This is a genomic window from Enterobacter sp. CPE_E1241 (assembly GCF_045618265.1).
In the GTDB taxonomy this organism is placed as follows: Bacteria; Pseudomonadota; Gammaproteobacteria; order Enterobacterales; family Enterobacteriaceae; genus Enterobacter; species Enterobacter adelaidei.
Window position 1 is genome coordinate 570,720 of record NZ_JBIWYV010000001.1, and the last position, 56,458, is coordinate 627,177.

52 protein-coding genes and 1 pseudogene (2 of these 53 only partly in view) are annotated in these 56,458 nt (G+C 55.6%); 29 read left to right on the forward strand and 24 right to left on the reverse strand.

The genetic code is table 11. From position 1 onward, the window contains the following. From ACJ9Y9_RS02735 to ACJ9Y9_RS02745, 3 genes are all read right to left on the reverse strand, one after another. On the reverse strand, positions 1-478 hold the 5' end (the start) of the coding sequence (locus ACJ9Y9_RS02735) for a DMT family transporter (protein ID WP_028016464.1). It extends 488 nt beyond the left edge of the window; only the first 478 of its 966 coding nucleotides appear in the window; the start codon lies at positions 476-478; its stop codon lies beyond the left edge, outside the window. A 75-nt stretch (positions 479-553) separates the two neighbouring features. Beyond that, on the reverse strand, positions 554-1,378 hold the full coding sequence (locus ACJ9Y9_RS02740; protein WP_028016465.1) for an AraC family transcriptional regulator: 825 nt from the start codon (positions 1,376-1,378) through the stop codon (positions 554-556). A gap of 81 nt (positions 1,379-1,459) precedes the next feature. Further along, complete coding sequence (locus ACJ9Y9_RS02745) at positions 1,460-2,308, reverse strand: SDR family oxidoreductase (protein WP_028016466.1); 849 nt, start codon at positions 2,306-2,308, stop codon at positions 1,460-1,462. Positions 2,309-2,392: 84 nt separating this feature from the next. Between ACJ9Y9_RS02745 and ACJ9Y9_RS02750 the strand changes: the two genes are divergently transcribed. After that, positions 2,393-2,779, forward strand: a complete 387-nt coding sequence (locus ACJ9Y9_RS02750; RefSeq protein WP_028016467.1) for a helix-turn-helix domain-containing protein — start codon at positions 2,393-2,395, stop codon at positions 2,777-2,779. 71 nt (positions 2,780-2,850) lie between these two features. On the opposite strand, the gene ACJ9Y9_RS02755 is transcribed toward ACJ9Y9_RS02750, so the two are convergent. After that, positions 2,851-4,794 carry a bifunctional 2',3'-cyclic-nucleotide 2'-phosphodiesterase/3'-nucleotidase gene (locus ACJ9Y9_RS02755; RefSeq protein ID WP_028016468.1) on the reverse strand — a complete coding sequence of 648 codons (1,944 nt, stop codon included), beginning with the start codon at positions 4,792-4,794 and terminating at the stop codon, positions 2,851-2,853. A gap of 190 nt (positions 4,795-4,984) precedes the next feature. Between ACJ9Y9_RS02755 and cysQ the strand changes: the two genes are divergently transcribed. Continuing rightward, positions 4,985-5,725, forward strand: coding sequence for a 3'(2'),5'-bisphosphate nucleotidase CysQ (gene cysQ, locus ACJ9Y9_RS02760; RefSeq protein ID WP_028016469.1), 741 nt, complete (start codon positions 4,985-4,987; stop codon positions 5,723-5,725). Here cysQ and ACJ9Y9_RS02765 read toward each other — a convergent pair. Beyond that, positions 5,719-6,276 (reverse strand): YtfJ family protein, encoded by a 558-nt coding sequence (locus ACJ9Y9_RS02765; protein ID WP_028016470.1) that lies wholly within the window; start codon positions 6,274-6,276, stop codon positions 5,719-5,721. The two genes, cysQ and ACJ9Y9_RS02765, sit on opposite strands and share 7 nt — an antisense overlap. Positions 6,277-6,600: 324 nt before the next feature. Here ACJ9Y9_RS02765 and ACJ9Y9_RS02770 point away from each other — a divergent pair, with 324 nt between their 5' ends. After that, a complete protein-coding gene (locus ACJ9Y9_RS02770) occupies positions 6,601-6,807 on the forward strand; it encodes a DUF1107 domain-containing protein (RefSeq protein WP_028016471.1) in 207 nt (68 codons plus the stop codon). A 71-nt stretch (positions 6,808-6,878) separates the two neighbouring features. On the opposite strand, the gene ACJ9Y9_RS02775 is transcribed toward ACJ9Y9_RS02770, so the two are convergent. Beyond that, positions 6,879-8,216: a hemolysin family protein gene (locus ACJ9Y9_RS02775; RefSeq protein ID WP_028016472.1), complete on the reverse strand. Its 1,338-nt coding sequence runs from the start codon at positions 8,214-8,216 to the stop codon at positions 6,879-6,881. Positions 8,217-8,424: 208 nt separating this feature from the next. Then, entirely contained in the window at positions 8,425-9,066 is a 642-nt protein-coding gene (gene msrA / locus ACJ9Y9_RS02780; protein ID WP_028016473.1) for a peptide-methionine (S)-S-oxide reductase MsrA, read from the reverse strand. 224 nt (positions 9,067-9,290) lie between these two features. On the opposite strand from msrA, the gene tamA reads away from it, so the two are divergent. Genes tamA through ACJ9Y9_RS02795 form a run of 3 tightly spaced genes read left to right on the forward strand, consistent with a single transcriptional unit; the run spans position 9,291 to position 15,144 of the window. Then, positions 9,291-11,024, forward strand: a complete 1,734-nt coding sequence (gene tamA, locus ACJ9Y9_RS02785; RefSeq protein WP_028016474.1) for an autotransporter assembly complex protein TamA — start codon at positions 9,291-9,293, stop codon at positions 11,022-11,024. Beyond that, positions 11,021-14,797, forward strand: coding sequence for an autotransporter assembly complex protein TamB (gene tamB, locus ACJ9Y9_RS02790; RefSeq protein ID WP_028016475.1), 3,777 nt, complete (start codon positions 11,021-11,023; stop codon positions 14,795-14,797). The genes tamA and tamB overlap by 4 nt, the downstream gene beginning before the upstream one ends. Before the next feature lie 2 nt (positions 14,798-14,799). Further along, positions 14,800-15,144, forward strand: a complete 345-nt coding sequence (locus ACJ9Y9_RS02795; RefSeq protein ID WP_014830431.1) for a gamma-glutamylcyclotransferase — start codon at positions 14,800-14,802, stop codon at positions 15,142-15,144. 42 nt (positions 15,145-15,186) lie between these two features. Here ACJ9Y9_RS02795 and ACJ9Y9_RS02800 read toward each other — a convergent pair whose 3' ends face one another. Together ACJ9Y9_RS02800 and ppa are read right to left on the reverse strand one after the other, a co-directional pair. Then, complete coding sequence (locus tag ACJ9Y9_RS02800) at positions 15,187-16,770, reverse strand: methyl-accepting chemotaxis protein (protein ID WP_028016476.1); 1,584 nt, start codon at positions 16,768-16,770, stop codon at positions 15,187-15,189. A gap of 212 nt (positions 16,771-16,982) precedes the next feature. Then, entirely contained in the window at positions 16,983-17,513 is a 531-nt protein-coding gene (gene ppa / locus ACJ9Y9_RS02805) for an inorganic diphosphatase (RefSeq protein WP_010427397.1), read from the reverse strand. A 308-nt stretch (positions 17,514-17,821) separates the two neighbouring features. On the opposite strand from ppa, the gene ytfQ reads away from it, so the two are divergent. The 5 genes from ytfQ (at position 17,822) to ACJ9Y9_RS02830 (ending at position 24,034) form a co-directional block, all read left to right on the forward strand. Beyond that, entirely contained in the window at positions 17,822-18,778 is a 957-nt protein-coding gene (ytfQ, locus tag ACJ9Y9_RS02810) for a galactofuranose ABC transporter substrate-binding protein YtfQ (protein ID WP_014068659.1), read from the forward strand. Positions 18,779-18,842: 64 nt separating this feature from the next. After that, positions 18,843-20,345, forward strand: a complete 1,503-nt coding sequence (gene ytfR, locus ACJ9Y9_RS02815) for a galactofuranose ABC transporter, ATP-binding protein YtfR (protein ID WP_028016477.1) — start codon at positions 18,843-18,845, stop codon at positions 20,343-20,345. Between the two features lie 10 nt (positions 20,346-20,355). After that, on the forward strand, positions 20,356-21,381 hold the full coding sequence (gene ytfT / locus ACJ9Y9_RS02820; protein WP_028016478.1) for a galactofuranose ABC transporter, ATP-binding protein YtfT: 1,026 nt from the start codon (positions 20,356-20,358) through the stop codon (positions 21,379-21,381). Continuing rightward, complete coding sequence (gene yjfF / locus ACJ9Y9_RS02825; protein WP_028016479.1) at positions 21,368-22,369, forward strand: galactofuranose ABC transporter, permease protein YjfF; 1,002 nt, start codon at positions 21,368-21,370, stop codon at positions 22,367-22,369. The genes ytfT and yjfF overlap by 14 nt, the downstream gene beginning before the upstream one ends. Before the next feature lie 93 nt (positions 22,370-22,462). Continuing rightward, positions 22,463-24,034, forward strand: a complete 1,572-nt coding sequence (locus tag ACJ9Y9_RS02830) for a methyl-accepting chemotaxis protein (protein WP_028016480.1) — start codon at positions 22,463-22,465, stop codon at positions 24,032-24,034. Here the strand turns inward: ACJ9Y9_RS02830 and ACJ9Y9_RS02835 are convergent. Together ACJ9Y9_RS02835 and fbp are read right to left on the reverse strand one after the other, a co-directional pair. After that, positions 24,006-24,362 (reverse strand): LysR family transcriptional regulator, encoded by a 357-nt coding sequence (locus ACJ9Y9_RS02835; RefSeq protein WP_028016481.1) that lies wholly within the window; start codon positions 24,360-24,362, stop codon positions 24,006-24,008. The two genes, ACJ9Y9_RS02830 and ACJ9Y9_RS02835, sit on opposite strands and share 29 nt — an antisense overlap. 150 nt (positions 24,363-24,512) lie before the next feature. Beyond that, a complete protein-coding gene (gene fbp / locus ACJ9Y9_RS02840; RefSeq protein ID WP_028016482.1) occupies positions 24,513-25,511 on the reverse strand; it encodes a class 1 fructose-bisphosphatase in 999 nt (332 codons plus the stop codon). A 197-nt stretch (positions 25,512-25,708) separates the two neighbouring features. Here fbp and mpl point away from each other — a divergent pair, with 197 nt between their 5' ends. Beyond that, positions 25,709-27,082 (forward strand): UDP-N-acetylmuramate:L-alanyl-gamma-D-glutamyl-meso-diaminopimelate ligase, encoded by a 1,374-nt coding sequence (gene mpl, locus ACJ9Y9_RS02845; RefSeq protein ID WP_028016483.1) that lies wholly within the window; start codon positions 25,709-25,711, stop codon positions 27,080-27,082. 72 nt (positions 27,083-27,154) lie between these two features. Here mpl and yjgA read toward each other — a convergent pair whose 3' ends face one another. After that, on the reverse strand, positions 27,155-27,706 hold the full coding sequence (gene yjgA / locus ACJ9Y9_RS02850) for a ribosome biogenesis factor YjgA (RefSeq protein WP_008501414.1): 552 nt from the start codon (positions 27,704-27,706) through the stop codon (positions 27,155-27,157). Between the two features lie 95 nt (positions 27,707-27,801). Here yjgA and pmbA point away from each other — a divergent pair, with 95 nt between their 5' ends. From pmbA to ACJ9Y9_RS02920, 14 genes are all read left to right on the forward strand, one after another. Next, positions 27,802-29,154 carry a metalloprotease PmbA gene (gene pmbA / locus ACJ9Y9_RS02855; protein ID WP_032666755.1) on the forward strand — a complete coding sequence of 451 codons (1,353 nt, stop codon included), beginning with the start codon at positions 27,802-27,804 and terminating at the stop codon, positions 29,152-29,154. A 41-nt stretch (positions 29,155-29,195) separates the two neighbouring features. Next, on the forward strand, positions 29,196-29,582 hold the full coding sequence (gene cybC, locus ACJ9Y9_RS02860) for a cytochrome b562 (RefSeq protein ID WP_028016485.1): 387 nt from the start codon (positions 29,196-29,198) through the stop codon (positions 29,580-29,582). A 320-nt stretch (positions 29,583-29,902) separates the two neighbouring features. Beyond that, on the forward strand, positions 29,903-30,241 hold the full coding sequence (locus ACJ9Y9_RS02865) for a glycine dehydrogenase (RefSeq protein WP_028016486.1): 339 nt from the start codon (positions 29,903-29,905) through the stop codon (positions 30,239-30,241). Positions 30,242-30,251: 10 nt separating this feature from the next. Next, positions 30,252-30,614 carry an SFCGS family glycine-rich protein gene (locus ACJ9Y9_RS02870; RefSeq protein WP_023293430.1) on the forward strand — a complete coding sequence of 121 codons (363 nt, stop codon included), beginning with the start codon at positions 30,252-30,254 and terminating at the stop codon, positions 30,612-30,614. Between the two features lie 2 nt (positions 30,615-30,616). Continuing rightward, on the forward strand, positions 30,617-30,916 hold the full coding sequence (locus tag ACJ9Y9_RS02875; RefSeq protein WP_008501409.1) for a DUF4312 family protein: 300 nt from the start codon (positions 30,617-30,619) through the stop codon (positions 30,914-30,916). 22 nt (positions 30,917-30,938) lie between these two features. Then, entirely contained in the window at positions 30,939-31,715 is a 777-nt protein-coding gene (locus ACJ9Y9_RS02880; RefSeq protein ID WP_006810337.1) for a DUF4311 domain-containing protein, read from the forward strand. 13 nt (positions 31,716-31,728) lie between these two features. Next, positions 31,729-32,370: a DUF4310 family protein gene (locus ACJ9Y9_RS02885; RefSeq protein ID WP_028016487.1), complete on the forward strand. Its 642-nt coding sequence runs from the start codon at positions 31,729-31,731 to the stop codon at positions 32,368-32,370. A gap of 42 nt (positions 32,371-32,412) precedes the next feature. Then, positions 32,413-33,546 (forward strand): amidohydrolase/deacetylase family metallohydrolase, encoded by a 1,134-nt coding sequence (locus ACJ9Y9_RS02890; RefSeq protein ID WP_028016488.1) that lies wholly within the window; start codon positions 32,413-32,415, stop codon positions 33,544-33,546. Then, the gene (locus ACJ9Y9_RS02895; protein ID WP_028016489.1) at positions 33,530-34,648 is read left to right on the forward strand and encodes a DgaE family pyridoxal phosphate-dependent ammonia lyase; all 1,119 of its coding nucleotides are present in this window, start codon (positions 33,530-33,532) and stop codon (positions 34,646-34,648) included. The genes ACJ9Y9_RS02890 and ACJ9Y9_RS02895 overlap by 17 nt, the downstream gene beginning before the upstream one ends. Continuing rightward, on the forward strand, positions 34,645-35,385 hold the full coding sequence (dagF, locus tag ACJ9Y9_RS02900) for a 2-dehydro-3-deoxy-phosphogluconate aldolase (protein WP_028016490.1): 741 nt from the start codon (positions 34,645-34,647) through the stop codon (positions 35,383-35,385). Before ACJ9Y9_RS02895 ends, dagF begins: the two co-directional genes overlap by 4 nt. 54 nt (positions 35,386-35,439) lie before the next feature. Then, entirely contained in the window at positions 35,440-36,576 is a 1,137-nt protein-coding gene (locus ACJ9Y9_RS02905) for a lactonase family protein (RefSeq protein WP_028016491.1), read from the forward strand. Between the two features lie 19 nt (positions 36,577-36,595). Then, positions 36,596-38,506 carry a transcription antiterminator gene (locus tag ACJ9Y9_RS02910; RefSeq protein ID WP_028016492.1) on the forward strand — a complete coding sequence of 637 codons (1,911 nt, stop codon included), beginning with the start codon at positions 36,596-36,598 and terminating at the stop codon, positions 38,504-38,506. 77 nt (positions 38,507-38,583) lie between these two features. Continuing rightward, positions 38,584-38,826 (forward strand): type II toxin-antitoxin system RelB/DinJ family antitoxin, encoded by a 243-nt coding sequence (locus tag ACJ9Y9_RS02915; protein ID WP_028016493.1) that lies wholly within the window; start codon positions 38,584-38,586, stop codon positions 38,824-38,826. Then, the gene (locus ACJ9Y9_RS02920; protein ID WP_028016494.1) at positions 38,816-39,100 is read left to right on the forward strand and encodes a type II toxin-antitoxin system RelE/ParE family toxin; all 285 of its coding nucleotides are present in this window, start codon (positions 38,816-38,818) and stop codon (positions 39,098-39,100) included. Before ACJ9Y9_RS02915 ends, ACJ9Y9_RS02920 begins: the two co-directional genes overlap by 11 nt. Positions 39,101-39,103: 3 nt before the next feature. Here the strand turns inward: ACJ9Y9_RS02920 and nrdG are convergent, their stop codons facing one another. The 5 genes from nrdG to treR all read right to left on the reverse strand — a co-directional run bounded on the left by nrdG (position 39,104) and on the right by treR (position 46,409). Next, positions 39,104-39,568 (reverse strand): anaerobic ribonucleoside-triphosphate reductase-activating protein, encoded by a 465-nt coding sequence (gene nrdG, locus ACJ9Y9_RS02925; protein ID WP_028016495.1) that lies wholly within the window; start codon positions 39,566-39,568, stop codon positions 39,104-39,106. 140 nt (positions 39,569-39,708) lie between these two features. Then, on the reverse strand, positions 39,709-41,847 hold the full coding sequence (gene nrdD / locus ACJ9Y9_RS02930) for an anaerobic ribonucleoside-triphosphate reductase (protein WP_028016496.1): 2,139 nt from the start codon (positions 41,845-41,847) through the stop codon (positions 39,709-39,711). 372 nt (positions 41,848-42,219) lie between these two features. Continuing rightward, entirely contained in the window at positions 42,220-43,863 is a 1,644-nt protein-coding gene (gene treC, locus ACJ9Y9_RS02935; protein ID WP_028016497.1) for an alpha,alpha-phosphotrehalase, read from the reverse strand. A 51-nt stretch (positions 43,864-43,914) separates the two neighbouring features. Further along, positions 43,915-45,333, reverse strand: coding sequence for a PTS trehalose transporter subunit IIBC (treB, locus tag ACJ9Y9_RS02940; protein ID WP_028016498.1), 1,419 nt, complete (start codon positions 45,331-45,333; stop codon positions 43,915-43,917). A 128-nt stretch (positions 45,334-45,461) separates the two neighbouring features. Further along, positions 45,462-46,409: a trehalose operon repressor TreR gene (treR, locus tag ACJ9Y9_RS02945; protein WP_028016499.1), complete on the reverse strand. Its 948-nt coding sequence runs from the start codon at positions 46,407-46,409 to the stop codon at positions 45,462-45,464. Positions 46,410-46,797: 388 nt separating this feature from the next. Here treR and mgtA point away from each other — a divergent pair, with 388 nt between their 5' ends. After that, positions 46,798-49,506, forward strand: coding sequence for a magnesium-translocating P-type ATPase (mgtA, locus tag ACJ9Y9_RS02950; RefSeq protein ID WP_032666757.1), 2,709 nt, complete (start codon positions 46,798-46,800; stop codon positions 49,504-49,506). 200 nt (positions 49,507-49,706) lie between these two features. After that, positions 49,707-52,091 (forward strand): beta-N-acetylhexosaminidase, encoded by a 2,385-nt coding sequence (locus ACJ9Y9_RS02955; RefSeq protein ID WP_028016501.1) that lies wholly within the window; start codon positions 49,707-49,709, stop codon positions 52,089-52,091. A gap of 49 nt (positions 52,092-52,140) precedes the next feature. Here ACJ9Y9_RS02955 and ridA read toward each other — a convergent pair whose 3' ends face one another. The 4 genes from ridA to ACJ9Y9_RS02975 form a co-directional block, all read right to left on the reverse strand. Further along, positions 52,141-52,527 (reverse strand): 2-iminobutanoate/2-iminopropanoate deaminase, encoded by a 387-nt coding sequence (ridA, locus tag ACJ9Y9_RS02960; RefSeq protein WP_014068687.1) that lies wholly within the window; start codon positions 52,525-52,527, stop codon positions 52,141-52,143. Between the two features lie 74 nt (positions 52,528-52,601). Then, entirely contained in the window at positions 52,602-53,063 is a 462-nt protein-coding gene (gene pyrI, locus ACJ9Y9_RS02965) for an aspartate carbamoyltransferase regulatory subunit (protein WP_028016502.1), read from the reverse strand. A 12-nt stretch (positions 53,064-53,075) separates the two neighbouring features. After that, positions 53,076-54,008: an aspartate carbamoyltransferase gene (gene pyrB / locus ACJ9Y9_RS02970; protein WP_025759900.1), complete on the reverse strand. Its 933-nt coding sequence runs from the start codon at positions 54,006-54,008 to the stop codon at positions 53,076-53,078. 34 nt (positions 54,009-54,042) lie between these two features. Beyond that, complete coding sequence (locus tag ACJ9Y9_RS02975) at positions 54,043-54,147, reverse strand: pyrBI operon leader peptide (RefSeq protein WP_022646880.1); 105 nt, start codon at positions 54,145-54,147, stop codon at positions 54,043-54,045. Here ACJ9Y9_RS02975 and ACJ9Y9_RS02980 point away from each other — a divergent pair. Beyond that, a pseudogene (locus tag ACJ9Y9_RS02980) lies at positions 54,127-54,244 on the forward strand (hypothetical protein). The gene ACJ9Y9_RS02975 and the pseudogene ACJ9Y9_RS02980 overlap by 21 nt on opposite strands. A 3-nt stretch (positions 54,245-54,247) precedes the next feature. Here ACJ9Y9_RS02980 and ACJ9Y9_RS02985 read toward each other — a convergent pair. The 3 genes from ACJ9Y9_RS02985 to argF all read right to left on the reverse strand — a co-directional run. Further along, positions 54,248-54,727, reverse strand: a complete 480-nt coding sequence (locus ACJ9Y9_RS02985) for an arginine repressor (protein WP_028016503.1) — start codon at positions 54,725-54,727, stop codon at positions 54,248-54,250. A gap of 80 nt (positions 54,728-54,807) precedes the next feature. Next, positions 54,808-56,211, reverse strand: a complete 1,404-nt coding sequence (locus tag ACJ9Y9_RS02990; protein WP_028016504.1) for a YfcC family protein — start codon at positions 56,209-56,211, stop codon at positions 54,808-54,810. Positions 56,212-56,257: 46 nt separating this feature from the next. Continuing rightward, positions 56,258-56,458, reverse strand: partial view of an ornithine carbamoyltransferase gene (gene argF / locus ACJ9Y9_RS02995; protein WP_028016505.1) — the final stretch only. Its footprint extends 804 nt past the window's final position; 201 of the gene's 1,005 nt are visible here — the last part of the coding sequence; the start codon falls outside the window, past its right edge; the stop codon is at positions 56,258-56,260.

A 56,458-nucleotide genomic window follows, 5' to 3' on the forward strand; every position in this document is an offset into this window, starting at 1 on the left:
TGCCAGAACCGTACCGCCACAGGTCAACATTCACCTGCCCATGACGCAGCTCGGCAATATTGACGCATACCAGCCCCACGGCGGTGCATCCCAGCGCTGGCACCATTTTTGACCACGCCAGTTTGCCATCGCGCTGGCTATAGAGCAGGTTAGCAAAGACGGGGATAACGACCGGCAGCGTGCCGATAATCATGGTAGACACTGGCGCCCCGGTACGCTGAATGGCGCTCGCGAGGCAAACGTAATAGATAAGATTGCCCATCATGGTCAGCGCCAGCGCGGTACCCCAGTCCTGACGGCTGAGCTGACGCAAGCGCGCACGTCCCAGCCACGCCAGGGGCAGGGCAATCAGCCCCAGCGCCAGGTAACGTCCGGTCGACTGCAGTATTGCCGGATATTCGGGCACGATCAGCGGGCCGACAAAGATTAACCCCCACATCATCCCTGCCAGCAGGGCATACAACACACCACTAATCATTTTTCCATCCACAGGTATTTTCTCTGTACTCAGTGTAGGAGGGGCAAAGGGGCGCGTATTGTATGAGATTGCGCTTTAACGTCGGGTGACCTGCTTCTGGTAGCGCACGGGGGTAATGCCGTAGCGGCGGGTAAACGCGCGGGTTAAATGTGACTGATCGGTCAGCCCGGTTGCGGCGGCGACTTCGGCTGCAGGCATACCGTGCGTGAGGAACGCTTTGGCCCGCCACAGGCGGATGGCCATCAACATCTGATGCGGGGTAACGTGAAAATGGGCTTTGAACTGGCGCAGAAAATGGTACGGGCTCAGCGAGACAACGTTGGCCAGTTCATCCAGCGTCAGGGCGTGCATATAGTTATCGTGCAGATATTCGCGTACCCGTTCGAAGCGGTGTGCGCCTTCGCGGATCAGCGGCGCGTGATGGGCGAGCGGCTGGAAAGTGTCAATGAGATCCAACAAAAGCCCTTTTTGAGCCAGCGGGTCGTCCGTATGCCACAGACCATAGATGAGCCTGCCGATTTGCTGTGAGCGTAGCGGGTCATACCGGGTGACATCGCTAAACCACCAGTGACGAAGGCCTGTCACCTCTTCCAGCAGATCGGGGTCGATATAGACCATCCGGTAACGCCAGCCACCTTCGGTGGCGGACTCGCCGGTGTGGATCTCGTCCGGATTCATGGTGACGACGGATTTTTCAGACGCGAGGTGTTGGGTACCGCGATAGCGAAAGCGTTCCGCACCGGTCTCGATGGTGCCGATGCCAAAGGCTTCGTGGGTGTGAGGCTCAAAGGCGTATTCAGAAATATGCGCGTGATAAAGTTCAAGGCCCGGCAGTTCCGCCAGATGGCGAAAGCGCGCACTGTCTCTCTCATCAATAAACTGTTCCGGTACGCCTTGCACGTTGAACCTCCTCATGGGTCATCTCTCCATTATCAAAGATGACCCGAGGGGATGCCACAAAAAATAACCAGTTCGTAACAATTACAGAATTGCGTTGACGCTGTCTGCCAGCGAAGTGGTTGGGCGACCGATCAGTTTGCTCAGGGTATGGCTGTCATCGAACAGGCCGCCTTTGGATGCGCCCACGTCAGAGTCCGCCAGCATATCCGCCAGCCCGGCCGGAAGACCAACCCCCTTCAATGCGGCGGCAAAGTCCGCTTCACTCAGGTTCTGATACGCCACGTTTTTGCCGCTTTGCTTGCTGAGTTCTGCAGCCAGATCGCTCAGTGTCCAGCTATTGTCACCCGCCAGTTCGTAAACTTTGCCTGCATGACCTTCTTCAGCGATGACTTTTGCTGCCGCAGCAGCGTAATCCGCACGTGTGGCTGAGGCAATTTTGCCGTCACCCGCAGCGCCTATAAACACGCCGTGCTCCAGGGCTGGTGGTGCACTCGCCAGATAGTTTTCGGTATACCAGCCGTTGCGCAGCAGGGCATAAGGAATGCCGGAGGCCGCCAGTGCTTTTTCAGTGGCAACGTGTTCAACGTGCAGGCCGAGCGGTGATTTATCTGCATGCAGCAGGCTGGTGTAGGCGATGAATTTCACGCCCGCCGCTTTAGCGGCGTTAATCACATTCTGGTGCTGAGTGGCGCGCTGGCCGACTTCGCTGGAGGAGATCAGCAGGAGTTTATCCACGCCGTTCAGCGCCGTGGTAAACGCTGCCTGGTCAGTATAATCCGCCTGACGCACGACAATACCTTGCTGGCTGAGTGCCCCGGCTTTTGCCGGATTACGCACAATGGCCACAATCTGGTTGGCCGGAACGGATTTTAAAAGTTGTTCGATAACAAGATGGCCAAGCTGGCCGGTAGCACCGGTAATTGCGATCATGAGAGAACTCCTTCGTGTTTGTCTTGTGTTGTGGCACACTAACACCTTAACTAACTTTTAGTAAGTACGCACAAAAAGGTAAGTATGAAGACAACGATACCGACGCTCAGCGAACAAATGCGCGATGGCAATCTCTTCGCGGAACAGTGCCCCTCCCGGGAGGTACTCAAACATGTCACCAGCCGCTGGGGGGTACTGATTTTGGTCGCCCTGCGCCAGGGTACGCATCGTTTCAGTGACCTGCGCCGGAAAATGGGCGGCGTGAGCGAGAAGATGCTGGCTCAGTCGCTTCAGGCGCTGGAGCAGGACGGGTTCGTTGATCGCGTTTCGTATCCTGTTGTGCCGCCGCACGTAGAGTATAGTCTGACGTCGTTAGGTATTGAGGTAAGCGAGAAAGTCGCCGCGCTGGCGGACTGGATTGAGGTGAATACGCCGAAGGTGATGGCGAATCGGGACGATCGGGCGGCCTGATGCCCTCACCCTCTCCCGGCCGGGAGAGGGAACAAACACTAATAACGGCAACGTGCTTTGCCGGTTTGTTTTTACCTGCTCAAATCCACCTGATAAATCGCGAACCCGATATCGTCCGTCGCTACCTTCTTCATCGGGTACTGCGCCTTATCCTTAATGAACGTTGCCGCCTTATCGGACGGTGATGTTTCAAAGCGGATGTCCAGCTTCGTATCGCTGTGAATCGGGGCCAGGCGCCAGTTGTTATCCACCGCCGGGTGAATTTTGCCTGCTTTTTTCGATTCTGCACTGATCCATGCGGCCAGTACTGAGCGGTTTTCATCCGGTGAGGCAAAGGCGATGTGGCTGTCGCCTGTCCCGGCAAACTTACCGCCATAGGCGCGATAGTTATTGGTTACGACCAGGAACGTGGCATTCGGATCAATGGCTTTGCCATTGAAGGTCAGGTTTTTGATGCGCTCCGCCTGCGGGTTAATGGCCTGACATTCGCCGTCATATTTTGCAGGTTGGGTGACATCAATCTGATAATTTACGCCGTCGATCACGTCGAAGTTATAGGTGCGGAATCCGTCCCAGTTAATCAACGATTGCGGTTTACTGCTGTGTGGATCAATCTGGTTGAACTGCCCGGCGGAACACTCCAGCCACTCTTTCACCTCTTTGCCCGTCGCTTTAACCACCACCAGGGTGTTCGGGTAGAGATAGAGGTCGGCGGCGTTACGGAAGGTCAGCTTGCCTTTTTCGACTTCAACATAGCTGGCTGGGTCGTTCTTACGCCCGCCCACTTTAAACGGTGCGGCGGCAGACAGCACCGGCAGTTTTGCCAGATCCGGATCGCCCTGAACGAAGTGCTCGGCGTAGGCTTTCTGCGCCATGTTGACGACCTGGACGGTCGGGTCGTCCTGCACCAGCGCCAGGAAGCTGTACATATTGTCAGCGGATTTACCGATCGGCTTACTGACGAATTCGCGCGTGGCGTCGTGATCGTGCTTCAGCACGTTGACCAGTTTTTTATCTTCAGCGGCCAGCGATTTTTTGGCGTCAGCATCATAAATGGGGCGCGCTTCGGCTTTCGACTGGGTAACCTTCCAGCTGCCGCTGTCATTATTCAGAACCAGATCGACGACGCCGAGGTGGTCACCCCACATCCCGGGCATAACCGACGGTACGCCGTTGAGCGTCCCTTTTTCGATGTCAGCCCCTTTGATGCTGGCAAAGTCTTTACCGGGGAAGACCGCGTGAGCGTGGCCGAAGAGGATCGCGTCGACACCCGGCACTTCACTCAGGTAGTAAACCGAGTTCTCCGCCATCGCCTGGTATGGATCGGCTGAAAGACCTGAGTGAGCAACAACGACCACTAAATCGGCCCCTTTCTCGCGCATCTCCGGCACGTAGTGGCGCGCGGTCTCGGTGATGTCATTAACGGTCACTTTACCGCTGAGGTTTGCCTTATCCCACGTCATGATTTGCGGCGGTACAAAGCCGATATAGCCGATTTTCAGCGTCTGTTTTTTACCGTCCTTGTCGACAACCTCGGTCTCCTTAATCAGGTAAGGGGTAAACAGTGGCTTTTGGGTCTTAACGTCGATGATATTGGCATTAACATACGGGAATTTGGCCCCTGCCAGTGCATCATGCAGGTATTTCAACCCGTAGTTAAATTCGTGGTTTCCCAGGTTGCCGACGGTATAGTCCAGCGTGTTCATCGCTTTATAAACAGGATGGATCTCGCCTTTTTTCAGTCCCTTTGCTGCCATGTAATCGCCAAGCGGACTCCCCTGAATGAGATCGCCATTGTCGACCAGTACGCTGTTTTTTACTTCTTCGCGGGCGGCGTTAATCAAACTGGCCGTGCGTACCAGTCCGAATTTTTCCGTAGGGGTATCTTTGTAGTAATCGAAGTCCATCATGTTGCTGTGCAGATCTGTCGTTTCCAGAATACGCAGATCGACTGTCGCTGCCTGCACGCTTGCTGCAATCAGCGTCGCCAGGAGCGTTGCGCTAAACTTAATCATCAGAGGAGTCCTTTTTTCGATCCAGGCCACAAAAGAGTATGTATCTATAGCTTGTTGCTTACAGAAATGTGAATCCTGACAGAAAAATGTGTGCTGAAACCGGAATTACTTCACAGATAGCGGAATTGTTCACATTACGATATAACTAAAACAAAGAGTTAACCTCACTGCGTTAACAAAGAGGTGGAGAATGTTAGATAAAATTTGTCAGCTCGCACGGGATGCGGGGGACGCCATCATGCAGGTGTATGACGGTGTAAAACCCATGGAGGTCGTCAGTAAAGCAGACGACTCTCCGGTCACGGCAGCAGATATCGCGGCGCATAAGGTGATCCTGCAAGGATTGCAGGCCTTAACGCCGGAGATCCCTGTATTGTCAGAAGAGGCACCACAGAGCTGGGATGAACGTCAACACTGGCAACGTTACTGGCTTGTCGATCCGCTGGACGGAACTAAAGAGTTCATCAAGCGTAACGGTGAATTCACCGTCAATATCGCCCTGATTGAGAAGGGCAAAGCGGTGCTGGGTGTGGTCTATGCGCCGGTAATGAAAGTGATGTACAGCGCCGCAGAAGGGAAGGCCTGGAAGGAGGAGTGCGGTGTGCGCAAGCAGATTCAGGTTCGCGATGCGCGCCCGCCGCTGGTGGTGATTAGTCGCTCTCACAGCGACAGCGAATTGCAGGAGTATCTGCAACAGTTGGGTGAACACCAGACCACCTCAATTGGCTCATCGCTGAAATTCTGCCTGGTAGCGGAAGGTCATGCGCAACTGTACCCTCGCTTTGGGCCAACCAACGTTTGGGATACTGCCGCCGGACATGCCGTTGCTGCGGCAGCCGGGGCGCATGTTCATGACTGGCAGGGAAAGACGCTGGACTACACCCCACGCGAATCCTTCCTCAACCCCGGCTTCCGCGTCACGATTTATTGAGCCAGTAGCTTGTGCAGCAGGGCAACCACCTGCTGCACCTCTTCCTGGGTTAACGCCCCGTCTTTCACCCACTGTACCCGGCCGTCTTTATCCAGCACGATAATGGCGGAGCTCTCTTCTTCCAGCTGCCAGGCCTGACGCGTCACGCCGTTACTGTCGACGATAAACTGCGACCACGGGTAGAGCTTTTTATTGCTCTCAAGGCTTGAACGCACAAACATACCGGAGCCAGGAATGGCGTCATCGGTATTCACAATCGTGGTGGTCTGATAGCGGTCGTGAGGGAATTTTGCCGCCTTGATCGCTTCCACCAGGTTGGCATTTTTCTCTTTTGCGGATGTACGACCGGCAATATGTTGTACAACTCTCACTTTGCCTGCGAGCTGCGCGCTATTCCAGGGTTTGTAGCTAAACTTATCATTGTCGAGAATCAATTCTCCCCGGTCAGCAATACCGACTGGCGGTACACGTTGTCCTTTTTCAATGTTGTGAGCGCAAGCCCACAGGGGCAGCAGCAGGCAGGCTGCTGCAAGGATATTACGTAGGGTCATGGCGTTTCCTTATTGTTTGCAGGTGATCCGACCACTTGGTCTTACGCTTTTAATCATAAGTGCGATCAATGTGGTTTTCCCGCAATCCCGATGCCAGTTTGCGGGTGAACGCACATATCCATGAAAAAACGACGGCTTATACTGCCCTGAGTCACGGTTTGCAAAGATTATTCTGAATAATTGTAATCAAACGGTAAATAAACTTATGCATACTGGGTATCAAGGTTGTTCTGGTCTATAGTCAATGGGCATTAAAATTTGCGCTCAGGACAGTCGGGCCGATTGTGGCGCCGCAAGAGCGTATGATTCGCAGGAGATACAAGAATGAAAATTTTCCAACGCTACAACCCGCTTCAGGTGGCGAAGTACGTGAAGATCCTGTTCCGTGGACGGTTGTATATCAAGGATGTTGGCGCTTTTGAGTTTGATAAGGGCAAGATCCTCGTCCCAAAAGTGAAGGATAAGCAGCACTTGTCTGTGATGTCCGAAGTCAACCGTCAGGTTTTGCGTCTGCAAACTGAGATGGCTTAACCAGCGTGCTATGCAGTAGTTAAAAAAACGGCTCCCGATGGGAGCCGTTGATGTTTGTGGGGACAGGAATTTTACGCTGATACCTTCTCTTCCACATCCGGCAGCTTCGGTACCAGTACGGTCGGTTTGTTGTCGATACGCGTCACCAGCAGCTGGTCGATGCGGTAGTTATCAATATCCACCACCTCAAACTTGTAGCCAGAGAACTTCACGGAGTCGGTACGTTTCGGGATTTTGCGCAGCATAAACATCATAAAGCCGCCGATGGTCTCGTAGTTACCGGACTGAGGGAACTCGTCAATATCCAGCACGCGCATCACGTCTTCAATCGGTGTGCCGCCATCAATCAGCCATGAATTATCGTCACGCTGAACAATCTGCTCTTCCAGGCCCTGGCCAACCAGGTCACCCATCAGAGTAGTCATCACGTCGTTCAGGGTGATAATACCTACCACCAGCGCGTATTCGTTCATGATCACCGCGAAGTCTTCCCCGGCGGTTTTGAAACTTTCCAGCGCTTCTGAAAGGGTCAGGGTGTCCGGCACAATCAGGGTATTGCGGATTTGCACGCCGCTGGTGAGCGCCAGGCTCTGGTTTGCCAGCACGCGGTTGAGCAGATCTTTGGAATCGACATAACCGATGATGTGGTCGATATCTTCATTACAGACGAGGAACTTGGAGTGAGGATGCTCCGCCACTTTGTTCTTCAGACTCTGCTCATCTTCATGTAAATCGAACCAGATAATGCTTTCACGACCCGTCATGGAAGACGGCACGGTGCGGGATTCCAGTTCAAACACGTTCTCGATCAGCTCGTGTTCCTGCTTACGCAGCACCCCGGCCAGCGCACCCGCTTCCACAACGGCATAGATATCGTCGGAGGTGATGTCGTCTTTGCGCACCATTGGCAGCTTAAAGATGCGGAAAATCACGTTCGCCAGACCGTTGAAGAACCATACCAGCGGGCGGAAAACAAACAGGCAGAAGCGCATCGGGTTGATGATACGCAAAGCCACAGCTTCTGGCGCAATCATACCGATGCGTTTCGGGGTCAGATCAGCGAAGAGGATGAACAGGCCTGTCACCAGCGAGAAGGAGAGAATAAAGCTCAACTGCTCGGCGAGTTCGGCAGACATGTACTGAATAAAGAGGCTATAAAACGCCGGCGAGAATGCCGCATCGCCCACGATACCACCCAGAATCGCGACCGCGTTCAGGCCAATCTGCACCACGGTGAAAAACGTACCGGGATTTTCCTGCATCTTCAGAATGCGTGAGGCGTTGATGTTGCCTTCATCGGCAAGCAGTTTGAGTTTGATTTTACGGGACGCGGCCAGCGAGATCTCAGATATCGAGAAAAATGCACTGACGGCAATAAGACAAAGTATTACTAAAATACTGTTTAACATAGTTTATCCGGCTTCTCGCCAGATCCTCGGAAGGGAAGTTGATACCATTTGTGTGAAAACACGTAGAACGTCAGCTCGTAGCGTTGAGCCGATTATTTCAGCGGGTAGTATAGCGTAAAGGAGTGTAAACCTGCCAGAGGTCACGTTTTGGCAGAAAAAGTGATGATTTTCAAACCCGGCGAAATCCATTTCTGCCAGATTCAAGCGGCTATTCTGCTTGCGGCGGCAGGCAGACGCCAATGCCACCAATGCCACAGTAGCCGTACGGGTTTTTATACAGATACTGCTGGTGATCGTCCTCGGCATAGTAGAACGGTTTCGCGGTGGTGATTTCCGTGGTCACCTCGCGCGTATCGCCAGCATCACGCATGGCTTTCTGGAAGCGCTCAAGGCTGGCATGAGCGGCAGCATCCTGCTCCGGTGTGAGCGGATAAATGGCCGAACGATATTGTGTGCCGTGGTCGTTACCCTGACGCATGCCCTGCGCCGGGTCGTGGTTTTCCCAGAACACCTGCAGAAGCTGCTCGTAGCTAATCACTGCAGGGTCATACACCACACGAACGGCTTCCGCATGGCCGGTTTCGCCAGAGCATACTTCGCGGTAGGTTGGATTTGGCGTGTAGCCGCCAGTATAACCGGCTGCCGTGCTGTAAACGCCGGGCAGTTGCCAGAACAGGCGTTCCACACCCCAGAAACAACCCATCGCAAACAGGGCGATTTCCATTCCATCAGGAACGTTGGTCATTGAATGGTTGTTTACGGCGTGTAAGGTCGCCACAGGCATAGGCGTGTTGCGTCCCGGTAATGCATCAGCTTGTGAAACAAGATGCGTTTTGTCGAATAAACTCACGATGGGGTCTCCCGGGGGCCGATGTTTCGGTTAAGGTTGTCACGAAGCGTTTAATTGAACACAATAAATGCGCTAAATGAGTCTAGATTTAATCATAAGAAATATTTGGGTGTTGCACCCATTTTCAACCCGCGATTTGGGTTTTTGGCTAACAGGCCGTATTTTGCCGCGGAGCGGCAGTGCATTTGCTTCCAGGGTGGAAACAGGGATATTCAGGAGAAAACGTGATAAAAATCCGCCAGTTATGTTTGGTCAGTTTGCTACTAACAAGCGGGATTGCCAGTGCGGCGAACGTTCGTTTGCAGGTTGAGGGGTTGTCCGGGGCGCTGGAAAAAAACGTGCGTGCGCAGTTGTCGACCATCCAGAGTGATGAGGTGACGCCGGACCGCCGTTTTCGCGCGCGCGTAGATGACGCGATTCGCGAAGGGCTAAAAGCGCTGGGTTATTACGAACCTACCATTGATTTTGACCTACGCCCGCCGCCAAAGAAGGGGCGCCAGGTGCTTATTGCCCGCGTCTCGCCGGGTGAGCCGGTACTGATTGGCGGCACAAACGTCATCCTGCGCGGTGGAGCGCGCACAGACCGGGATTATCTGGATCTGCTCAGTACGCGGCCGAAAATCGGCACGGTACTTAATCACGGTGATTACGACCATTTCAAAAAAGAGCTGACGAGCGTTTCCCTTCGTAAGGGCTACTTTGACAGCCAGTTCAACAAAAGTCAGCTTGGCATTGCGCTGGACAGACATCAGGCCTTCTGGGATATCGATTACGACAGTGGGGAGCGCTATCGTTTTGGCGATGTAACCTTCGAAGGATCGCAAATCCGTGAAGAATATCTGCAAAATCTCGTGCCCTTCAAAAAAGGGGATTACTACCAGTCGAGCGATCTGGCGGAACTGAACCGTCGCCTTTCAGCCACCGGATGGTTTAACTCCGTGGTTGTCGCGCCGGAATTTGATAAGTCGCGCAAAACCAAAGTGTTGCCACTGCATGGCGTCGTCTCGCCACGGATCGAGAACACCATTGAGACCGGAGTGGGTTATTCGACGGATGTCGGTCCGCGCGTGAAGGCCACATGGAAAAAGCCGTGGATGAACTCGTACGGCCACAGCCTGACGACCAGCGCGAGTATCTCCGCTCCGGAACAGCAGCTCGATTTCAGCTATAAAATGCCCTTGCTGAAAAACCCGCTGGAGCAATATTACCTGGTTCAGGGGGGCTTTAAGCGCACCGACCTGAATGATACCAAGTCAGATTCCACCACCCTTGCCCTGTCACGCTACTGGGATCTCTCCAGCGGCTGGCAGCGTGCCATTAACCTGCGATGGAGTCTGGACCACTTTACGCAGGCCAACGTCACCAACACCACGATGTTGCTCTATCCGGGGGTGATGATCAGCCGTACCCGCTCACGCGGCGGCCTGATGCCTGACTGGGGCGATTCCCAGCGTTATTCCATTGATTACTCCAACACTATGTGGGGTTCCGATGTCGACTTCTCGGTGATTCAGGCACAAAACGTCTGGATCCGTACGTTGTATGACAAACACCGCTTTGTGGTGCGCGGTAACCTCGGCTGGATTGAAACCGGCGACTTCGACAAAGTCCCGCCGGATCTGCGCTTCTTCGCCGGTGGCGACCGTAGCATTCGCGGCTATAAATACAAATCCATTGCGCCAAAAGATGACAGCGGCAAGCTGATCGGTGCGTCGAAACTGGCCACCGGCTCGCTGGAGTATCAGTACAACGTCAGCGGTAAATGGTGGGGGGCGATGTTTGTCGACAGCGGCGAAGCGGTGAGCGACATCCGCCGCAGCGATTTCAAAACCGGTGCGGGCGTGGGTGTACGCTGGCAGTCACCCGTCGGGCCCATCAAGCTCGATTTCGCCGTTCCGGTGGGCGACAAAGAAGAGCATGGTTTACAGTTTTACATCGGTCTGGGGCCTGAATTATGAGTTTATGGAAGAAGATAAGCCTCGGGGTGCTGATTTTTATCGTACTGCTGCTCGGTACGGTGGCGTTTCTGGTGGGAACGACGACCGGGCTGCACCTGCTGTTTAACGCCGCTAACCGCTGGGTGCCGGGACTTGAAATTGGTCAGGTGACGGGCGGCTGGCGCGATCTGCGTCTGAAGAACATTCGCTATGAGCAACCTGGTGTGGCCGTAAACGCCGGGGAGTTCCACCTTGCGGTGAAGCTGGGCTGTCTGCGGGACAGCAAGCTGTGCGTCAACGATCTGTCGCTAAAAGATGTTAACGTGGCGATAGATTCAAAGAAAATGCCGAAGTCTGCGCCGGTCGAGGAAGAAGACAGCGGCCCGCTGAATCTCTCCACGCCGTATCCGATCGCGCTCTATCGGGTGGCGCTTGATAACGTCAATATCAAAATCGACGACACCACCGTATCCGTGATGGATTTCACCTCCGGCCTGCGCTGGCAGGAGAAAAACCTCACCCTGACGCCGACGTCCCTGCAGGGATTACTGATCGCGCTGCCGAAAGTGGCCGACGTGGCGCAGGAAGAGATCGTCGAGCCGAAGATCCAGAACCCGCAGCCGGAAGAGAAGCCGCTGGGTGAAACGCTGAAAGACCTCTTCTCGAAGCCTGTCCTGCCGGAAATGACCGATGTTCATCTGCCGCTGAATCTCAACATTGAGGAATTCAAAGGTGAGCAGCTGCGCCTGACCGGCGATACCGATCTGACGGTCTATAACATGCTGCTTAAAGTCAGCAGTATTGACGGCAATATGAAGCTCGACGCGCTGGATATCGACACCAACCAGGGCTCGGTGAATGCCTCTGGCAATGCCCTGCTGCGCGACAACTGGCCGGTGGACATCACGCTCAACAGCGCCCTGAATATTGACCCGCTGAAAGGCGAAAAAGTGAAGGTCAAAGTGGGCGGTGCGCTGCGCGACAAACTGGACGTCGGGGTAAATCTCTCCGGCCCGCTAGATATGGTCCTGCGGGCGCAAACTCAACTGGCAGAAGCGGGTTTACCGCTCAATGTTGAAATGGTCAGTAAACAGCTTTACTGGCCGTTCACCGGCGAAAAACAGTTCCAGGCCGATGACCTGAAGCTGAAGCTGAGCGGCAAGATGACCGATTACACGCTCTCGTTCCGTACCGCAGTGAAGGGGCAGGGCGTGCCGCCCGCCAATATCACGCTGGATGCAAAAGGCAATGAACAGCAGGTTAATCTCGACAAACTGACCGTTGCGGCACTGGAAGGAAAAACCGAGCTGACCGCACTGCTCGACTGGCAGCAGGCGATCAGCTGGCGCGGCGAGCTGAAGCTGACGGGTATTAACACCGCCAAAGAGGTGCCGGACTGGCCGTCGAAGCTGGATGGTCTGATCAAAACCCGCGGCAGCCTGTACGGCGGCACGTGGCAGATGGACGTGCCGGAAATCAAACTCACCGGGAACGTGAAGCAGAACAAGGTTAACGTTGAGGGCTCGGTCAAAGGCAACAGCTACCTGCAGTGGACGATCCCGGGTCTGCACGTAGCGCTGGGCCGCAACACGGCGGATATCAAAGGCGAGCTGGGGGTGAAAGATCTCAATCTGGATGCCACTATCGACGCACCGAATCTGGATAATGCTCTGCCGGGCCTGGGTGGCACGGCGAAAGGGTTAGTGAAAGTGCGCGGGACGGTAGACGCCCCCCAACTTCTGGCGGATATCACCGCTAATAACCTGCGCTGGCAGGAGCTGACTGTCGCCCGCGTTCGCGTTGAAGGGGATGTGAAATCCACCGATCAGATCGGCGGTAACCTGAACCTGCGCGTGGAGCGCATTGCTCAGCCGGACGTGAACATTAATCTGGTGACGCTGGAAGCGAAAGGCAACGAAAAGCAGCACGACCTCCAGCTGCGTGTGCAGGGTGAGCCGGTCTCCGGGCAGCTTCACCTGACAGGAAGCTTTGATCGTAAAGAGGAACGCTGGAAAGGTCTGCTTGATAACACTCGCTTCAACACACCGGTCGGGCCGTTGGCGTTGTCACGCTCTATTGCGCTGGACTACCGTAACGCGGAACAAAAGATCAGCATCGGACCACACTGCTGGACCAACCCAAATGCTGAGCTGTGTATACCTCAGACCATTGATGCGGGCGCGGAAGGGCGCGCGCAGATCAACCTCAATCGCTTTGACCTGGCGATGCTGAAGCCGTTTATGCCAGATACCACGCAGGCCAGCGGCGTCTTTAGCGGGAAGGCCGATGTCGCCTGGGACACCACTAAAGAAGGGCTGCCACAGGGTAGCGTCACGCTTTCGGGTCGTAACGTGAAGGTGACGCAACAGGTGAATGATGCGCCGCTGCCGGTAGCCTTCGACACCCTGAACCTGAGTGCGGATCTACATAATAACCGTGCAGAGCTGGGATGGCTTATCCGTCTGACCAACAACGGTCAGTTTGATGGACAAGTGCAGATTTCCGATCCGCAAGGACGGCGTAATCTTGGCGGCAACGTCAATATCCGTAACTTCAACCTGGCGATGGTGAACCCGATTTTCGACCGCGGGGAAAAAGCGGCAGGCATGCTGAATGCCAATTTGCGTCTGGCTGGCAACGCGCAAAGCCCGCAGCTGTTCGGTCAGATGCGGCTTAGCGGTGTGGATATCGACGGTAACTTCATGCCATTTGATATGCAGCCTAGCCAAATCTCGATGAACTTCAACGGCATGAGTTCAACGATTAGCGGCTCGGTGTTGACTCAGCAAGGGCAGATCAACCTGAGCGGCGACGCAGACTGGAGTCAGCTCAATAACTGGCGTGCCCGTATTGCCGCAAAAGGCAGCCGAGTGCGTATCACCGTACCGCCAATGGTTCGCCTGGATGTCTCACCTGATGTGGTCTTTGAAGCCACGCCAAGCCTCTTCACGCTTGACGGACGCGTCGATGTGCCATGGGCACGCATTGTGGTTCACGACGTGCCTGAAAGTGCGGTGGGTGTTTCAAGTGATGAAGTTATGCTCAATGAAAATCTGAAACCTGTCGAACAGAAGAGCGCTGGCATACCGATTAATAGTAACCTTATCGTGCACGTGGGGAATAACGTGCGGTTGGATGCGTTTGGGCTGAAGGCAAGGCTCACGGGTGATCTGAAGGTGGCGCAGGATAAACAAGGGCTTGGCCTGAACGGGCAGATTAATATTCCTGAAGGGCGCTTCCACGCCTATGGTCAGGACCTGATTGTCCGCAAAGGCGAGCTGCTGTTCTCTGGTCCACCGGATCAGCCCCTGTTGAACATCGAAGCGATTCGTAACCCGGAAGCAACGGAAAACAACGTTATTGCTGGTGTACGCGTCACCGGTTCCGCCGACGAACCGAAGGCGGAGATCTTCTCTGACCCGGCGATGCCGCAACAGGAGGCCCTCTCTTACCTGCTGCGTGGACAAGGTCTGGACAGCGGTCAGAGCGACAGTGCGGCGATGACCTCGATGTTAGTGGGTCTGGGGGTTGCACAAAGTGGGCAGGTTGTGGGTAAAATCGGCGAGACGTTCGGCGTAAGCAATCTGGCGCTGGACACCCAGGGCGTGGGTGACTCCTCGCAGGTGGTGGTCAGCGGCTATGTACTGCCGGGTCTGCAGGTAAAATATGGTGTGGGGATCTTTGACTCACTGGCAACACTCACGTTACGCTATCGCCTGATGCCTAAGCTATATCTGGAAGCAGTGTCCGGCGTAGACCAGGCACTTGATCTGCTCTATCAGTTTGAGTTTTAGCAATGCGAATATTTGTCTACGGCAGTTTACGAACCAAGCAAGGCAACAGTCACTGGATGACCAATGCCCTGCTGCTGGGGAATTACAATATCGAGAACTACCAGTTGTACAGCCTGGGCCACTATCCAGGCGCGGTTCCCGGCGAAGGAACAGTACAGGGTGAAGTTTATCGTATTGATAACGCGACACTTGCCGAACTTGATGCCTTGCGCACCAGGGGCGGTGAATACGCGCGCCAGTTGATCCAGACGCCGTACGGAAGCGCGTGGATGTATGTCTACCAGCGTCCGGTCGAAGGGTTAACGCGGATTGTAAGCGGTAACTGGTTAGACAGAGACCAGTACTGAAAAACGACAACGCCACCGAAAGGTGGCGTTGTTTTTTGTGGGCTAAACGGCTTCCCGACGCAGCTTGAATATCTGCACCGATTCCAGAAGCTGTTCCGCCTGGCGATGCATTGCCTGCGCCGCGGCGGAAGATTCTTGCGACAAGGTCGCATTTTGCTGTGTTGCCGTATCCATATGCGTGACGGCCACGTTGACCTGATCGATCCCGGTACTTTGTTCGTGGCTGGCATGAGAAATTGCCTCAATCAGTTCACTCACCTTACTGACGCTGTGCAGAATATCCGCCATCGCTGCGCCGGCTTGCTGCACCTGGCCATTCCCCTCGTCAATGCGGTTAACGGAGCGGTCGATCAGAACGCGGATATCTTTGGCGGCGGCGGCTGAACGTTGCGCCAGGGCGCGCACTTCGGCTGCAACGACGGCAAAACCGCGGCCTTCAGTTCCCGCGCGCGCCGCTTCAACAGCAGCGTTAAGTGCCAGGATATTGGTCTGGAAGGCGATACTGTCGATCATGCTGATGATGGAGTTGATCTCGCTGGAGAAATTATGAATTTCACTCATGGTGTGCATCGCACGTTCAACGGCCTCTTCGCCCTGGCGGGCTACCTGACGGGCATTACGGGCAAGATCGCTGGCAGTGCGTGAATGTTCTGCGTTGCTTTTCACGACCGATGTCAGCTCCTCCATGGATGCTGCAGTCTGTTCCAGTGCACTGGCCTGCGCTTCGTTGCGGGAAGAAAGCTCATGACTACCGCTGGCAATCTGCGCTGATGCGGTGGCGATGGTTTCGGTACCCTTACGTACTCCAGAGACAATACGCGTGAGGTTTTCATTCATCTCCTGCAGAGCGCGCATGAGCTCAGCCGTTTCATCTCGACCGGCCACGGTAAAGCGGGACTGCAAATCACCGGCGGCTACGGTACGCGCTATCGTGACGGCTTGTGCCAGCGGAAGAGTAATGCTGCGAATCAGCCACCAGGTAACTAGCATCCCGGCCGCCAGCGTGAGGGCCATTGCCAGCACCAGCATCCATTTTGTCTTCTGATACTGCTCCTGATTGCGGGCGATGGTCTGCTGGTGAATAGTCTCGGCATGCTGCAATGTACGGGCCACGACGTTGTCGATCATTTTTGTCGGCTCGCGGTCAATCCCTGTAACCTGCTTGTCCACGCGCTGGGCGCTGGTGGGATCTCCCACCTGGTAGGTAGCCAGTGCCGCCAGGTATTTCTGTTCGAGGCTGGCGTGGATGTCGCGCGTTGCCAGCACTTGTTGATTATCCATGCCAATTTTCGGCAGAAGCTCACTTAGCCGGGTCAGCAGTGTCTGCGTGTTCTGACTTTCTGCGACAAAGGCCTTTTTGTATTTATCGAATGCTTCTTGCCCCTGCGCGCCACGAATCAGGGTGTTTTTCCACTCCTGGACCTGGATCTTGAATTGCACCTGAGCATTGCGTGCAGTATCTATGCTGCTGGTAATGGTTTGTTCCATCGCCATAATCTGTTCGTTCTGCGCCTGGCTGTCGCTGTTGATCAACAGGCCACGCAGACCAATAAAAAGTGTTGCAAGCAGCAGAAGTGACGCCAAAAGGCCCAGTCGCTGCCCAATTGTGAGTGTGTTGAGTTTCATGATTTCCTGTTATATGAAAAAGCGATTGCGTTCATATCACGGGAGGTATCGACCGTCGGCAGGGAGACTTTAAGAAGAAAAGTGGGGATAAGGCAGGTAAAAAGCGATATCTAATTAATATTATGAGACAAAATCTCTTTATGACGTTTTTGTGACAGTTTAGGGAGACAAAAAAGCCCCGACTTGCGGGGCCTTAATATCAGCAGTAAGAATTACTTCTTAGCAGCGCGTTCGAAAGAGGCGATGATTTCTGCTTTCGCCGCTTCTGCGTTGTCCCAGCCGTCAACTTTAACCCATTTGCCTTTTTCGAGGTCTTTGTAGTGCTCGAAGAAGTGAGTGATCTGCGCTTTCAGCAGTTCTGGCAGGTCGTTCACATCTTTGATGTGATCGTATTCTTTGCTCAGCTTGGTGTGCGGTACCGCAACCAGCTTCGCATCTTCACCGGATTCGTCGGTCATTTTCAGCACGCCAACTGGACGGCAGCGAATGACGGAGCCTGGCTCCAGTGGGTATGGCGTTGGGACCAGTACGTCAACCGGGTCACCGTCCAGAGACAGGGTGTGGTTGATGTAACCGTAGTTGCACGGATAGAACATCGCGGTAGACATGAAACGGTCTACGAACAGGGCGCCGCTCTCTTTGTCCACTTCGTATTTGATAGGATCTGCGTTAGCCGGGATTTCGATTACTACGTAGATATCTTCTGGCAGTTCTTTACCCGCTGGGACGTTGAGTAAGCTCATGTCGGTGTCCTTTAAAATGGATGGTAAACAAGTGGCAGGTATTATAGCCAACTCGCGCTGAATGTCTTCGCCTGTTTTCGCCTTCTCTCACCGCTAACCCCACTTTTCAGACCGATTCCATGACAGAAAAATCCATAAACTCAGCTGCATTTTTCATGGCGAAATGAAAGCGATTACAAACTTGTGATTAACGTTTTATTCACTTTCCCGAAGTGTGATGTAACGCAATTCGTTACATATTTCATTGGCTATAGTCATTTCGCAGAACATCTTTTAACCAACAATAATCCCCCTACGAGGACGTTCATATGTGGAAGCGCTTACTCCTGGTCACAGCAGTTTCGGCAGCCATGTCGTCTATGGCGATGGCCGCCCCTTTAACCGTAGGTTTTTCGCAAGTCGGCTCTGAATCCGGCTGGCGAGCAGCAGAAACCAACGTTGCAAAAAGCGAGGCCCAGAAACGTGGTATCACCCTGAAAATTGCCGATGGTCAGCAAAAGCAGGAAAACCAAATCAAAGCCGTGCGTTCGTTTATCGCCCAGGGCGTTGATGCCATCTTTATTGCGCCTGTCGTCGCGACGGGCTGGGAACCTGTCCTGAAGGAAGCGAAAGACGCTGAGATCCCGGTTTTCCTGCTCGATCGTTCCATTGATGTCAAAGACAAATCGCTCTATATGACCACCGTCACCGCCAACAACATTCTTGAAGGACAGTTGATTGGTGACTGGCTGGTGAAACAGGTGGATGGCAAGCCGTGTAACGTCGTTGAGTTGCAGGGCACCGTTGGCGCGAGCGTGGCCATCGACCGTAAGAAAGGGTTTGCTGAGGCTATCGCTAAAGCACCAAACATCAAGATTATCCGCTCTCAGTCCGGTGATTTCACGCGCAGTAAAGGCAAAGAGGTCATGGAGAGCTTTATCAAGGCTGAAAACAACGGCAAGAACATCTGCATGGTTTACGCCCACAATGATGACATGGTGATCGGTGCGATTCAGGCCATTAAAGAAGCGGGCCTGAAGCCGGGCAAAGATATCCTCACCGGCTCAATCGACGGTGTGCCAGACATCTACAAGGCGATGATGGACGGCGAAGCGAACGCCAGCGTGGAGCTCACGCCGAACATGGCGGGTCCGGCATTTGATGCGCTGGAGAAATTCAAGAAAGACGGCACGATGCCTGAAAAACTGACCATCACCAAATCCACACTCTACCTTCCTGACACAGCAAAAGAAGAGTTAGAGAAGAAGAAAAATATGGGTTACTGATCCAGTGTAATTGCCGGGTAGCGCTACGCTTACCCGGCCTACGATTTGTGCCGGAGGCGTAAATATGAACTCGGAACAACATCAGGAAATCCTCCGCACAGAGGGCTTGAGTAAATACTTTCCTGGCGTAAAAGCGCTGGATAACGTTGATTTCAGCCTGCGGCGCGGTGAGATTATGGCGCTGCTGGGTGAGAACGGAGCAGGGAAGTCGACGCTGATTAAAGCCCTGACTGGCGTCTATCATGCCGATCGCGGCACTATCTGGCTGGAAGGCAATGCCATTTCGCCAAAAAATACCGCTCACGCCCAGCAGCTTGGGATCGGGACGGTCTATCAGGAAGTGAACCTGCTGCCGAACATGTCGGTGGCGGATAATCTGTTTATTGGCCGTGAACCACGACGCTTTGGCCTGCTGCGCCGCAAGGAGATGGAGGCGCGGGCGACAAAGCTGATGGAATCCTACGGCTTTTCTCTTGACGTTCGCGAGCCGCTGAACCGCTTTTCCGTTGCCATGCAGCAGATCGTCGCGATTTGTCGCGCTATCGATCTCTCCGTAAAAGTACTGATCCTCGATGAGCCCACCGCCAGTCTCGATACCCAGGAAGTGGAAATGCTCTTTACCCTGATGCGCCAGCTGCGCGATCAGGGCGTGAGCCTGATCTTCGTGACTCATTTCCTCGATCAGGTGTATGAAGTGAGCGATCGTATTACGGTACTGCGTAACGGCAGTTTTGTCGGCTGTCGGGAAACCCGTGAATTACCACAGATTGAACTGGTCAAAATGATGCTCGGGCGCGAGCTGGAGACCAATGCGCTCCAGCGTGCGGGCCGCACGCTGCTGAGTGAAAAACCCGTCGCGGCTTTCAGTGATTTCGGCAAAAAAGGGACTATTTCACCGTTTAACCTGGAGGTTCGTCCTGGCGAAATTGTCGGTCTGGCCGGATTGTTAGGCTCCGGACGAACAGAAACCGCCGAAGTCATCTTTGGAATTAAGCCAGCAGACAGTGGCACCGCATTAATCAAAGGCAAACCGCAAACGCTGCGATCGCCGCATCAGGCCTCGTGTCTGGGCGTTGGCTTCTGTCCGGAAGACAGAAAAACGGACGGTATTATTGCCGCCGCCTCGGTGCGGGAGAATATCATTCTGGCGTTACAGGCGCAGCGAGGCTGGCTGAGGCCAATCCCACGCAAAGAGCAAAACGCCATTGCGGAACGCTTTATCCGCCAGCTTGGCATTCGTACCCCGAGCGCAGAACAACCTATTGAATTCCTTTCAGGGGGTAACCAGCAGAAGGTCTTGTTGTCGCGCTGGCTGCTGACCAAACCCCAGTTCCTGATCCTCGATGAACCGACGCGCGGGATTGACGTCGGTGCACATGCTGAAATCATCCGGCTTATTGAAACGTTGTGTGCGGACGGCCTGGCGCTGCTGGTCATATCGTCTGAGCTGGAGGAACTGGTGGGGTATGCCGATCGCGTTATCATCATGCGCGATCGTAAACAGGTGGCAGAGATCCCGCTGGATAAACTGTCCGTTCCGGCGATCATGAATGCCATCGCGGCGTAAGGAGTGAATTGTGATGTCTCGTTCGCTTTCGCAAACAGGGGAGTCAAAGCGCCGCTTCAACTGGCCAACCGGCACACCGCAAATCGCGGCACTGCTGGTGGTACTGTTGGTTGACAGCCTTGTCGCGCCGCATTTCTTCCAGATTATTGTCCAGGATGGCCGTCTGTTTGGCAGCCCGATTGATATTTTGAACCGTGCGGCGCCTGTGGCGCTGCTGGCGATTGGTATGACACTGGTCATTGCCACTGGCGGGATTGACCTCTCCGTCGGCGCGGTGATGGCTATCGCCGGGGCTACGGCAGCCTCAATGACCGTGGCCGGGCACAGCCTGCCGGTGGTGCTGCTTGCCGCCTTAGGCACTGGCGTACTCGCCGGGCTGTGGAACGGTATTCTGGTGGCAGTGCTCAAGATCCAGCCGTTTGTCGCCACCCTGATTTTAATGGTCGCCGGGCGCGGTGTGGCGCAGCTGATCACATCCGGGCAGATCGTCACCTTTAACTCTCCGGGCCTGGCGTGGCTTGGCAGCGGAAAACTGCTGTTCTTCCCGACTCCGGTGATCATTGCCCTGGTGACGCTGGTGGTGTTCTGGCTCTTTACCCGCAAAACGGCACTGGGCATGTTCATCGAGGCCGTCGGGATCAACATTCGTGCCGCGCGAAACGCCGGGGTCAATACCCGGTTGATGGTGATGCTGACCTATGTGCTGAGCGGCATATGCGCCGCCATTGCCGGGACGATCGTCGCGGCAGATATTCGTGGGGCCGATGCCAACAACGCAGGACTCTGGCTGGAGCTGGATGCGATCCTGGCGGTGGTGATCGGCGGCGGATCGCTGATGGGCGGGCGTTTTAACCTGCTGCTCTCGGTGATTGGCGCGCTGATTATTCAGGGGATGAACACCGGGATCCTGCTCTCTGGTTTCCAGCCGGAACTCAACCAGGTGGTGAAAGCGGTGGTCGTGCTCTGTGTGCTGATCGTCCAGTCGCCGCGCTTTGTCAGCATCATTAAGGGGATCCGTGGCCATGATAAAACGTAATTTGCCGCTAATGATCACGCTGGGCGTGTTTGTGCTGGGTTATCTCTACTGTCTGACCCAGTTCCCGGGGTTTGCCTCCACGCGTGTGATTTGCAATATCCTGACCGATAACGCTTTTTTAGGCATTATCGCCGTCGGGATGACCTTTGTGATCCTTTCCGGTGGGATCGATCTCTCCGTTGGTTCGGTGATCGCATTCACCGGCGTGTTTCTTGCGAAGGCGATCGGTTTCTGGGGGATCTCACCGCTGGTGGCGTTTCCGCTGGTGCTGGTGATGGGGTGCGCGTTTGGTGCCTTTATGGGGCTACTGATCGATGCGCTGAAAATCCCGGCTTTTATTATTACCCTCGCCGGGATGTTCTTCCTTCGCGGCGTGAGTTATCTGGTGTCGGAAGAATCTATTCCGATTAACCATCCGATTTACGATACGCTCTCCAGCCTGGCGTGGAAAATACCCGGTGGTGGTCGTTTGAGCGCGATGGGGTTATTGATGCTCGGCGTCGTGGTTATTGGTATTTTCCTTGCGCATCGCACCCGGTTTGGCAATCAGGTTTACGCCATTGGCGGCAACGCCACGTCGGCAAACCTGATGGGGATCTCCACCCGCAGTACAACTATTCGCATCTATATGCTCTCAACGGGTCTGGCGACGCTGGCGGGGATTGTCTTCTCGGTTTATACCCAGGCGGGTTATGCCCTGGCAGGCGTAGGGGTGGAACTGGATGCCATCGCCTCGGTGGTGATCGGTGGAACCCTGCTCAGTGGTGGCGTGGGGACGGTGCTGGGAACGCTGTTTGGCGTAGCAATCCAGGGCCTGATACAAACCTACATTAACTTTGACGGCACGCTCAGCTCCTGGTGGACCAAGATCGCCATCGGCATTTTGCTGTTTATTTTTATCGCCCTGCAACGTGGTCTGACGGTGCTCTGGGAGAATCGTCAAAGCTCGACGGTTACACGCGTAAACACATCAGTAACAGAGCGATAACACGCTGAATTTGCTTAAAGTCTAAACATTTTCCGGTAGCGGCCGATACTCTTTTTTTATGCCCAGAAATATCTCGCTACCGGAAATAATATCATGCTTAAAACGCTATCGATTCGTACCGGCTTGCTCTCTTTACTGGCCGTTATGACCCTTCTGCTGCTGATTGTCAGCGGTATTGGCATTTATGCCCTCACACAGAGTTCTTCTTCACTACAGCGCATCAACCACCTTCAGGGTGAGCAGATGGTGCAGCTTAATTCCGGCTATACGCTGATCCTCCGCGCCCGCAATGAGGCGGGTCAGGCCGTCCGAATGATGGAAATCGGCATGCTGGATGATGCGGCCAAATCGGTAAAAAATATCAATCAGGAAGTCACCCTGGCCCAGAAAACGCTGAAAGGCGTGATCGATGGCGGCGTGGCCGATGAGCAAGGCCAACAACTGCTTGATAAAGTGGCGGCCAGCCTCGCGACGTACAACCAGCAGGGGATTAACCCGATGCTGAAAGCGCTGAACGAACAGAGCGCGGACAGCTATTACGACCTACTGGAAAACAAGCTGATTCCGGTGGCCTCCCGGTTTGATAACGATATGCAGGCCTTCCAGAAATGGAGTGAAGCGCGCGGCAAAGCGGAAGTGAGTGCCGTGCAGTCCAGCAAAAATCGGGTACTTATCCTGATCGTGGTGGCGGCTCTGCTGACGGCGGGCATTATTGTGCTGGCCTGGCTGGTACTGCGCCACATGTTGCTCAAACCGCTCTCGACCTCTATTGCTCAACTGGAGAATGTGGCAGCAGGCGATTTAACCCACACGCTGAATCCACCGGCAAGCCAGGAATTTAATCGCCTGAATGCGGCAATCGAAGAGATGCGCCATTCGCTGATGAACTCGGTTCTGCGGGTACGTGATGCCAGCTCGCAAATTGATACCGGCAGCCGTGAGCTGACGGCGGGGAACAGGGATCTTGCTGAGCGTACGGAATCGACCGCCACGTCGCTGGAGCAGACCGCCGCCAGCATGGAACAGATCACCGCGACGGTGAAACTCAACGCCGATAATGCCGAGCAGGCTCACCAGCTGGCGAAATCGGTGTCAGACACGGCCGATCACGGCAGCGAAATGGTCTGCTACGTCATTGAAAAAATGCGTGATATCTCCGGCAGTTCGGCACGTATCGCGGACATTCTCAGTGTTATCGACGGTATTGCCTTCCAGACCAATATCCTCGCGTTGAACGCCTCCGTGGAAGCGGCGCGCGCGGGTGAGCAAGGACGCGGGTTTGCCGTCGTCGCGGGCGAAGTGCGAAACCTTGCCAGCCGCAGTGCCGATGCAGCGAAAGAGATCCGAGCGCTTATCAGTGATTCCCAGACCCACGTCAGCGAGGGCAGTGAACTGGCCCAGCAGGCTGGCGAAACCATGGATGAGATCGCAACCGAAGTGCTGCGCATGACGAAACTGATGCGCGAAATTGCGACTGCGTCCCAGGAGCAGAGTCGCGGCATTGAGCAGGTGAATATTGCGGTGAATCAGATGGATGAGACTGCGCAGCAGAATGCGGCGCTGGTACAGCAATCCTCCGCCGCGACTCGCTCCCTTGAGGAGCAGTCGCGCCAGCTGATGGAAGCCATGTCATCATTCAAGCTGTCGGCTCAGACTGCAGCATAATATTATCCAGCCCCGGTGTATGATGTGCCGGGGTTTTATTCTTCCCTGAATTTACTTCAGCAATATTATCGTGAATATTACCCACTAACATTTCCAGTGCGCTGGTTAAGGCTAACGCATTTTCCGTCGGCTCAAGATATAAACCTTTGCGGAAAAATAGCGGCTCATCAAACAGTTGATTAAAGCGCTTCAACGCCAGACTGACCGCTGGACGGGACATCTCCAGGCGCAAAGAGGCTTTTGCCATGCTGCCGCAGCGGACAACTTCAATAAATACCGGGATAAGATTTAAATCAATGCCGGTATTAGCACGGGAATAATTTTTCATTGCGATTTTGCTCCACGAAATATTTGCCAAACTGTTATGGAAATAATGCAGGAGCAGTGATGAATATTAAAGCGTGTTTTTTATAAACACTTATACGGTTAAATATATAAATGACCAGGGGAGCCGGATGGGCTCCCCTGAGGAAAGGTATTACGCGTCCGGATACTCACGAATATAACGTTCAACGTCTTCAACCATATGGTTGTTGCCGACGAAGAACGAACGGCGCTGGTGAAGGCTTTCTGGCACGATTTCCAGAATACGATCTTTACCGTCGCTCGCCTTGCCGCCAGCCTGTTCGGCCAGGAACGCCATCGGGTTGCATTCGTACAGCAGGCGCAGTTTCCCGTCCGGGTGGCTTGCAGTGCTTGGGTAGAGGTAGATACCGCCTTTCAGCAGGTTACGGTGGAAATCCGCGACCAGAGAGCCGATATAGCGGGAGGTGTAAGGGCGCTGAGTGGCTTTATCTTCTTCCTGGCAGAATTTGATGTACTTCTTCACGCCGTTCGGGAATCGGATGTAGTTTCCTTCGTTGATGGAGTAGGTGTTGCCCTTCTCCGGGAAGCGCATACGTTCCTGGCTCAGACAGAAAACGCCCAGTGAAGGATCGTACGTAAAGGCGTGAACCCCACACCCGGTGGTATACACCAGCATGGTGGAGGAGCCATACACGACGTAACCGGCAGCAACCTGATTAATGCCCGGCTGCAGGAAATCTTCTTCGGTCACCGGCGTGCCAACAGGCGTGACGCGGCGGTAGATGGAGAAAATGGTACCGACAGAAACGTTAACGTCGATGTTAGAGGAGCCGTCCAGCGGATCCATCAGAACAACGTATTTAGCGTGTTCACACCCGTCGAAAACAACAATTTCATCTTCTTCTTCGGAGGCGATACCCGCCACGATGTCGCGCGCGCGCAGTGCAGCTTTCAGTTTTTCATTTGCGAACAGATCGAGTTTCTGTTGAACCTCGCCCTGAACGTTCTCGGCACCGCTGGCACCCAGGATATCGACCAGACCGGCCTTGTTGATATCACGATGGATGATCTTAGCGCCCAGCTTTATTGCCGACAGCAAAGCAGTGAGTTCACCCGTAGCATGAGAAAACTCGTGCTGCTTTTCGACAATAAATTCACCTAACGTTTTCATAACACTTTCCCTGCATCTTTGTGAGTAGAGCGATTGTATGTTCACTAAAACGACTAAAGCCCAACAATCTTAACAAATATTCAAATAGTAGCGCAGTGGTGAATCGCGCCAGCAGTATACGGATTTACCTGAAATGCATTTCACAGCCGCTAACATGTGAGTAAAATGTGCGCCACATTGAAGAGGGATAGTGACGTATGCGCATTCATATATTGGGGATTTGTGGCACTTTCATGGGCGGACTGGCAATGCTGGCGCGCTCGCTGGGCCATGAAGTGACAGGTTCGGACGCCAATGTGTATCCGCCAATGAGCACACTTCTGGAGAAACAGGGCATCTCTTTGATTCAGGGCTACGATGCCAGCCAGCTGGATCCTGAACCGGATCTGGTGATCATTGGTAACGCCATGACGCGTGGGAACCCGTGTGTTGAGGCGGTGCTGGAACGCAATATTCCGTTCATGTCCGGCCCACAATGGCTGCATGATTTCGTCCTGCGTGACCGCTGGGTGGTTGCTGTTGCCGGAACGCACGGCAAAACCACGACCGCCGGTATGGCGACCTGGATCCTTGAAGCCTGTGGCTACAAGCCGGGCTTCGTGATTGGCGGTGTGCCGGGTAATTTCGATGTTTCTGCGCGCCTGGGTGACAGCCCGTTCTTTGTGATCGAGGCCGACGAATATGACTGCGCGTTCTTCGACAAGCGTTCCAAGTTTGTTCACTACTGCCCGCGCACGCTGATCCTCAACAACCTTGAGTTCGACCATGCGGATATTTTTGACGATCTGAAAGCGATTCAGAAACAGTTCCACCACCTGGTGCGCATCGTTCCGGGCCAGGGACGCATCATCCTGCCGGAAAACGACATCAACCTGAAGCAGACCATGGCGATGGGCTGCTGGAGCGAACAGGAGCTGGTGGGTGAACAGGGCCACTGGCAGGCGAAAAAACTCAACGCCGATGCCTCCGAGTGGGAAGTCCTGCTCGACGGGGAAAAAGTGGGTGAGGTGAAGTGGGGCCTGGTGGGCGAGCACAACATGCACAACGGCCTGATGGCGATTGCTGCTGCACGCCATGTGGGTGTTCTGCCTGCGGATGCGGCCAATGCTCTGGGTTCGTTTATCAACGCCCGTCGTCGTCTGGAACTGCGTGGTGAGGCCAATGGCGTCACGGTGTATGACGATTTCGCACACCACCCAACGGCCATTCTGGCAACGCTTGCTGCCCTGCGTGGCAAGGTCGGCGGCACAGCCCGTATTCTGGCGGTGCTGGAGCCGCGCTCAAACACCATGAAAATGGGCATCTGCAAAGACGATCTCGCGCCGTCGTTAGGCCGCGCCGATGAAGTCTTCCTGCTGCAGCCGCAGCATATTCCGTGGCAGGTGGCGGAAGTGGCTGATGCCTGTATTCAGCCTGCGCACTGGAGTGCGGATGTGGATGCGCTCGCGGATATGGTGGTGAAAGCCGCTCAGCCTGGCGACCACATTCTGGTGATGAGCAACGGCGGTTTTGGTGGCATCCACCAGAAGCTGCTTGATGGTCTGGCGAAGAAAGCCGAGGCCGCAGAGTAAAAAAGAGCCCGGTGGCGCTAGCGCTTACCGGGCCTGCATTCTTTTCTCCCTCGCCCCTATGGGGAGAGGGGATTACTCTTCGTTCTCTGACAGCTCGCGCAGATACTGGAAAATCAGGCGCGCGGACTTCGGCGGCTTATTCCCTTCTTTCTCTTTCTTCGCGTTGCGGATCAATGAACGCAACTGCTGGCGGTCGGCGTCTGGCCACAGATTTAAGACTTCCGGTACCGCGTCATCACCCTGTTCAATCAGACGATCGCGGATCTGCTCCAGCTTATGGAACAGGGCAACCTGCTGGTTATGGCGGTTTTTCAGCTTGTCCAGCGCCTGGCGGATCGGATCAACGTCGCGCTGACGCAGCATTTTACCGATAAGCTGAAGCTGGCGACGACGGCCTTCTTTTTTGATTTTCTGTGCCAGTTCAATGGCATCACGCAGATCCTGGTCGAGCGGGATCTTATCCAGCGCGTTTTTACCCAGTTCTACCATTTCTGCGCCAAGCTGTTTTAACTCTTCGGCGTCACGTTTAATTTCACTTTTACTGACCCAGATGATCTCATCATCTTCGTCTTCGATGTCATCACCGGGAACGTCGTCGAGCCAGTCTTCGGGCTGCTTAGTCATGTCAGGCTCCTTAAAAAAAGAGGCTAATGTTACCAGTTAAGACGCGCACTGAAAAACGGTTCTCTGTTAGACTTCAGTTAACTCTCTCTTACAGTATGGCATTTGCGATGAAAGTAACCTCACAAGTTGAAGCGCAGCGTAAGATTCTGGAAGAAGCCGTCTCCACCGCGCTGACGCTCGCTTCAGGTAAATCAGATGGCGCCGAAGTGGCGGTCAGCAAAACCACCGGCATTAGCGTGAGCACCCGCTATGGCGAAGTGGAGAATGTAGAATTCAACAGTGATGGCGCGCTTGGCATCACGGTGTATCACCAGAATCGCAAAGGCAGCGCGTCATCGACCGATCTCAGCCCGGATGCGATTGCTCGTACGGTACAGGCGGCGCTGGATATCGCCCGTTATACCTCCCCGGATCCTTACGCAGGCGTGGCCGATAAAGATCTGCTGGCGTTTGACGCCCCGGATCTCGATCTTTTCCACCCGGCAGAAGTCACCCCGGACGAGGCGATCGAGCTGGCGGCGCGTGCCGAACAGGCTTCTTTGCAGGCGGATAAACGCATCACCAATACCGAAGGCGGCAGCTTCAACAGCCACTACGGTATCAAAGTGTTCGGCAACAGCCACGGCATGTTGCAGGGCTACTGCTCAACCCGTCATTCACTCTCCAGCTGCGTCATCGCCGAAGAGAACGGTGATATGGAGCGTGACTACGCCTACACCATTGGCCGTGCGCTCGGTGATTTGCAGTCTCCGGAGTGGGTGGGTAAAGAGTGTGCCGAACGCACGCTGTCACGCCTGTCACCGCGCAAACTCTCCACCATGAAAGCCCCGGTGATTTTTGCCAATGAAGTGGCGACCGGCCTGTTTGGTCACCTGGTCGGGGCCATTGCCGGTGGCTCTGTGTACCGTAAATCAACCTTCCTGCTCGACTCACTGGGCAAGCAGATCCTGCCGGAATGGCTGACCATCGAAGAACACCCGCATCTGCTGAAAGGACTGGCCTCCACACCGTTCGACAGCGAAGGCGTGCGCACGGAACGTCGCGACATCGTCAAAGACGGCGTGCTGACCCAGTGGCTGTTGACCAACTACTCCGCGCGCAAGCTGGGGCTGAAAAGCACCGGTCACGCGGGCGGTATCCATAACTGGCGTATCGCCGGACAGGGCCTCAACTTTGCGCAAATGCTCAAAGAGATGGGCACCGGTCTGGTGGTGACCGAACTGATGGGCCAGGGCGTAAGTGGTATTACCGGGGATTACTCTCGCGGTGCGGCGGGCTTCTGGGTGGAAAACGGCGAAATCCAGTATCCGGTAAGCGAAATTACCATCGCCGGAAACCTGAAAGATATGTGGCGCAATATTGTTACGGTCGGTAACGATATTGAAACACGTAGCAATATACAGTGTGGTTCTGTACTTCTGCCGGAAATGAAAATCGCCGGCCAGTAATACCCGTAAAGGCGTTTTAATAATAAAAAAGGAAGTGAGCAATGCGTAAACATCTGTTAGCGATCGTCGCGGCTTCAACGCTGGTTATTGGCTCTTCTGCGTTTGCTGCCGATCTTGAAGAAGACATGGGCACCCTCGGTCAAAACCTGAAGGTGGTGCAGAAAACCGACAATGCGGCGGAAATGAAAGACGCACTGACCAAAATGCGTGAAGCGGCGCTGGACGCCCAGAAAGCGACACCGCCGAAGCTGGAAAGCAAAGCGGCAGACAGCGCGGAAATGAAAGATTACCGCCACGGTTTTGATATCCTGGTCGGCCAGATTGACGGTGCGCTGAAGCTGGCGAACGAAGGTAAAGTGAAAGAGGCGAAGGCGGCGGCCGAGCAGTTCGTGACCACCCGCAATACCTACCACCAAAAATACCGCTAACAGAGACTGCATCTGACACAACAGCAAGGCGAGGGCGAAATGCCCTCGCTTTTTTTATGCGTCGTAATAAGTAAACCCTATCGCTGTCACATTTCTGCGACTCCCTTGCCAGATGTTTTCGTTTTCTTCCCTGCCGTTTTGCCAATGGATTGCGTGATATTCATCACGTAAATCCAGCGAATTGTCATTATTCACCGCATTTATGTGGCACAGATCACTGCTGCGGCTCGCCTTTCCACTTCGAAGTGGAAAACAACTCGCTACAAACATTTCCCACCCAACGTTAGTTTTATTCCAGAGCCATTAACGGGGTAAGACGAGTGATTAACGGAGCGGTAATGAACGACGTTGGGGATCAGGCGAAGCAAACAGAGCAGCTCGCTAACACCATGCTGCAGCAGGTTTATGACCTGCTGGCCCGGCACAACATCATCCCCAACGCAGTACAGGAACAGATGCTGACCTCCCACGTTCGCGCAATGGCGCACCGGTCGGTGACCGGCGAGCCGCTGCCGGAGGTTGAAGCGGAACTGTTTGACGAAATTTCACCGGATTCAATGCGGCTCGCCCGTGAAGTGGTCGCGCAGTTTGGCAATCTTCCTGATGAAGAAGCCTGGCTGCTCTCCGTTCACTTTGAAGTCGCAAAAGACAACCTTTAAGGAGCAATACATGGAACAGATTACAGTCGTGATTGGCGATCGCCTGGGTAAAGGTCAGAAAGTGGCTGCAGGTGTGGAAAAAGCCGGTGGACGCGCGGTTGTCGTACCGGGTATGGCGGCAGACATGAAGCTGGGCGACGTCATGAAAGCGGAAAACGCCACCTTCGGCATCTCCTTCTGCGGCAGCGGCGGCGCGGGTGCCATTACTGCACAAACCAAATATGGCTACAAGGCCAAATACGGTATGCGTTCAGTGGAAGAGGGCGTGACCGCTATCAACGAAGGCTGCAACGTGCTGGGCTTTGGCTTTATGGATAAAGAAGAGCTGGGCGAGCGTCTGGTACAGGCGTGGCAGAAGAAATACGGCGCATAAGCATGAAAGAACAATTCACGACCACGGTGAGAGTGAAGGGGAAAGGCGACGCCAAAGCGCGCGCCTTTGCCGATGCGCTCAACCACGTTCAGGCCGCGGTGATGAAAGCGTCACCGCATATCTTACTGCGTATTGAGCCACAGGATGTGCAGGTCGTTCAGGCGCAAGAAGCGGTGCGTAAAGAAGCGTTTCTGTTCTTCTTTTTGCGCCGGGAAAGACGGACCTACAGCGTGGAGCTGGATGTGACCGTCAACGTGACCGCCATCAATCTCGATCGGGTGGATTTCGTCACGCAACGCTGATTATTCATAAAAGGGCAGACTGATGTTCTTAATTATATTAATAAAATCGCTCATCATTGGCGGCCTGGTAGGCGTCGGTGTCGGAGCCGGGGCTGCACGCATGTTTCATGCGCCTACCACACAGGGTATGGGCGCGTTTCGTACGTTGGGGGAACTGAACTCCTGCGAAGGGGATCCGGCTTCTCACTTCTCCTTTGGGTTAGGCTTCTTCTTTAACGCCTGGGCCTCTTCCGTGGCCGCAGGTGCCTTCACACAGGACGTAGACCACCGCATCATCCCAAACTGGGGTGCTGCTGCACTGATGATCAAAAACCGCAACGTCGGCGAAACGCTGCATGATCCCCGCAAAATGGCGATTGCCTGCGGCATCATCGGCATGATTGTCGTCACCTTCCTTAACTTGACTGCCTCGTCTGTTCCGGCTGCGCTGCAGGTCACCGCCGTGAAGGTACTGGTACCGGCGGCAAACCTGCTGGTGAATACCGTGATGCCGGTGATCTTCTGGCTGGCGGCCATCGACGCGGGCAAAAAGTCGGGTTTCTGGGCCACCATCTTCGGCGGCGCGGCGCAGCTGATTATGGGGAACGCCGTACCGGGCCTGGTACTGGGTATTCTGATTGGTAAAGGTGTTGAAGAGAGCGGCTGGAACCACGTCACCAAAGTGATGATGGCGGCTATCGTCCTGCTCTTCGTGCTGAGCGGCTTCTTCCGCGGCTTCGACATGAAGATGATCGAATCCTTCCATCTGACCGTGCCGAACTGGCTCGATATGATCCACAACTCGCTCAGCGGTAAATAACAGGAGCCTCTACATGGAACAGAATAAAGGTTTTTGGTATGCCGACTGGTCGTTCCCGATCTTCGTTGGCCTGCTCTCCTCCGGCGTGTTCGCCGGGACGCACATGTACTACCTCTACGGCATTGGCGCGTTCAACGAAGTGGCCTTCGTGGCGATGCTGAAAGCGGGGATTGATACCGGCGTGTACGGCGCGGTGGCGGCATTCGGTGCGAGCTTCCTGTTCGCCCGTATTATCGAAGGCTCGCTGGTCGGTATTCTCGATATCGGCGGGGCGATCCAGACCGGCGTGGGCCTCGGTGTCCCGGCGATGCTGCTGGGCGCGGGCATCATGTTCCCGGTGACCAACTTCATTGCCGCGCTGATCACCGGCCTGGTGATTGGTCTGGCGATTGGCTACGTCATCATCCTGGCGCGCAAGTTCACCATCAACCAGAGCAACTCCACCTACGGAGCGGACGTGATGATGGGCGCGGGTAACGCCTCCGGTCGCTTCCTCGGGCCGTTGATTATCCTCAGCGCCATGACTGCCTCCATTCCTATCGGTGTCGGTTCACTGGTGGGCGCGCTGCTGTTCTACATCTGGCAGAAACCGATTACCGGTGGCGCCATCCTCGGCGCAATGATTTTGGGCTGGCTGTTCCCGGTTGCCCTTTAATACCCACGGGCGCTCCGGCGCCCGTCTTATCAGGAGATCCTCATGTTTGATTTACTCCTGCGCCGTGCGCGCCTTGCCGACGATACCCTGACCGATATCGCCATTCAGGACGGGAAAATCGCGGCGTTGGGCGAGATTACTGCCCCTGCCCGTAAAACGGTTGAGTTGAACGGCGATGTGTTCGTCAGCGCAGGCTGGATTGACTCCCACGTTCACTGTTACCCGAACTCCCCGATTTATCACGACGAACCAGACAGCGTAGGTATTGCTACTGGCGTCACCTCCGTGGTGGATGCAGGCAGTACCGGCGCGGATGACGTGGACGATTTTTACGAAATCACCCGTAAAGCCTCAACAGACGTCTTTGCCCTGCTGAACATCTCCCGCGTGGGGCTGATAGCCCAGAACGAACTGGCCAACATGGCGAATATTGATGCAGATGCCGTGAAGCAGGCGGTAAAACGCCACCCGGATTTCATTGTCGGCCTGAAAGCGCGTATGAGCAGCAGCGTGGTGGGTGAAAACGGCATTACGCCGCTGGAGCTCGCCAAAGAAATTCAAAAAGAGAACGGCGATCTGCCGCTGATGGTGCACATTGGCAACAACCCGCCGAACCTCGACGAAATTGCCGAACTGCTGAGCTCGGGCGACATCATTACCCACTGTTACAACGGCAAACCCAACCGCATTCTGACGCCGTCCGGCGAGCTGCGAGCGTCCATTACGTCTGCGCTAAAACGCGGCGTGCGGCTGGACGTCGGCCACGGCACGGCGAGCTTTAGCTTTGAAGTGGCAAAACGCGCCATCGCAATGGGCATTCTGCCGCACACCATCAGCTCGGATATCTACTGCCGTAACCGCATTAATGGCCCGGTAGGGTCGCTGGCGAGCGTGATGTCGAAATTCCTCGCCATCGGCATGTCGCTGCCGCAGGTGATTGACTGCGTGACCGCGAACGCCGCCGACGGCCTGCGCCTGGCGCGTAAAGGGCGTATCGGGCCCGGACTCGACGCCGACCTGACGCTGTTCACCATTAAGCGCCAGCCAACGGTATTAACCGATGCCGAAAACGACAGCCTGCAGGCTGAACACATTTTGGTACCGCTTGCCGCGATCCGCGCGGGCAAGGGCTACATGACAGAACAAGGGAGCACGGAACATGCCTTCGATTTATGAGAAATACCACTTAAAGCAAGTCATCAACACCTCTGGCCGCATGACGGCGCTGGGCGTCTCCACGCCGCGCCCGGAAGTGGTGCAGGCGGCGATGGACGGCATGAACCACTATTTCGAGATGAAGGATCTGGTCAACAAAACCGGTGAATACATCGCGAAACTGCTGGAAGTAGAAGGCGCGACAGTGGTTTCCTGCGCGTCAGCAGGGATTGCCCAGTCCGTGGCGGCAGTGCTGGTAAAAGACAGCGACTGGCTGCTGGAAAACCTGCACGTTACCCCGATTGAGAACAACGAGATCGTGCTGCCGAAAGGCCACAACGTGAACTTTGGCGCGCCGGTAGGCACCATGGTCGCATTGGGCGGCGGCAAGCTGGTAGAAGCGGGATACGCCAATGAATGTTCAGCCGATCAGCTGGCGGCGGCGATCACCCCGCGCACGGCGGCGATCCTCTATATTAAATCTCACCACTGCGTGCAGAAAAGCATGCTCAGTGTGGAGCAGGCGGCAGTGGTGGCGCGTAAACATGGTCTGCCGCTGATCGTTGATGCGGCGGCAGAAGAAGATCTGCACGTTTACTACCGTTCCGGTGCGGATCTGGTGATTTACAGCGGCGCGAAGGCGATCGAAGGGCCAACCAGCGGTCTGGTGATCGGCAAAACGCAGTATGTCGAGTGGGTGAAACGCCAGACGGCAGGGATTGGCCGTGCGATGAAGGTGGGTAAAGAGGGCATTCTTGGCCTGACCTGCGCCATCGAACACTACCTCACGGCGACCAAAGAGAGCGGCGAAGAGATGGTGGCGAAGATGACGCCGTTTATCGAGGCGCTCAACACCCTGAACGGCGTGACGGCACGCGTGGTCTGGGACAGCGCCGGGCGCGATATCGCCCGCACCGAAATTAAGTTCGATGAAGCGACAACCGGCGTCGGCACCGGGGATTTGGTAGCGAAACTCAAGCAGGGGGACTACGCCATTTACTTCCGTGGCTACAAGGCCAACGAAGGGATTATCGAAGCGGACGTGCGCAGCGTGAATGCTGACCAGCTAAACATTGTTTACCGCCGCATTAGCGAAGTATTAGGACAGGAGAAAAACGCATGAAACTGACCCCCAACTTTTACCGTGATCGCGTCTGCCTGAACGTGCTGGCGGGCTCTAAAGCCAATGCCAGTGCCATTTACGAAGCGGCAGAAGGTCATGTGCTGGTGGGCGTGCTCTCCAAAAATTACCCGGATGTGGCAAGCGCCGTTGCTGATATGCGTGAATACGCTCAGCTTATTGATAACGCGCTGTCCGTTGGCCTGGGGGCGGGCGATCCGAACCAGTCGGCGATGGTGAGTGAAATTTCCCGCCAGGTGCAGCCGCAGCACGTAAACCAGGTCTTTACCGGCGTAGCAACCAGCCGCGCGCTGTTGGGACAAAATGACTCCGTGGTCAACGGTCTGGTTTCTCCAACCGGAACCGTCGGCATGGTGAAAATCTCTACCGGTCCGCTGAGCAGCGCGGCACCGGACGGTATCGTTCCGGTGGAAACGGCAATTGCTCTGCTGAAAGATTTTGGCGGTAGCTCCATTAAATATTTCCCGATGGGTGGCCTGAAATGCCGTGATGAGTACAAAGCGGTGGCGGAAGCCTGCGCGCGTCACGACTTCTGGCTGGAGCCAACCGGCGGTATCGATCTGGAAAATTACGAAGAGATACTGCAGATCGCCCTGGACGCGGGCGTGAGCAAAATCATCCCGCATATCTACAGCTCGATTATCGACAAAGCCAGCGGCGATACGCGCCCGGAAGATGTGCGCACGTTGCTTGCGATGACGAAAAAGTTAGTTAAGTAGTCCCTCACCCTAACCCTCTCCCACCGGGAGAGGGGATAATGATCAGGAGCCACCATGCACACCCGTAACCTGCTTGTTGCTTCACTCTCTCTGCTTGCTACTTCCGCTGTTGCCCAGACTCATTACGCCTGGGTGGGAACCTATAATCCTAACGGTGAAGGGCTGTACCGTTTTACCGTCGATCCGCAAAGCGGTGCGCTTGCGGATAAAACGCTGGTCAGCACGTTGCCGAATGCTGCACAGCTTACCGTCTCGCATGATGGCAAAACGCTCTATCTGGCGAGTGAAGTAGAGCAGGGCGTGGTGCAGGCGCTGCGGGTGAATGACAACGGTGAGCTGAGTGAGCTCAATCAGGTGGCTTCCGGTGGCGCAGGGCCGGTTTACCTTTCGCTGACGCCGAATGGTCGCCATCTGCTGGTGGCAAACTACGTCAGCGGAACGATTGCCGTTCTGCCGGTCAAAGCCGATGGCAGCCTGGGTGATGCCACGGACAAACATCAGGATCAGGGCGAACCGGGTGCGGCGAAGCCGGAAGCCGCTGCGGAGGGCAGTTTCGCTATCAGCGATCATAACGGGCCTCATGCACACATGATCGCCGCCGATCCGAGCGGAAAATACGTGTTTTCAACCGATCTGGGGCTGGATCGCATCTATCAGTATCGCTTAGACGATCGAAGCGGAAAGCTGACGCCTAACGATCCACCGTTTATCAACGCCTCCTCGAAAGGGGCCGGGCCGCGCCACTTTGTCTTTACGCCAAAAGGCGATGCCCTGTGGTTGATTAACGAAGAGGCGTCTACGCTGACTCACTATACTGTGGATGCAAACGGCATCCTGAAAGAGGGCAAAACGCTCTCCGCCCTGCCGAAAGGTTACAAAGGCACCAGTTTTGCTGCAGGTCTGGCGTTAAGTGCGGATGGTAAGCAACTGTATGTGGCTAACCGTTTGCATAACAGCATCGGGCACTTTACCGTAACAGCGGAAGGCACGCTGACGCATCAGGATGATGTCTGGACCCGTGGTGACTACCCGCGCACCCTGACGCTCGATAAACAGGGGCGTTGGCTGTACGTCATGAATCAACGCAGCGATAACATTACCCGTTTCCGCGTGGCGCAGGACGGCAAGCTCAGCTTTGAGCCAGACTATACGCCGGTCGGTAGCCCATCTCAGATGGTCATTTCACCCTAAGCCGTAAGAGGACAACGACGTGCGATTTCCGAATCAACGTTTAGCGCAACTTTTCGATCTGTTGCAAAACGAGACGCTGCCGCAGGATGAACTGGCGCAGCGGCTGTCGGTTTCCACGCGAACCGTCCGCGCTGATATCACTGCCCTGAACGCGCTGCTGGCGAGCCACGGCGCGCAGTTTATTCTGAGCCGGGGGAATGGTTATCAGCTTAAAATTGATGACGCCGAGCGTTATCAGCAATTGCAGGCCTCCCACCCGCGCGCGCTGCGTATTCCCCGAACCGGGATGGAGCGCGTGCATTATCTGGTGGTGCGTTTTCTTACCTCGGCATTTTCTCTCAAACTTGAGGATCTGGCTGACGAGTGGTTCGTCAGCCGCGCCACGCTGCAAAGCGACATGGCGGAAGTGCGCGAGTGGTTCCACCGTTATAATCTGACGCTGGAAACCCGACCGCGCCATGGTATGAAGCTGTTTGGCAGCGAGATGTCGACCCGTGCCTGTCTGACGGACTTGCTCTGGGAGCTGGCACAGCAGGACAGTCTGAACCCGTTGGTGACCGACGTGGCGCTTAATGCAGGTGTGGCAGAACAGATGGTGCCTGTACTACACGATGCGCTAACACGCCACCATATCCGCCTGACCGACGAAGGTGAGTTGTTCCTGCGCCTGTACTGTGCGGTATCGGTACGTCGTATCAGCGAAGGCTATCCACTGCCGGAATTCCATGCTGAAGATGTGGAAGAGAACGTGCGTGAAGCCGCGAAAGATATCGCAGTGTCCATTCAGCATCTGGCGGGCAAAACGCTTTCGCCGTCGGAAGAGAGCTGGCTTTGCGTACACATTGCCGCGCGGCAGATCCAGGAGATAGCACCCAGCGCGATCAACGCTGACGACGACGAAGCGCTGGTCAACTACATCCTGCGTTACATCAACACTCACTATAACTACAACCTGCTCAGTGACGAGCAGCTGCACGCGGATCTGCTCACACACATTAAAACCATGATCACCCGGGTGCGGTACCAAATCATGATCCCCAATCCGCTGCTGGAAAACATCAAGCAGCACTACCCGATGGCATGGGATATGACCCTCGCGGCGGTATCGAGCTGGGGCAAATACACACCGTATGTGATCAGCGAAAACGAGATTGGTTTTCTGGTATTACATATTGGCGTTGGGTTGGAGCGCCATTACAACATTGGCTACCAGCGACAGCCGCGCGTGCTGCTGGTGTGCGACGCCGGAAACGCCATGGTGCGTATGATTGAGGCGGTGCTGCAGCGCAAATACCCGCAGATTGAGGTGACGCGCACGCTCACCCTGCGCGAGTACGAGCTGGCGGAAATGATTAGCGAAGACTTTGTGATCGCCACCGCCCGCGTCAGCGAAAAGTCCAAACCGGTGGTGATGATCGCCCCATTCCCGACTGACTATCAGTTAGAACAGATCGGCAAGCTGGTGCTGGTGGACCGCACCCGCCCGTGGATGCTGGATAAATACTTCGACGCGGCCCATTTCCGCATTATCGACACGCCCGTTGATCAGCAAACGCTGTTCCGTGAACTGTGCGCGCAGCTTGAAGGCGAGGGGTTTGTCGGCGCGGAGTTCCTGGATTCGGTCGTCGAGCGTGAAGCCATCGTCAGCACCATGCTCGGCGATGGCATTGCGCTGCCGCACTCACTCGGCCTGCTGGCGCAGAAAACGGTAGTCTATACCGTGCTCGCCCCGCACGGCGTCCAGTGGGGCGACGAAACCGCACACGTCATCTTCCTGCTCGCTATCAGCAAAAGCGAATACGAAGAGGCGATGGCGATTTACGATATCTTCGTCACCTTCCTGCGTGAACGGGCGATGTCGCGGCTCTGTAGCTGCGGAGATTTTGCCGAGTTTAAGGCAGTGGCGATGGAGAGTTTGAGCCGGTTTTGAGAGGCGTTATCCAGAATTCGATGTAATGCGAATGTAATGCTAAACTGCATTACGCATTCGATTTTACTGGAGGCATAATGGCCACGCTGAACGTCCGTCTGGATGACAAACTCAAAAACGAGGCTTATGCCGTGCTGGAAAAACTCAATATCACCCCAACGGAAGCCGTGCGATTACTGTTTCAGTACGTCGCGGAGACGGGGCGTATGCCGGTGAAAACGGTCACCATTAGCGACAATGAAGAAGAACTGATACAGGCAGTCCGGGAGCGGCTGGCTAATCCGCAAAAGGGAATTAAGGTTAGTCTGGATGACTTATGAACTGGCATTTGATCCGAGGGCGTTAAAGGAATGGAGCAAGCTGGGGGAGACTGTAAAAGACCAGTTTAAGAAGAAACTAGCGGACGTATTGGTGAACCCAAGGGTCGAATCGGCCCGCCTGCATGGTCTACCGGATTGCTACAAAATAAAACTCAGATCCCAGGGTTATCGTTTGGTCTATCAGGTTCAGGAAAACGTTGTAACGGTATTTGTTATCGCTATCGGCAAGAGAGAGAAAGCAGCCGTTTATCATGATGCAAACAAACGGCTCTAACGATCACTGCAGATGATGCACAACCTGATTGCTGCTGCCGCGCCAGATCAGCGCCGGGTCTTTTAAATCCTGCACGAATTTGCCGTCGACCAGCACGTTAATCAGATCCACCACTTCCATTTGCTGCGCGTTCAGCTCATCCAGCTTGTAGCCTGTCCAGACCCAGATATCTTTTCCCGTACATTCGCGGCGAATGCGTTTAACCAGCTTCAGGATTTCCGGCACGTTTTGCGGGTGGAGCGGGTCGCCACCGGAAAGTGAAATCCCCTGACGTTTGATGCGCGTGTCGTTGAGATCGTTAATGATCCGGTCTTCCATCTCTGCGGTGAACGGCATACCGGAATTTAAACGCCAGGTGCTTTTGTTGTAGCAGCCGGGGCATTCGTGGACGCAGCCTGAGACGAACAGGGTGCAGCGGGTGCCGGGACCGTTGACGATGTCGACGGGATAATATTGATGATAATTCATAGCGTTAACCTGATGCCCTCACCCCGGCCCTCTCCCACAGGGAGAGGGAGAAAACCGGCGTCAGGCTTGCAATGTGCTCGATCGGTTCCCTCTCCCTTGAGGGAGAGGGGTAGGGTGAGGGGGAAAACCCGGCGAAGAACTTACCCGATCTGCCCATTCCCCAAATGCTTCACGCGGCGCTTCACCTCTTCCTGCTTGCCGGCGTTGAACGGACGCGCATCCGGGCTGCCGAGATAGCCGCACACGCGGCGGGTCACAGAGACGCGAGCCGCATCGTGATTGCCGCATTTCGGGCAGGTGAAGCCTTTGCTGGTGCACTCAAACTCACCGGTAAATCCGCACTCGTAACACTCGTCGATTGGCGTGTTGGTACCGTAATACGGCACGTGCTGATAGCTGTAATCCCACACGTCTTCCAGCGCTTTCAGGTTATGCTGAATGTTTGGGTACTCGCCATAGCAGATGAAGCCGCCGCTGGCGATCGGCGGATACGCCGCTTCGAAATCAATCTTGTCGTACGGGTTCACCTTCTTCTCCACGTCGAGGTGGAAGCTGTTGGTGTAGTAACCTTTGTCGGTTACCCCTTCCACAATACCGAACTCGGCGGTGTCCAGACGGCAGAAACGGTCGCAGAGGTTTTCGCTCGGCGTACTGTACAGGCTGAAGCCGTAGCCGGTTTCCTCTTTCCACTGATCAACGGCGTCGCGCAGGCGCTGAACGATGGCGATGCCTTTCTCACGCAGGGCTTCGCTGTCATACATATGCGTGCCGCCAGCCAATGCGTTGATGGTCTCGTGAATACCGATATAGCCCAGCGAAATCGACGCACGACCATTTTTGAAGATCTCAGACACGTCATCGTCCGCTTTCAGACGCACGCCGCAGGCCCCTTCCATGTAGAGGATTGGCGCCACGCGGGCTTTGACCCCTTCCAGACGCGCAATGCGGGTCATCAACGCTTTGCGCGCCAGCTGCAGGCGCTCGTCCAGCAATTTCCAGAACTCGGCCTCATTGCCTTTGGCTTCCAGCGCGATGCGCGGCAGGTTCAGGCTGATGACGCCGAGGTTGTTGCGCCCGTCGTGGATCTGCTCGCCGTTTTCATCTTCGTAGACGCCGAGGAAGCTGCGGCAGCCCATAGGCGTTTTAAACGAACCGGTGACTTTAACGACCTGATCGTAGTTCAGGATGTCCGGATACATACGTTTGCTCGCGCACTCCAGCGCCAGCTGTTTGATGTCGTAGTTCGGATCGCCAAACTTATGGTTGAGACCGTCGCGGATGGCGAACACCAGTTTCGGGAACACGGCGGTTTTGCGGTTTTTGCCGAGGCCGGAAATACGGTTGCGCAGGATCGACTGCTGAATCAGGCGCGATTCCCAGCTGGTGCCCAGGCCAAAACCGAAGGTCACAAACGGTGTCTGGCCGTTGGCGGTGTGCAGCGTGTTCACCTCATATTCCAGCGACTGGAAGGCGTCGTAGCACTCTTTCTCGGTGCGGGAATGGGCGTAGCCGTCCGCGTCCGGGATCTGCCACTCTTCGGCCGTTTTACGATGCTTGTTGAAGCTTGCCGTCACGAACGGGGCCAGCACTTCATCAATGCGGTTAATGGTGGTGCCACCATAAATATGGCTGGCGACCTGGGCGATAATCTGCGCCGTGACCGCCGTGGCCGTGGAGATTGATTTTGGCGGTTCAATCTCGGCGTTACCCATTTTAAAACCGTGGGTCAGCATGCCCTTCAGGTCGATCAGCATGCAGTTGAACATCGGGAAGAATGGCGAGTAGTCGAGATCGTGATAGTGGATCTCACCGCGCTCGTGCGCCGACACCACGTCGCGCGGCAGCAGGTGCTGGCGGGCATAGTGTTTAGCGACGATACCGGCCAGCAGGTCGCGCTGGGTCGGGATCACTTTACTGTCTTTGTTGGCGTTTTCATTCAGTAGGGCGGAGTTGGTCTGCTCTACCAGGCCACGGATCTCCTGGTTCAGACGGCCGCGCTTCTCACGCTCAACGTCACGATCGTGACGGTATTCAATGTAGGCACGGGCTAACTGCTTGTAAGGACCCGCCATCAGCTGGTTCTCAACCGCGGTCTGGATCTCGTTGATATCCACCTGGTTGCGTTCATTCATCTGGCTGCTAACGACTTCTGCGACGGTGGCGCAGTAATCTGCGTCATCGACTCCCGCTGCTTTAGCTGCACGCAGAATGGCTTCCTGGATGCGCTCTGATTTAAACGGCACTTTACAGCCATCACGTTTCATCACATGCGGTGTCATGATCACTCCATTTTAAAAACAGGTTATCCACAGAGGTGGAGAAGTATTCAGAGGCTGTATTGTCAGCCAGGTGAGTGACTTCCCTCGTTCCCGACATTTGTTATCCACAATTCCGGAGAGCTGAGTCGCCGTCTTGTTGTTGGAATAGTAGACGATAAATACAAGATGTTGGGTCGGCGTGCATTTTAAGTGCTACATATAGTGATTTGCATCAAACATGTTTGCGTTTTATTTGATTCAGAACAAAGTAAAAAGACGAGAGTACAAACGACGGGCGCTTCAGCGATTGTAAATACGGGCAGGAAAAATCTGATTAATTATTCAACAAAAACAGTAAAATAAGCCGGGCACGGTATTGTGCCCGGCGTCGCATTACGGTTGCAGCCACCAGACGGCTTCAAACGGACGTAGGCTGGTGGTTTGTGGCGCGGCATAGTTGCTCATTACTGGCTGCCATTCGCCACTGAGGGCGTCATTCTGCCATGTCTGGCTCTCGCCGCTGAGGTTCGCCACCACAATCAGCGTCTTTCCCTGCCACTGACGACGGTAGCACCACAGAGAAGGATGTTCTGGCAGGAGATCCTCATAATCCCCCCACGTCAGTACCGGCAGGGTTTTACGCAGGCTAATCAACGACTGATAGGTGTAAAACACCGAATCCGGGTCGTCCAGCGCGGCGCGGGCGTTTACCGTCTCGTAGTTGTCGCAAACGCCAATCCACGGCTCACCTTCGGTGAAGCCCGCATTGTGCGAAGCGTCCCACTGCATTGGCGTGCGGCCGTTATCGCGGGATTTACTCGCCAGAATCGCCAGTAATTCGTCCGGATCGCGCTCGCTGGCCCGCAGTTCGGCGAACATGTTCAGGCTTTCCACGTCACGGTAATCGGTGATGCGGCTGAAGTGCGGGTTGGTCATGCCAAGTTCTTCACCCTGATAGATATACGGCGTACCTTGCATGCCGTGCAGCACCATGCCGAGCATCTTCGCAGCCTGAACGCGGTATTCGCCTTCGTCACCAAAGCGCGACACGATGCGCGGCTGGTCGTGGTTACACCAGAACAGCGCGTTCCAGGCTTTGTTGTGCATGCCCTGCTGCCAGTGGCGGAAGAGGGTTTTTAGCGCCACGAAGTCCGGTTTCGCCTTCGTCCACTTTTCGCCGCCGGGATAATCCACCTTCAGGTGGTGGAAGTTAAAGGTCATCGACAATTCACTGCCATCAAGAGAGGCGTACTGCTGGCAGTTTTCCAGCGAGGTCGAGGACATCTCGCCCACCGTCATCAGATTGCGCGGCGTAAAGACGTCGCGGCTCATCTCCCGCAGATATTCGTGAATGCGCGGCCCGTCTGTGTAGAAACGGCGGCCATCGCCTGCCTCGTCATTCGGGAAATCCTGATCTTTTGAGATCAGGTTAATCACGTCGAGACGTAAGCCGTCCACGCCGCGATCGGCCCAGAATTCGCACACCTTTTTCAGCTCGGCGCGCACTTCAGGGTTTTCCCAGTTGAGATCCGCCTGCTCCGGAGCAAAGAGGTGCAGGTAGTACTGTTCGCTCTCGGCGTGCCAGCGCCAGGCGTTGCCGCCAAACTTGGAGCGCCAGTTGTTGGGAAGCTGCTCCGGCGTGCCGTCGCGCCAGATATAAAACTGGCGGTACGGGCTCTCTTTATTCAGTGATTCGCGGAACCAGGCATGCTGCGTTGACGTATGGTTAAACACCATATCCAGCACGATGCGGATGCCGCGCTCATGCGCCCTGGCGACCAGTTCATCAAAATCATCCAGAGTGCCGTAGGCGGGATCGATGGCGGTGTAATTCGCCACGTCGTAGCCGTTATCCACCTGCGGGGAGATATAAAACGGCGTCAGCCAGATGGCGTCAATGCCGAGGGTTTTCAGGTAGTCCAGACGCTGCGTCACGCCGCGTAAATCACCGGTGCCGCTGCCAGTGGTGTCCTGGAAACTCTTTGGATAGATCTGATAGATGACGCCGTTCTGCCACCAGTGAGGAAGGGTATTCATAATGCGTTCCTGCAAATGCGAAGGGGCGCAACTGCGCCCCGAAAGATAAAGTTAAACAATCTGCAGCGAGCCCTGACGGAACTTACGCTGGTAAACCACGGTGGTGAGCGCCATTGGGACGATAATCGCGATAGCCATCGCCAGGGCAAACACCTGCCAGAAAGCGGGCTGGATGGAGAGAATGCCCGGCAGACCGCCAACACCGATGCCGTTCGCCATTACGCCGTTCAGACCGCACACCAGCCCTGCCAGACCGGAACCGATCATCGCGCAGAGCATCGGGAAACGGTATTTCAGGTTGATACCGTACATCGCCGGCTCGGTCACGCCGAGGTAGGCGGAGATGGCAGCCGGAACGGAGATTTCACGCTCGTTATGTTTACGGCTGACCAGAATAATGCCGGTTACCGCAGACGCCTGTGCGATGTTAGACAGGGCGATAATCGGCCAGACCGGCGTACCGCCAAGGCTCTGAATCATCTGCATATCAATGGCCAGGGTGGTCTGGTGCACGCCGGTGATCACCAGCGGGGCGTACAGGAAACCGAACAGCGCGGCACCAATCGGCGCGAAGCTGCCAGTCATCAGGTGACGAACCGCGAAGGCCACGCCGTCGCCGATCATGCGGCCAAACGGACCGATAAAGGCATGCGCCAGGAATACGGCGATAATCAGTGAGCAAACCGGAACCACCACCAGATAAAGGTAATCCGGGACGATGCGTTTTAAGCGAGTCTCAATGAAGCCCAGCGCCAGACCTGCCAGCAACGCCGGAATGACCTGCGCCTGATAGCCCACTTTAGCGATGGTAAACAGACCAAAGTTCCACACTTCCGGCACCTGCTGACCAAGTAAGTAAGCGTTCATTAACTGTGGAGAGACCAGCGTGACGCCCAGTACGATACCCAGAATTGGCGTGCCGCCCATTTTGCGCACTGCGGACCAGCAGATCCCGACCGGCAGGTAGAAGAAGATCGCTTCGCCAATCAGCCACAGGAAGTCGTAAATGGTTTTCAGCGCCGGGTACATCTGCGCCAGGGTTTTGCCGTCGCTCATCGGCACATCACCGATGACGTTACGGAAGCCCAGAATTAAGCCCCCGCTGATCAGCGCTGGCAGCAGCGGGAAGAAGATTTCTGCGAAGTGGGAAATCAGCTGCTCGTGCCACTTCATGTTCTGGCGCGCGGCTTTCTTTGCCTGCTCTTTATCGGCAGAAGAGTGCCCGGTAGTCGCCAGCAGAGCCTGATAGTAATCGCCCACTTCGGTACCTATAACGACCTGGAACTGACCGGCGTTGGTGAAGCAGCCTTTAACCATGGAGAGTTCTTCAATGGCTTTCGGGTTGGCTTTGGCCGGATCGTTCAGCACGAAACGCAGGCGGGTAATGCAATGGCTGACGGTTGCGATGTTTTCGCGCCCGCCGACCAGGACGATCAGCCGATCGATATCTGCTTGTTTGACTTTACTCATCATGAAACCTCATGACAGATGGTTAGGGGTGTAATGACCTGAGCGCAAGCCTACTCCTTCAGCGTGACGGCGAAAATGGGAACGTTCCCGAAATCGGGCGAAGATCACAATAAACCGTTGAGCGGGGGTTAAGAGAGGTGGGCAGGAATAACGATCTGGCGCGGCTCAGTTCGCCCGTTGATCTGCTCGATCAGCTGTGTGGCGGCCTGTCTGCCGGACTCGGCGTAGCCCGGGTCGACTGTAATAATTTCCGGGTGCAAAAACTTCATCAGCGGCGTGCTGCCGACGCTCGCGACCTGCAGATCGTCGATGCCCTGTTCCTGCAAATATTTGCTCGCACCCAGCGCCAGGGTATCCGTGGCACACACCAGCGCGGTGGTCTGCGGCGTCAGGACGCTGGCGACCTGCTCGTAGCCCTGCTTCATCCCCAGCCCCGGCAGGGAGGCCACGGCAGAGAGGTTGTGCTTTTTGCAAAATGCCAGGTAGGCTTCGTGGCGACGCTTGCCGGTAGTGACGTCCGCGTGCGGCACGCCGAGGAAACTAATGTGGCGATGACCTTTATCGAATAGTCGCTGCATCAGGGTGATAATCGCGCCTTCGTCGTCATAACAAACGGAGGCAAAACCGTTGGCATCGCGCGCCAGCAGCACCAGCGAAGGCTGCCAGGGTTTCAGTATCTCTTCCTGAATGCCGGTAAAACCAAACAGCACCACGCCGTCAATGTTGCGTCGCTGAAGCATCCCCAGATGCTCTTCAACCAGTTGGGGAGAGAACTGGCTCTCCATCATGATCGGATCGTAGCCTTGTTCATAGAAGGCGGGCAGCATGGTCTGAACGGCGAGATTTTCCGACAGCGAATCCAGACGCGAAACAATAATGGCCACCACCTTGTCACTCTGTCCCCGCATGGCACGCGCAGAGCGGGAAGGGGAAAAACCGTGCTGATTCATCACCGCCTCAACGCGCTCGCGAGTACGCTCGCTGACGCCACTTTCGTTGTTCAGCACGCGCGACACGGTGGATTTCCCCACGCCGCTTAAACGCGCGATGTCTTTAATCGTAAGGCGGTTCTGCATGCTGTATTCCCTGTAACAACAACAAAGTGGTTAATTGAGCCTAATGACTGAGCACAATTTCGCTATGGGCAAAGTCTGGTTTACGTTCGGTTTATTTGCAGGGGGGTATAATACCGCCCGAATCATCACAAAGGGTACGCTTAAATCCTTATACTGCGCGGCGACACCCTGTTTTTTACTTACCGGAGGCTTCATGGATCCCGATCCCACACCTCTCCTGAACGGGAGAAGACGTTCTTTCCGGTAAGCCAGCCTTTTGCTGTCTCACCGGCGTGAGGCAGCAACGTCATAAACGTTCCTGCTTGAAAAATTGAGTGCCTCTCAGGTACGGCCTTGCCACGCCTGAAGGAAATGCTGCGTCCGCGTTTGCGGATGTGGAGGAATGACTATGTTGAAAAATATTACCCGGCAACTACAGGCCCTGTTAAGCCGCCACCTGCCACATCGCCTGGTTCAGCGCGACCCGCTGCCCAATGCCAAAAACATGGCTGGCGCGGCGATCCCCGCTTCTCTGACCGAGCGCTGCCTGAATGTGGCAGCAATGGATGAAAACGAAGTCTGGCGCGCCTTTGGCGGACACCCGGAAGGGCTGAATGCGGCCGAAGTGGAAAAAATCCGCGCCGTGCATGGCGATAACCAGATCCCGGCGCAAAAACCGTCTCCGTGGTGGGTGCATCTGTGGCTCTGCTACCGCAACCCCTTCAACCTGCTGCTGACCGTTCTCGGCATCATCTCTTATGCCACGGAAGATCTGTTTGCCGCAGGCGTGATTGCCCTGATGGTGGGGATCTCCACGCTGCTGAACTTTATTCAGGAAGCCCGGTCCACCAAAGCGGCGGATGCCCTGAAGGCGATGGTCAGTAACACCGCGACAGTCTCGCGCGTGATTAACGATCTCGGCGAAAATGCCTGGGTGGAACTGCCCATCGACCAGCTGGTGCCGGGCGATCTGGTGAAGCTTGCCGCAGGGGATATGATCCCGGCGGATTTACGCATCATCCAGGCACGCGATCTGTTCGTCGCGCAGGCCTCCCTGACCGGGGAATCCCTGCCTGTGGAAAAGGTGGCGCGCAGCCGCGACCCGCAGCAGATGAACCCGCTCGAGTGCGATACCCTGTGCTTTATGGGCACCACGGTGGTGAGCGGCACCGCGCAGGCGATTGTCACCGCTACCGGGGGTAATACCTGGTTTGGTCAGCTTGCCGGGCGCGTCAGCGAGCAGGAGAGTGAACCCAATGCCTTCCAGAAAGGGATTGGTCGCGTCAGCATGCTGCTGATCCGCTTTATGATGGTGATGACGCCGATCGTACTGCTGATCAACGGCTACACCAAAGGTGACTGGTGGGAAGCGGCGCTGTTTGCGCTCTCCGTGGCCGTCGGCTTAACGCCGGAAATGCTGCCGATGATCGTCACCTCTACGCTGGCGCGTGGGGCGGTGAAGCTCTCTAAACAGAAAGTGATCGTTAAACACCTCGACGCCATTCAAAACTTTGGCGCAATGGACATTCTCTGCACCGATAAAACCGGCACCCTGACGCAGGACAAAATCGTGCTGGAGAACCACACCGATATCTCCGGTAAAACCAGCGAGCGTGTCCTGCACAGCGCGTGGCTGAACAGCCACTACCAGACCGGGCTGAAAAACCTGCTCGACGTCGCGGTGCTGGAAGGGGTGGATGAAGAGTCTGCCCGCACGCTCTCTGGCCGCTGGCAGAAGGTGGATGAGATCCCGTTCGACTTCGAGCGCCGCCGTATGTCGGTGGTGGTGAGCGAGCAGGCGGATGTCCATCAGCTGATCTGCAAAGGTGCGCTGCAGGAGATCCTGAATGTGTCAACGCAGGTGCACTATAACGGTGACATCGTGCCGCTGGACGACACCATGCTGCGCCGCATCAAGCGCGTCACAGACAACCTGAACCGCCAGGGGCTGCGCGTGGTGGCGGTAGCGAGCAAGTTCCTGCCAGCCCGCGAGGGGGATTATCAGCGTATTGACGAATCCGATCTGATCCTCGAGGGCTACATCGCCTTCCTCGATCCGCCGAAAGAGACCACCGCACCGGCGCTGAAAGCGCTGAAGGCGAGCGGGATTACCGTGAAAATCCTCACCGGGGACAGCGAACTGGTGGCGGCGAAAGTGTGCCACGAAGTGGGGCTGGACGCGGGTGATGTGGTGGTGGGGAGCGATATTGAGCATCTCTCCGACGACGAACTGGCAAAACTGGCGCAGCACACCACGCTGTTTGCCCGCCTGACGCCGATGCACAAAGAACGTATTGTCACCCTGCTGCGTCGTGAAGGTCACGTGGTAGGCTTTATGGGCGATGGCATCAACGATGCACCCGCCCTGCGAGCAGCGGATATTGGCATCTCCGTGGATGGTGCGGTGGATATTGCCCGTGAAGCGGCCGACATCATTCTGCTGGAAAAGAGCCTGATGGTGCTGGAGGAAGGGGTTATCGAAGGGCGTCGTACTTTTGCGAATATGCTCAAGTACATCAAAATGACCGCCAGCTCCAACTTCGGAAACGTCTTCAGCGTGCTGGTGGCGAGTGCATTTTTGCCGTTCCTGCCAATGTTGCCGCTGCATCTGCTGATCCAGAACCTGATGTACGATGTGTCTCAGGTGGCGATCCCGTTTGATAACGTGGACGACGAGCAGATCCAGAAGCCACAGCGCTGGAACCCGGCCGATCTGGGGCGCTTTATGCTGTTCTTTGGCCCGATCAGCTCCATCTTTGACATCCTGACCTTCTGCCTGATGTGGTTTGTGTTCCATGCCAACACGCCGGAACACCAGACGCTGTTCCAGTCTGGCTGGTTTGTGGTGGGGCTGCTGTCGCAGACGCTGATTGTGCATATGATCCGCACGCGCCGCATTCCGTTCATCCAGAGCCGTGCCGCGTGGCCGCTGATTGTGATGACGGGGATTGTGATGGCGCTTGGGATCGCGCTGCCGTTCTCGCCGCTGGCGAGCTACCTGCAGCTGCAGGCGCTGCCGCTGAGCTACTTCCCATGGCTGGTGGCGATCCTTGCGGGTTACATGGTACTGACGCAGATGGTGAAAGGATTCTACAGCCGTCGGTATGGATGGCAGTAACGGCAAGCCCGGTGGCGCTGCGCTTACCGGGCCTACGATCCGAACGTAGGCCCGGTAAGGCGAAGCCGCCACCCGGCAGCTGGCTTTCCTCTCAAATTCAACAACCTGTGATCTCCGTCGGCGCATTCGCTTGACGACAAATTGAGCGCATGTTAACAGAATGTTTTGCCTTTATTTGGCCCGTCAGATAAGGAACATTCATGTTACGGTACAGTCTCTTAACCGCCGGGCTGATGCTCGGCTTCTCTGCGTTTGCCGCCCCGGCAGGCGATCTCCCCCTGATGCCCTGGCCTGCAAAGGTCGAACGCCCGACAACCCAGGGCACGCTGGTGCTCAGCAACAACGTTTCCATTAGCGTTAGCGGGGACGATCTCGGTGACGCCGTCAACCGCCTTCGCCAGCGCATCGCTCTGCAAACGGGCTGGACGCTCCAGCCGCAGGCTGAAAAGCCGGAAAAACCGACCATCCGCATTGCCATCGCCAGAAAAGTGAAGCCCCAGCCGCTGCCGGACAGCGACGAAAGCTATAAGCTCACGGTGGATGCCAGCGGCGTCGATATCTCCGCCAACACCCGTTTCGGCGCATTGCGCGCCATGGAAACCCTGCTCCAGCTGATGCAGAACGGCGCGGAAAACACCTCGCTGCCGTGGGTTGCCATTGAAGATTCGCCACGCTTCCCGTGGCGCGGGCTGCTGCTCGATTCGGCGCGTCACTTTATTCCACTGCCGGATATCAAGCGCCAGATCGACGGTATGGCTGCCGCAAAACTTAACGTATTGCACTGGCACCTGACCGACGATCAGGGCTGGCGCTTCAGCTCGACGCGCTATCCAAAGCTCACTCAGCTTGCCAGCGACGGGCTGTTTTACACGCCTGAGCAGATGCGCGAGGTCGTTCGCTATGCGACCGAGCGCGGTATTCGCGTGGTGCCAGAGATCGACATGCCGGGCCACGCGTCGGCCATTGCCGTGGCCTATCCGGAACTGATGAGCGCGCCGGGGCCATACAAAATGGAGCGTAACTGGGGCGTGCTGAAGCCGGTGCTGGATCCCACTAAAGACGCAACCTATGTCTTTGCTGATGCGATGGTCAGCGAACTGGCAGCGATCTTCCCCGATCCGTATCTGCATATCGGTGGTGATGAGGTGGATGACAGCCAGTGGAAAGCGAACCCGACCATTCAACAGTTTATGCGCGACCACAGGCTGGCGGACAGCCACGCATTGCAGGCGTATTTCAACCGCAAGCTGGAGACGATCCTTGAAAAACATCACCGTCAGATGGTCGGCTGGGACGAGATCTACCACCCGGATCTGCCAAAAAGCATTCTGATCCAGTCCTGGCAGGGGCAGGACGCGCTGGGGCAGGTGGCACAAAGCGGCTACAAAGGTATTCTCTCGACGGGCTTCTATCTCGACCAGCCTCAGTCCACGGCCTATCACTATCGCAATGAAATCGTCCCACAGGGATTAAACGGTGTGGATGTGATTGTCGACACCGACAGCGTCCAGAGCTGGGCCTTCTCCATGCCGCGTCTGAAAGGTAAACCGGTAGAAGGGAGTTTCACCCTGGTGAAAGGGGAATCTGGCTGGCGCGGGTTTATTGATTTCGCCGGGAAATCCCGCCGCGCGGTGCAGGATATTGAATGGCGTGATGACAGCCAGGTGACGTTTACCGTCGATACCTGGATGGGCGAAACGCGGCCGGTTGTCTCCGTTGAAAACGATAAGCTGAGCGGCTATTTCCTCGTGGGGAATACGCGCTACCCGATTAGCGGCACGCGTCTGGACGACGTGCCGAAAGGCATTCCACCTGTCGTGCCGGACGTAGCGAATCAGGCCAACCTGCTCGGCGGTGAAGCCGCGCTGTGGGCGGAAAACGTGGTGGCGCCGGTGCTGGATATCCGCCTGTGGCCGCGTACTTTTGCAGTGGCGGAGCGGCTGTGGTCCGCGCAGGACGTCAACGATGTCGACAACATGTATACCCGTCTGCAGGCAATGGACAGCTGGTCGACGGTATCGGTCGGGTTGCAGCAGCATACCCAGCAGCAGGTGCAGTTCACGCGGCTGGCGAACAATGCCGACACCTTGCCGCTGCAAATCCTCGCCCAGGCGGTAGAGCCGGCACAGTATTACACGCGTCAGCATCTGAAGTTCCAGGCCGGAAACTATCATCAGTTTGAGCCGCTTAACCGGTTCGCCGATGCGCTGAACGCCGAAAGTTCCACCGTGCGCCAGATGAACAAATGGGCTGACCGTCTGGTCAGCGATGCAGAAGACACGGAAAGTGCTGACGCGCTGCGTCACGTCTTCAACCGCTGGCAGAGCAACACCAGCGATGCGCTGGCATTAAGCGAAAATAGCTACCAGCTGAAGGCGATAAAACCGGTTATCCAGGAGGTGGACAAGCTTGCCTCCATTGGTCTGAGGTTGACGGATCTGGTGGCCCGTCAGGGGACGCTGGATGATAAAGAGATCGCGTCGATTCAACGCGAGCTGGATAACGCGGCGAAAGTTCAGGATGAAGTGGTGATTGCGGCGGTTTATCCGCTGGAGACGCTGCTGCGCGCGACGCGCAATCAATAGCGGGCAACAAAAAAGGCAGCCAGGCTGCCTTTTTTATCGCAAAAGCGAATTAGCGACGAACGGCAATCGCTTCAATTTCGATTTTCACGTCTTTTGGCAGACGTGCAACTTCCACGCAGGAGCGCGCCGGGAATGTCGCGTTGTGCTCGGTGAAGAAGGCTTCGTAAGTGGCGTTAACGGTCGCGAAATCGTTAAGATCTTTCACGAAAACGGTGGTTTTCACGATATCGCCAACTTTCAGACCGGCAGATTCCACAATTGCCTGCACGTTCTCCAGCGACTGACGCGCCTGTGCCGCCACGTCTTCCGGCACAGCGCCGGTTTTCGGGTTCACCGGGATCTGGCCAGAGGTAATAATCATGCTACCCAGATCAACGCCCTGAACGTATGGGCCGATAGCCGCTGGTGCATTTTCCGTCGCGAGTACTTTGGTCATGATTTCTCCAGAATAACAGCTGATTAAATGTTCCCGGCCATTATAGGGAGGCCGGGATCCTTTACCAACCTCAATTAGTTGGCCAGCACCACATAATGAGAAAACTCTTTTTCGCAGTATTTGCATTTGAGTGCGATGTCATCAGCGCGTTTTTTCACTGCAAAACTGGAAGAAACCGGCTCAGCATGACTGATGCAGTTGCTGTTCGGACAGACCAGCACGCTTTCTATGCGCTCCGGCAGGCTCGGACGGGATTTGCCGACCACTTCATATTCGTCGATGCGGTTGACGGTGGCGTCCGGCGCGTACAGGGACAGCTGGTTCACCTGCTCGTCAGTCAGGAAGGTGTTCTCAATCTTGATCAGATCCTTACGACCCATTTCGCCTGACGGCAGGTTCAGGCCGATGGTGATGCGCTGGTCGGTTTCGGTCAGTTTGAACAGCGTCAGCAGCTTAAAGCCTACCTGTGCAGGGATGTGGTCAATCACGGTGCCACGCTTGATGGCTTCAACCTGGAGTTTGTTATCGTGTGTCATTGTCGTTTCCCCTTACAGAGCCAATTCGCGATTCAGAACCAGTGCCAGTAACGCCTGGCGAGCGAAAATGCCGTTCCCGGCCTGCTGGAAATACCAGGCGTGCGGCGTTTTATCCACGTCGGTGGTGATTTCATCAATACGCGGCAGCGGGTGCAGCACCTTCATGTTGTCGCGTGCGCCCTCAAGGTCGCTGGCGCGCAGCACGAACTGCGCTTTCACGTTGGCGTATTCGGACGGATCCAGACGCTCTTTCTGCACGCGGGTCATATACAGAATATCGACGTGGCTCATCACCTCTTCGATGCTCGCATGCAGGCTCCACTGAATGCCTTTCTCGTCCAGCATGTCGAGAATGTACTGCGGCATCGCCAGCGCGTCCGGGGCGATGAAGAAGAAACGGTTGCCGTTAAATTTCGCCAGCGCCTGGGTCAGCGAGTGAACGGTACGGCCATATTTCAGGTCGCCGACCATCGCGATGTTCAGGTTTTCAAGCGTGCCCTGGGTTTCCTGAATGGTGAACAGATCCAGCAGGGTCTGCGTCGGGTGCTGGTTGGCACCGTCACCGGCGTTTAGCACCGGAATGCCACCGGAAAACTCGGTCGCCAGACGCGCCGCCCCTTCTTGCGGATGGCGCATGACAATCGCGTCTACGTAAGTACTGATAACTGAAATGGTATCCGCCAGCGTTTCGCCTTTTTTACCCAGCGACGTGTTGCTGCTGTCAGAGAAGCCGACCACGCTCGCGCCCAGGCGGTGCATGGACGTTTCAAAGGAGAGGCGCGTACGGGTAGAGGCTTCGAAGAAGCAGCTCGCAATCACCTTGTGCTTCAGCAGCTCCGGTTGCGGATTAGCTTTCAGTTTTGCCGCGGTTTCCAGAACCAGTTCCAGCTCTTCGCGGCTGAGGTCGTTTATGGAAATGATGTGTTTTTGATAAAGCGGATTCATGTTTATCTCCTGACGCCGGGCAAAAAAAAGCCCCTCAAATGAGGGGCTCTGGGAATAGGTTTAGCAACGGGAAGAAAAACGGCAGGCCAGCGTCTGATTTCAGACGCGGTAAGACGTTATGTCGTACACGCTTGACCATGCTTCCTCCCGGCAAATTGTCGGGCATTATACGCACCCCGATTTTCGGATCAAGCGATTTAATGCACGCTTTACTCAATGCAAACGGTTCTTTGTGAATATTAATTCGTTCTGAGTAAATAATTAATTTGCTTATGCACCAGCGCGGTACGCTTCACCACCCGGGGGGCGACCCAGACGATACTGCTGCCTGCCACCACGCCTAAAATTTCCGGTAACTGGTGGTAATCCAGAATACGCGCCACCGCGCGGCCATATCCGGCGACAGTATGAATGAGGATAAACTCGCTATTGTGCTCCACGCTCACCACCATTTCAGAAACGGTACGCGCGGCATCGGGGGCAGGGCGCAGTTGGGGATTCAACGAATAAATCTTTAGCCCTTTGGCATTTCGAATTTTTATGACGCCGAGCAATTTCAGCAGACGCGAAACGGTCGACTGGCTGATGCTGTCAAACCCTCTCTCCTGCAGGTCGCGGCGAATTTCTTCCTGTGAAAGATAGCTCTTTTCGGCGATCAGACGCTGGCACACCGTTAGCTGCAGTTGTTCTTTGGGAGAGTACGCTTCGTAATCCATCATGTTTCCCATATTAGTTCCTGAAATAACCGGTGGCACTGCACCGATCCGTAGGCCGGATAAGCGCAGCGCCATCCGGCAAATCACAACAAGGCACCCAGGCTTAGCGCCACCATAATCACCACCGTCAGGATCGCCAGCAGCGGCGCAACCCATTTCAGGTAGCGCACGTAAGGCACACGGGCGATAGCCAGCCCGCCCATCACCACCGCTGAGGTTGGCGTGACCAGGTTAACGATGCCGGAGGCCGACTGGTAAGCCGTAACTACCAGGTCGCGGTTGACGTTAGCGAAATCGGCTAGCGGTGCCATGATCGGCATCGTCAGTACGGCCAGGCCGGATGAAGAAGGCACAAGAAACGACAGAACAACTTCCAGCCAGTACATCACGTTGATAAACGCCACCGTGGACAACCCGCTGACCAGACCTTCCGCGCTGTGCAAAATGGTGTGGGTAATCATGCCCTTATCCATGATGACTACGATACCGCGCGCAATGCCGATAATCAGCGCGACACCCAGCAAATCTCGCGCACCGTTGATAAAGGTTGAGGTAAGCTCCTCTTCACTCATACGGGCGATAAGCCCCACGATGATGGCGCTGGCGAGAAACACCGCCGAGATCTCTGCCATCCACCACCCCAGCACCGCCACACCGTAGATCATCACCGCGAAGGCGAGGGCGAAGATCACCAGAATGATTTTGCGCACCGGGGTAAATTCCAGCGACTGTTCACCCTTGTTGCCGAGGAAATGGGCGCGGTTCTCTTCCTGTTTGTCTGCGACGATAGAGAGAGACGGATCCTGACGAACTTTACGGGCGTAGCGCATCACCCATGCCACGCAGATGACCCAGCCGATGACCAGCAGCGCCACGCGCAGGGCAATACCGTGGGTGAAGGGGATCCCGGCGGCGTTGGCGGCGATCACCGTGGCAAACGGGTTAATGGTGGAACCGAGCGTGCCGATCCCCGCCCCGAGCAGCACGGTAGAGGCGGCAACCACCGGATCAAAACGGGCGGCCAGCATGACGGGCACCAGCAAGGTATAGAAAGGCAGTGACTCTTCGGCCATGCCGTAGATCGTGCCGCCTGCGGCAAACAACGCCATCAGGATCGGGATCATCCACTCTTCGCGTCCGCGCAGGCGGGTCGTCACACGTTCGATCCCGGCGTCAATCGCCCCGGTTTTGGTGACGATCCCGAGGAATCCCCCGATGATCAGGATAAACAGCGCCACGTCGATCGCCCCGGCCTGACCGGAAACGGGATCGTACAGCCCGGCGATGGGGGCCATCAGGACGGAAACCAGCCCCTGCGGGTGCGCCGCCACGTGCGCGTACGTTCCGGCAATCGGGACTTCTTTGCCAAGGGTTTCATTCATCGCCATCTGGTACTGACCGGCCGGAACAACCCAGCTCAGCGCCGCCACAACGGCAATCAGAAAAAAGAGAATGGTGTAAGCGGAGGGAAACTTGAACTTGCCCATGATGTTCTCCTGAACCCGGCGCACCCCGTGGTGCGCCGGGCGGTGATTAGTCGCCGAGTGTCGCCACCATGACCGCTTTAATGGTGTGCATGCGGTTTTCTGCTTCGTCAAAGACGATAGAGTTCGGTGATTCAAAGACCTCTTCCGTCACCTCAAGCCCTTTCAGGCCGTAAGCCATCTCAATTTCACGGCCCACTTTGGTGTGCTCGTTGTGGAACGCCGGCAGGCAGTGCATGAACTTGACGTT

What these genes read in the sequence shown, in the direction of transcription:
- ACJ9Y9_RS02890 (WP_028016488.1), top strand. Translation starts at nt 32,413, where the DNA reads ATGTTTGATTTACTCCTGCGCCGTGCGCGCCTTGCCGACGATACCCTG.
- dagF (WP_028016490.1), top strand. Translation starts at nt 34,645, where the DNA reads ATGAAACTGACCCCCAACTTTTACCGTGATCGCGTCTGCCTGAACGTG.
- ACJ9Y9_RS02955 (WP_028016501.1), top strand. Translation starts at nt 49,707, where the DNA reads ATGTTACGGTACAGTCTCTTAACCGCCGGGCTGATGCTCGGCTTCTCT.
- ytfR (WP_028016477.1), top strand. Translation starts at nt 18,843, where the DNA reads ATGAACTCGGAACAACATCAGGAAATCCTCCGCACAGAGGGCTTGAGT.
- ppa (WP_010427397.1), bottom strand. Translation starts at nt 17,513, where the DNA reads ATGAGCTTACTCAACGTCCCAGCGGGTAAAGAACTGCCAGAAGATATC.
- ACJ9Y9_RS02870 (WP_023293430.1), top strand. Translation starts at nt 30,252, where the DNA reads ATGGAACAGATTACAGTCGTGATTGGCGATCGCCTGGGTAAAGGTCAG.
- ACJ9Y9_RS02895 (WP_028016489.1), top strand. Translation starts at nt 33,530, where the DNA reads ATGCCTTCGATTTATGAGAAATACCACTTAAAGCAAGTCATCAACACC.
- yjfF (WP_028016479.1), top strand. Translation starts at nt 21,368, where the DNA reads ATGATAAAACGTAATTTGCCGCTAATGATCACGCTGGGCGTGTTTGTG.
- tamB (WP_028016475.1), top strand. Translation starts at nt 11,021, where the DNA reads ATGAGTTTATGGAAGAAGATAAGCCTCGGGGTGCTGATTTTTATCGTA.
- pmbA (WP_032666755.1), top strand. Translation starts at nt 27,802, where the DNA reads ATGGCATTTGCGATGAAAGTAACCTCACAAGTTGAAGCGCAGCGTAAG.
- ACJ9Y9_RS02800 (WP_028016476.1), bottom strand. Translation starts at nt 16,770, where the DNA reads ATGAAACTCAACACACTCACAATTGGGCAGCGACTGGGCCTTTTGGCG.
- ridA (WP_014068687.1), bottom strand. Translation starts at nt 52,527, where the DNA reads ATGACCAAAGTACTCGCGACGGAAAATGCACCAGCGGCTATCGGCCCA.
- ACJ9Y9_RS02755 (WP_028016468.1), bottom strand. Translation starts at nt 4,794, where the DNA reads ATGATTAAGTTTAGCGCAACGCTCCTGGCGACGCTGATTGCAGCAAGC.
- ACJ9Y9_RS02745 (WP_028016466.1), bottom strand. Translation starts at nt 2,308, where the DNA reads ATGATCGCAATTACCGGTGCTACCGGCCAGCTTGGCCATCTTGTTATC.
- nrdD (WP_028016496.1), bottom strand. Translation starts at nt 41,847, where the DNA reads ATGACACCGCATGTGATGAAACGTGATGGCTGTAAAGTGCCGTTTAAA.
- cybC (WP_028016485.1), top strand. Translation starts at nt 29,196, where the DNA reads ATGCGTAAACATCTGTTAGCGATCGTCGCGGCTTCAACGCTGGTTATT.
- pyrB (WP_025759900.1), bottom strand. Translation starts at nt 54,008, where the DNA reads ATGAATCCGCTTTATCAAAAACACATCATTTCCATAAACGACCTCAGC.
- treB (WP_028016498.1), bottom strand. Translation starts at nt 45,333, where the DNA reads ATGAGTAAAGTCAAACAAGCAGATATCGATCGGCTGATCGTCCTGGTC.
- mgtA (WP_032666757.1), top strand. Translation starts at nt 46,798, where the DNA reads ATGTTGAAAAATATTACCCGGCAACTACAGGCCCTGTTAAGCCGCCAC.
- ACJ9Y9_RS02990 (WP_028016504.1), bottom strand. Translation starts at nt 56,211, where the DNA reads ATGGGCAAGTTCAAGTTTCCCTCCGCTTACACCATTCTCTTTTTTCTG.
- ytfQ (WP_014068659.1), top strand. Translation starts at nt 17,822, where the DNA reads ATGTGGAAGCGCTTACTCCTGGTCACAGCAGTTTCGGCAGCCATGTCG.
- ACJ9Y9_RS02915 (WP_028016493.1), top strand. Translation starts at nt 38,584, where the DNA reads ATGGCCACGCTGAACGTCCGTCTGGATGACAAACTCAAAAACGAGGCT.
- nrdG (WP_028016495.1), bottom strand. Translation starts at nt 39,568, where the DNA reads ATGAATTATCATCAATATTATCCCGTCGACATCGTCAACGGTCCCGGC.
- cysQ (WP_028016469.1), top strand. Translation starts at nt 4,985, where the DNA reads ATGTTAGATAAAATTTGTCAGCTCGCACGGGATGCGGGGGACGCCATC.
- ACJ9Y9_RS02765 (WP_028016470.1), bottom strand. Translation starts at nt 6,276, where the DNA reads ATGACCCTACGTAATATCCTTGCAGCAGCCTGCCTGCTGCTGCCCCTG.
- treR (WP_028016499.1), bottom strand. Translation starts at nt 46,409, where the DNA reads ATGCAGAACCGCCTTACGATTAAAGACATCGCGCGTTTAAGCGGCGTG.
- ACJ9Y9_RS02770 (WP_028016471.1), top strand. Translation starts at nt 6,601, where the DNA reads ATGAAAATTTTCCAACGCTACAACCCGCTTCAGGTGGCGAAGTACGTG.
- treC (WP_028016497.1), bottom strand. Translation starts at nt 43,863, where the DNA reads ATGAATACCCTTCCTCACTGGTGGCAGAACGGCGTCATCTATCAGATC.
- ACJ9Y9_RS02830 (WP_028016480.1), top strand. Translation starts at nt 22,463, where the DNA reads ATGCTTAAAACGCTATCGATTCGTACCGGCTTGCTCTCTTTACTGGCC.
- ACJ9Y9_RS02905 (WP_028016491.1), top strand. Translation starts at nt 35,440, where the DNA reads ATGCACACCCGTAACCTGCTTGTTGCTTCACTCTCTCTGCTTGCTACT.
- ACJ9Y9_RS02880 (WP_006810337.1), top strand. Translation starts at nt 30,939, where the DNA reads ATGTTCTTAATTATATTAATAAAATCGCTCATCATTGGCGGCCTGGTA.
- ACJ9Y9_RS02975 (WP_022646880.1), bottom strand. Translation starts at nt 54,147, where the DNA reads ATGGTCAAGCGTGTACGACATAACGTCTTACCGCGTCTGAAATCAGAC.
- mpl (WP_028016483.1), top strand. Translation starts at nt 25,709, where the DNA reads ATGCGCATTCATATATTGGGGATTTGTGGCACTTTCATGGGCGGACTG.
- ACJ9Y9_RS02750 (WP_028016467.1), top strand. Translation starts at nt 2,393, where the DNA reads ATGAAGACAACGATACCGACGCTCAGCGAACAAATGCGCGATGGCAAT.
- yjgA (WP_008501414.1), bottom strand. Translation starts at nt 27,706, where the DNA reads ATGACTAAGCAGCCCGAAGACTGGCTCGACGACGTTCCCGGTGATGAC.
- fbp (WP_028016482.1), bottom strand. Translation starts at nt 25,511, where the DNA reads ATGAAAACGTTAGGTGAATTTATTGTCGAAAAGCAGCACGAGTTTTCT.
- pyrI (WP_028016502.1), bottom strand. Translation starts at nt 53,063, where the DNA reads ATGACACACGATAACAAACTCCAGGTTGAAGCCATCAAGCGTGGCACC.
- ACJ9Y9_RS02885 (WP_028016487.1), top strand. Translation starts at nt 31,729, where the DNA reads ATGGAACAGAATAAAGGTTTTTGGTATGCCGACTGGTCGTTCCCGATC.
- ACJ9Y9_RS02920 (WP_028016494.1), top strand. Translation starts at nt 38,816, where the DNA reads ATGACTTATGAACTGGCATTTGATCCGAGGGCGTTAAAGGAATGGAGC.
- ACJ9Y9_RS02775 (WP_028016472.1), bottom strand. Translation starts at nt 8,216, where the DNA reads ATGTTAAACAGTATTTTAGTAATACTTTGTCTTATTGCCGTCAGTGCA.
- ACJ9Y9_RS02795 (WP_014830431.1), top strand. Translation starts at nt 14,800, where the DNA reads ATGCGAATATTTGTCTACGGCAGTTTACGAACCAAGCAAGGCAACAGT.
- ACJ9Y9_RS02875 (WP_008501409.1), top strand. Translation starts at nt 30,617, where the DNA reads ATGAAAGAACAATTCACGACCACGGTGAGAGTGAAGGGGAAAGGCGAC.
- ACJ9Y9_RS02835 (WP_028016481.1), bottom strand. Translation starts at nt 24,362, where the DNA reads ATGAAAAATTATTCCCGTGCTAATACCGGCATTGATTTAAATCTTATC.
- ACJ9Y9_RS02985 (WP_028016503.1), bottom strand. Translation starts at nt 54,727, where the DNA reads ATGATGGATTACGAAGCGTACTCTCCCAAAGAACAACTGCAGCTAACG.